The organism is Streptomyces himalayensis subsp. himalayensis (assembly GCF_013778455.1).
Classification (GTDB): Bacteria; Actinomycetota; Actinomycetes; order Streptomycetales; family Streptomycetaceae; genus Streptomyces; species Streptomyces himalayensis.
In genome coordinates this window covers 56,959-112,562 of the sequence record NZ_JACEHE010000026.1, presented here as the reverse complement: position 1 = coordinate 112,562, position 55,604 = coordinate 56,959, and the positions used below count along the sequence as shown (strand labels likewise).

General features: G+C 70.8%; 65 protein-coding genes and 3 pseudogenes (1 of these 68 running past the window's edge). 41 read left to right on the top strand and 27 right to left on the bottom strand.

Translation table 11 applies throughout. The annotated features are described in order from the left end of the window. The first annotated feature begins 40 nt into the window (after positions 1 to 40). Together H1D24_RS32160 and H1D24_RS32155 are read left to right on the top strand one after the other, a co-directional pair. Positions 41 to 1,327 (top strand): MAB_1171c family putative transporter, encoded by a 1,287-nt coding sequence (locus H1D24_RS32160; RefSeq protein ID WP_181661233.1) that lies wholly within the window; start codon positions 41 to 43, stop codon positions 1,325 to 1,327. A 2-nt stretch (positions 1,328 to 1,329) separates the two neighbouring features. Then, positions 1,330 to 1,782 carry an NUDIX domain-containing protein gene (locus tag H1D24_RS32155; RefSeq protein ID WP_181661232.1) on the top strand — a complete coding sequence of 151 codons (453 nt, stop codon included), beginning with the start codon at positions 1,330 to 1,332 and terminating at the stop codon, positions 1,780 to 1,782. A 62-nt stretch (positions 1,783 to 1,844) separates the two neighbouring features. Here the strand turns inward: H1D24_RS32155 and H1D24_RS32150 are convergent, their stop codons facing one another. Next, on the bottom strand, positions 1,845 to 2,744 hold the full coding sequence (locus H1D24_RS32150) for a helix-turn-helix transcriptional regulator (RefSeq protein WP_181661231.1): 900 nt from the start codon (positions 2,742 to 2,744) through the stop codon (positions 1,845 to 1,847). A gap of 848 nt (positions 2,745 to 3,592) precedes the next feature. Between H1D24_RS32150 and H1D24_RS32145 the strand changes: the two genes are divergently transcribed. From H1D24_RS32145 to H1D24_RS32100, 10 genes and pseudogenes are all read left to right on the top strand, one after another. Beyond that, complete coding sequence (locus H1D24_RS32145; RefSeq protein WP_181661230.1) at positions 3,593 to 4,498, top strand: helix-turn-helix domain-containing protein; 906 nt, start codon at positions 3,593 to 3,595, stop codon at positions 4,496 to 4,498. A gap of 5 nt (positions 4,499 to 4,503) precedes the next feature. Then, positions 4,504 to 5,188, top strand: a pseudogene (locus H1D24_RS32140) (zinc finger domain-containing protein). Positions 5,189 to 5,332: 144 nt separating this feature from the next. Then, positions 5,333 to 5,959 (top strand): WhiB family transcriptional regulator, encoded by a 627-nt coding sequence (locus tag H1D24_RS32135; protein WP_181661229.1) that lies wholly within the window; start codon positions 5,333 to 5,335, stop codon positions 5,957 to 5,959. Further along, on the top strand, positions 5,956 to 7,650 hold the full coding sequence (locus tag H1D24_RS32130) for a hypothetical protein (RefSeq protein WP_181661228.1): 1,695 nt from the start codon (positions 5,956 to 5,958) through the stop codon (positions 7,648 to 7,650). The genes H1D24_RS32135 and H1D24_RS32130 overlap by 4 nt, the downstream gene beginning before the upstream one ends. Continuing rightward, entirely contained in the window at positions 7,647 to 7,838 is a 192-nt protein-coding gene (locus tag H1D24_RS32125) for a hypothetical protein (RefSeq protein WP_181661227.1), read from the top strand. The genes H1D24_RS32130 and H1D24_RS32125 overlap by 4 nt, the downstream gene beginning before the upstream one ends. Positions 7,839 to 8,000: 162 nt before the next feature. Further along, on the top strand, positions 8,001 to 8,168 hold the full coding sequence (locus tag H1D24_RS42860; RefSeq protein ID WP_258564462.1) for a hypothetical protein: 168 nt from the start codon (positions 8,001 to 8,003) through the stop codon (positions 8,166 to 8,168). Continuing rightward, entirely contained in the window at positions 8,165 to 8,782 is a 618-nt protein-coding gene (locus H1D24_RS44185) for a plasmid mobilization protein (RefSeq protein ID WP_220137472.1), read from the top strand. Before H1D24_RS42860 ends, H1D24_RS44185 begins: the two co-directional genes overlap by 4 nt. Further along, positions 8,779 to 10,494, top strand: coding sequence for a relaxase/mobilization nuclease domain-containing protein (locus H1D24_RS32110; protein ID WP_181661226.1), 1,716 nt, complete (start codon positions 8,779 to 8,781; stop codon positions 10,492 to 10,494). The genes H1D24_RS44185 and H1D24_RS32110 overlap by 4 nt, the downstream gene beginning before the upstream one ends. Positions 10,495 to 10,576: 82 nt before the next feature. Then, on the top strand, positions 10,577 to 11,017 hold the full coding sequence (locus H1D24_RS32105; RefSeq protein WP_181661225.1) for a hypothetical protein: 441 nt from the start codon (positions 10,577 to 10,579) through the stop codon (positions 11,015 to 11,017). Between the two features lie 97 nt (positions 11,018 to 11,114). Then, positions 11,115 to 11,813, top strand: a complete 699-nt coding sequence (locus tag H1D24_RS32100; protein ID WP_181661224.1) for a hypothetical protein — start codon at positions 11,115 to 11,117, stop codon at positions 11,811 to 11,813. A gap of 297 nt (positions 11,814 to 12,110) precedes the next feature. Here the strand turns inward: H1D24_RS32100 and H1D24_RS32095 are convergent, their stop codons facing one another. The 26 genes and pseudogenes from H1D24_RS32095 to H1D24_RS31970 form a co-directional block, all read right to left on the bottom strand. Further along, positions 12,111 to 12,812 (bottom strand): SPDY domain-containing protein, encoded by a 702-nt coding sequence (locus tag H1D24_RS32095; RefSeq protein WP_181661251.1) that lies wholly within the window; start codon positions 12,810 to 12,812, stop codon positions 12,111 to 12,113. Positions 12,813 to 12,875: 63 nt separating this feature from the next. Beyond that, complete coding sequence (locus H1D24_RS32090) at positions 12,876 to 13,154, bottom strand: hypothetical protein (RefSeq protein ID WP_181661250.1); 279 nt, start codon at positions 13,152 to 13,154, stop codon at positions 12,876 to 12,878. Positions 13,155 to 13,261: 107 nt separating this feature from the next. Continuing rightward, entirely contained in the window at positions 13,262 to 13,633 is a 372-nt protein-coding gene (locus tag H1D24_RS32085; protein ID WP_181661223.1) for an SPDY domain-containing protein, read from the bottom strand. 458 nt (positions 13,634 to 14,091) lie between these two features. Further along, complete coding sequence (locus H1D24_RS32080) at positions 14,092 to 14,823, bottom strand: hypothetical protein (RefSeq protein WP_181661222.1); 732 nt, start codon at positions 14,821 to 14,823, stop codon at positions 14,092 to 14,094. A 112-nt stretch (positions 14,824 to 14,935) separates the two neighbouring features. Further along, positions 14,936 to 15,382, bottom strand: coding sequence for a GFA family protein (locus tag H1D24_RS32075; RefSeq protein WP_181661221.1), 447 nt, complete (start codon positions 15,380 to 15,382; stop codon positions 14,936 to 14,938). Between the two features lie 281 nt (positions 15,383 to 15,663). Beyond that, positions 15,664 to 16,560, bottom strand: a complete 897-nt coding sequence (locus tag H1D24_RS32070) for a hypothetical protein (protein WP_181661220.1) — start codon at positions 16,558 to 16,560, stop codon at positions 15,664 to 15,666. A gap of 840 nt (positions 16,561 to 17,400) precedes the next feature. Beyond that, positions 17,401 to 18,447 (bottom strand): SpaA isopeptide-forming pilin-related protein, encoded by a 1,047-nt coding sequence (locus H1D24_RS32065; RefSeq protein ID WP_181661219.1) that lies wholly within the window; start codon positions 18,445 to 18,447, stop codon positions 17,401 to 17,403. A 51-nt stretch (positions 18,448 to 18,498) separates the two neighbouring features. Next, entirely contained in the window at positions 18,499 to 18,975 is a 477-nt protein-coding gene (locus H1D24_RS32060; RefSeq protein WP_181661218.1) for a hypothetical protein, read from the bottom strand. Positions 18,976 to 19,007: 32 nt separating this feature from the next. Further along, entirely contained in the window at positions 19,008 to 19,886 is an 879-nt protein-coding gene (locus H1D24_RS32055; protein ID WP_181661217.1) for an SPDY domain-containing protein, read from the bottom strand. Positions 19,887 to 19,925: 39 nt separating this feature from the next. Next, entirely contained in the window at positions 19,926 to 20,672 is a 747-nt protein-coding gene (locus H1D24_RS32050; RefSeq protein WP_220137471.1) for a hypothetical protein, read from the bottom strand. Continuing rightward, the gene (locus H1D24_RS32045) at positions 20,662 to 21,876 is read right to left on the bottom strand and encodes an ATP-grasp domain-containing protein (RefSeq protein WP_181661249.1); all 1,215 of its coding nucleotides are present in this window, start codon (positions 21,874 to 21,876) and stop codon (positions 20,662 to 20,664) included. Before H1D24_RS32045 ends, H1D24_RS32050 begins: the two co-directional genes overlap by 11 nt. Before the next feature lie 91 nt (positions 21,877 to 21,967). Beyond that, on the bottom strand, positions 21,968 to 22,273 hold the full coding sequence (locus tag H1D24_RS32040) for a hypothetical protein (RefSeq protein ID WP_181661248.1): 306 nt from the start codon (positions 22,271 to 22,273) through the stop codon (positions 21,968 to 21,970). Between the two features lie 70 nt (positions 22,274 to 22,343). Beyond that, positions 22,344 to 23,585 carry an MFS transporter gene (locus tag H1D24_RS32035; RefSeq protein WP_309484511.1) on the bottom strand — a complete coding sequence of 414 codons (1,242 nt, stop codon included), beginning with the start codon at positions 23,583 to 23,585 and terminating at the stop codon, positions 22,344 to 22,346. Next, complete coding sequence (locus H1D24_RS32030; protein ID WP_181661215.1) at positions 23,582 to 24,097, bottom strand: hypothetical protein; 516 nt, start codon at positions 24,095 to 24,097, stop codon at positions 23,582 to 23,584. The genes H1D24_RS32035 and H1D24_RS32030 overlap by 4 nt, the downstream gene beginning before the upstream one ends. Then, complete coding sequence (locus tag H1D24_RS32025; protein ID WP_181661214.1) at positions 24,094 to 24,990, bottom strand: winged helix-turn-helix transcriptional regulator; 897 nt, start codon at positions 24,988 to 24,990, stop codon at positions 24,094 to 24,096. Before H1D24_RS32025 ends, H1D24_RS32030 begins: the two co-directional genes overlap by 4 nt. A 30-nt stretch (positions 24,991 to 25,020) precedes the next feature. Next, positions 25,021 to 25,443: a hypothetical protein gene (locus H1D24_RS32020; protein ID WP_181661213.1), complete on the bottom strand. Its 423-nt coding sequence runs from the start codon at positions 25,441 to 25,443 to the stop codon at positions 25,021 to 25,023. A gap of 11 nt (positions 25,444 to 25,454) precedes the next feature. Further along, entirely contained in the window at positions 25,455 to 25,895 is a 441-nt protein-coding gene (locus H1D24_RS32015) for a hypothetical protein (RefSeq protein WP_181661212.1), read from the bottom strand. Beyond that, positions 25,892 to 26,350 carry a hypothetical protein gene (locus tag H1D24_RS32010; RefSeq protein WP_181661211.1) on the bottom strand — a complete coding sequence of 153 codons (459 nt, stop codon included), beginning with the start codon at positions 26,348 to 26,350 and terminating at the stop codon, positions 25,892 to 25,894. Before H1D24_RS32010 ends, H1D24_RS32015 begins: the two co-directional genes overlap by 4 nt. Before the next feature lie 61 nt (positions 26,351 to 26,411). Next, on the bottom strand, positions 26,412 to 26,759 hold the full coding sequence (locus H1D24_RS32005; protein WP_181661210.1) for an SH3 domain-containing protein: 348 nt from the start codon (positions 26,757 to 26,759) through the stop codon (positions 26,412 to 26,414). Between the two features lie 199 nt (positions 26,760 to 26,958). Further along, positions 26,959 to 27,669, bottom strand: coding sequence for a hypothetical protein (locus H1D24_RS32000; protein ID WP_258564461.1), 711 nt, complete (start codon positions 27,667 to 27,669; stop codon positions 26,959 to 26,961). A gap of 278 nt (positions 27,670 to 27,947) precedes the next feature. Next, a complete protein-coding gene (locus H1D24_RS31995; RefSeq protein ID WP_258564460.1) occupies positions 27,948 to 28,403 on the bottom strand; it encodes a hypothetical protein in 456 nt (151 codons plus the stop codon). A 146-nt stretch (positions 28,404 to 28,549) separates the two neighbouring features. Continuing rightward, a pseudogene (locus tag H1D24_RS42855) lies at positions 28,550 to 28,840 on the bottom strand (GNAT family N-acetyltransferase); the annotation flags it as partial. Between the two features lie 50 nt (positions 28,841 to 28,890). Then, positions 28,891 to 29,607: a DUF3631 domain-containing protein gene (locus tag H1D24_RS31985; RefSeq protein WP_181661209.1), complete on the bottom strand. Its 717-nt coding sequence runs from the start codon at positions 29,605 to 29,607 to the stop codon at positions 28,891 to 28,893. Further along, entirely contained in the window at positions 29,604 to 30,092 is a 489-nt protein-coding gene (locus H1D24_RS31980; RefSeq protein ID WP_181661208.1) for a hypothetical protein, read from the bottom strand. Before H1D24_RS31980 ends, H1D24_RS31985 begins: the two co-directional genes overlap by 4 nt. Continuing rightward, positions 30,089 to 30,661 carry a DUF4913 domain-containing protein gene (locus H1D24_RS31975; protein WP_309484512.1) on the bottom strand — a complete coding sequence of 191 codons (573 nt, stop codon included), beginning with the start codon at positions 30,659 to 30,661 and terminating at the stop codon, positions 30,089 to 30,091. Before H1D24_RS31975 ends, H1D24_RS31980 begins: the two co-directional genes overlap by 4 nt. Positions 30,662 to 30,981: 320 nt before the next feature. After that, a complete protein-coding gene (locus H1D24_RS31970; protein ID WP_181661207.1) occupies positions 30,982 to 31,737 on the bottom strand; it encodes a DNA-methyltransferase in 756 nt (251 codons plus the stop codon). A gap of 524 nt (positions 31,738 to 32,261) precedes the next feature. On the opposite strand from H1D24_RS31970, the gene H1D24_RS31965 reads away from it, so the two are divergent. From H1D24_RS31965 to H1D24_RS31825, 29 genes and pseudogenes are all read left to right on the top strand, one after another. Further along, positions 32,262 to 33,386 (top strand): C40 family peptidase, encoded by a 1,125-nt coding sequence (locus H1D24_RS31965; RefSeq protein ID WP_181661206.1) that lies wholly within the window; start codon positions 32,262 to 32,264, stop codon positions 33,384 to 33,386. Positions 33,387 to 33,526: 140 nt separating this feature from the next. Next, complete coding sequence (locus tag H1D24_RS31960; RefSeq protein WP_181661205.1) at positions 33,527 to 33,844, top strand: DUF6112 family protein; 318 nt, start codon at positions 33,527 to 33,529, stop codon at positions 33,842 to 33,844. Beyond that, entirely contained in the window at positions 33,841 to 34,524 is a 684-nt protein-coding gene (locus tag H1D24_RS31955; protein WP_309484510.1) for a hypothetical protein, read from the top strand. Before H1D24_RS31960 ends, H1D24_RS31955 begins: the two co-directional genes overlap by 4 nt. A 35-nt stretch (positions 34,525 to 34,559) precedes the next feature. Beyond that, positions 34,560 to 35,903 (top strand): SCO6881 family protein, encoded by a 1,344-nt coding sequence (locus H1D24_RS31950; protein ID WP_181661204.1) that lies wholly within the window; start codon positions 34,560 to 34,562, stop codon positions 35,901 to 35,903. Positions 35,904 to 35,991: 88 nt separating this feature from the next. Further along, positions 35,992 to 37,464, top strand: a complete 1,473-nt coding sequence (locus tag H1D24_RS31945; protein ID WP_181661203.1) for an SCO6880 family protein — start codon at positions 35,992 to 35,994, stop codon at positions 37,462 to 37,464. Positions 37,465 to 37,524: 60 nt separating this feature from the next. After that, a complete protein-coding gene (locus tag H1D24_RS31940) occupies positions 37,525 to 37,995 on the top strand; it encodes a DUF6238 family protein (RefSeq protein ID WP_181661202.1) in 471 nt (156 codons plus the stop codon). 22 nt (positions 37,996 to 38,017) lie between these two features. Then, complete coding sequence (locus H1D24_RS31935; protein WP_181661201.1) at positions 38,018 to 38,560, top strand: hypothetical protein; 543 nt, start codon at positions 38,018 to 38,020, stop codon at positions 38,558 to 38,560. A gap of 43 nt (positions 38,561 to 38,603) precedes the next feature. Further along, positions 38,604 to 40,118, top strand: a complete 1,515-nt coding sequence (locus H1D24_RS31930) for a putative type IV secretion/conjugal transfer ATPase (RefSeq protein ID WP_181661242.1) — start codon at positions 38,604 to 38,606, stop codon at positions 40,116 to 40,118. A gap of 60 nt (positions 40,119 to 40,178) precedes the next feature. Next, positions 40,179 to 40,634 (top strand): hypothetical protein, encoded by a 456-nt coding sequence (locus H1D24_RS31925; protein WP_258564459.1) that lies wholly within the window; start codon positions 40,179 to 40,181, stop codon positions 40,632 to 40,634. A gap of 24 nt (positions 40,635 to 40,658) precedes the next feature. Beyond that, a complete protein-coding gene (locus H1D24_RS31920; RefSeq protein WP_181661200.1) occupies positions 40,659 to 41,420 on the top strand; it encodes a hypothetical protein in 762 nt (253 codons plus the stop codon). Positions 41,421 to 41,549: 129 nt separating this feature from the next. Next, complete coding sequence (locus tag H1D24_RS31915) at positions 41,550 to 42,017, top strand: hypothetical protein (protein ID WP_181661199.1); 468 nt, start codon at positions 41,550 to 41,552, stop codon at positions 42,015 to 42,017. Positions 42,018 to 42,179: 162 nt separating this feature from the next. Continuing rightward, on the top strand, positions 42,180 to 43,103 hold the full coding sequence (locus tag H1D24_RS31910; protein ID WP_309484509.1) for a DUF8094 domain-containing protein: 924 nt from the start codon (positions 42,180 to 42,182) through the stop codon (positions 43,101 to 43,103). 18 nt (positions 43,104 to 43,121) lie between these two features. Then, positions 43,122 to 43,637: a hypothetical protein gene (locus H1D24_RS31905; RefSeq protein WP_181661198.1), complete on the top strand. Its 516-nt coding sequence runs from the start codon at positions 43,122 to 43,124 to the stop codon at positions 43,635 to 43,637. A gap of 308 nt (positions 43,638 to 43,945) precedes the next feature. Further along, entirely contained in the window at positions 43,946 to 44,230 is a 285-nt protein-coding gene (locus H1D24_RS31900) for a hypothetical protein (protein WP_181661197.1), read from the top strand. Between the two features lie 75 nt (positions 44,231 to 44,305). Next, complete coding sequence (locus H1D24_RS31895; RefSeq protein ID WP_181661196.1) at positions 44,306 to 44,827, top strand: hypothetical protein; 522 nt, start codon at positions 44,306 to 44,308, stop codon at positions 44,825 to 44,827. Between the two features lie 73 nt (positions 44,828 to 44,900). Then, a pseudogene (locus H1D24_RS31890) lies at positions 44,901 to 45,644 on the top strand (glycosyltransferase family 2 protein). Positions 45,645 to 45,694: 50 nt separating this feature from the next. Then, positions 45,695 to 46,501 carry an SPDY domain-containing protein gene (locus H1D24_RS31885; RefSeq protein WP_181661195.1) on the top strand — a complete coding sequence of 269 codons (807 nt, stop codon included), beginning with the start codon at positions 45,695 to 45,697 and terminating at the stop codon, positions 46,499 to 46,501. A 592-nt stretch (positions 46,502 to 47,093) separates the two neighbouring features. After that, positions 47,094 to 47,732: a hypothetical protein gene (locus H1D24_RS42850; RefSeq protein WP_258564474.1), complete on the top strand. Its 639-nt coding sequence runs from the start codon at positions 47,094 to 47,096 to the stop codon at positions 47,730 to 47,732. A gap of 68 nt (positions 47,733 to 47,800) precedes the next feature. Beyond that, complete coding sequence (locus H1D24_RS31875) at positions 47,801 to 48,202, top strand: hypothetical protein (protein WP_181661194.1); 402 nt, start codon at positions 47,801 to 47,803, stop codon at positions 48,200 to 48,202. Then, complete coding sequence (locus H1D24_RS31870) at positions 48,199 to 48,549, top strand: hypothetical protein (RefSeq protein ID WP_181661193.1); 351 nt, start codon at positions 48,199 to 48,201, stop codon at positions 48,547 to 48,549. The genes H1D24_RS31875 and H1D24_RS31870 overlap by 4 nt, the downstream gene beginning before the upstream one ends. 131 nt (positions 48,550 to 48,680) lie before the next feature. Then, a complete protein-coding gene (locus tag H1D24_RS43750) occupies positions 48,681 to 49,610 on the top strand; it encodes a hypothetical protein (RefSeq protein ID WP_181661192.1) in 930 nt (309 codons plus the stop codon). Positions 49,611 to 49,658: 48 nt separating this feature from the next. Beyond that, complete coding sequence (locus H1D24_RS31860) at positions 49,659 to 50,927, top strand: MFS transporter (RefSeq protein WP_181661191.1); 1,269 nt, start codon at positions 49,659 to 49,661, stop codon at positions 50,925 to 50,927. 55 nt (positions 50,928 to 50,982) lie between these two features. Then, complete coding sequence (locus tag H1D24_RS31855) at positions 50,983 to 51,480, top strand: hypothetical protein (RefSeq protein ID WP_220137470.1); 498 nt, start codon at positions 50,983 to 50,985, stop codon at positions 51,478 to 51,480. A 107-nt stretch (positions 51,481 to 51,587) separates the two neighbouring features. Further along, positions 51,588 to 52,004: a hypothetical protein gene (locus H1D24_RS31850; RefSeq protein WP_181661190.1), complete on the top strand. Its 417-nt coding sequence runs from the start codon at positions 51,588 to 51,590 to the stop codon at positions 52,002 to 52,004. Next, positions 52,001 to 52,777, top strand: coding sequence for a tetratricopeptide repeat protein (locus H1D24_RS31845; protein ID WP_309484508.1), 777 nt, complete (start codon positions 52,001 to 52,003; stop codon positions 52,775 to 52,777). Before H1D24_RS31850 ends, H1D24_RS31845 begins: the two co-directional genes overlap by 4 nt. After that, on the top strand, positions 52,774 to 53,682 hold the full coding sequence (locus H1D24_RS31840) for a hypothetical protein (RefSeq protein ID WP_181661189.1): 909 nt from the start codon (positions 52,774 to 52,776) through the stop codon (positions 53,680 to 53,682). The genes H1D24_RS31845 and H1D24_RS31840 overlap by 4 nt, the downstream gene beginning before the upstream one ends. 21 nt (positions 53,683 to 53,703) lie before the next feature. After that, complete coding sequence (locus H1D24_RS31835; RefSeq protein ID WP_181661188.1) at positions 53,704 to 54,402, top strand: hypothetical protein; 699 nt, start codon at positions 53,704 to 53,706, stop codon at positions 54,400 to 54,402. Between the two features lie 26 nt (positions 54,403 to 54,428). After that, positions 54,429 to 55,187, top strand: coding sequence for a hypothetical protein (locus tag H1D24_RS31830; protein ID WP_181661187.1), 759 nt, complete (start codon positions 54,429 to 54,431; stop codon positions 55,185 to 55,187). Next, positions 55,184 to 55,604, top strand: the 5' portion of a protein-coding gene (locus H1D24_RS31825) for a hypothetical protein (RefSeq protein WP_181661186.1). It continues 248 nt past the right edge of the window; only the first 421 of its 669 coding nucleotides appear in the window; the start codon lies at positions 55,184 to 55,186; its stop codon lies off the right edge, out of view. The genes H1D24_RS31830 and H1D24_RS31825 overlap by 4 nt, the downstream gene beginning before the upstream one ends.

Sequence of the window (55,604 nt, the reverse complement as noted above, 5' to 3'; positions counted from 1 at the left end):
GGCCGTCCGCCGCAGGCCCCCCGCACCCCCCGGAAGAACCGTGTCCGCCCCTGATGTGATCGTCTCCTTGATCGTCGCGCTTCTGCTGCTCCAGACCGCCGTGCGCCTGCCCGGCGCCGTGCGCGGCCGACGCCGCGGGCGCTCCCTATGGGGCGCCTTCACCGCCTTCGCCCTCTCCTGGTGGCTTCGCACCGACCTCGGCCGGGCCGTCATCGATCCACTGGGCGTCAACGACCTGCCCACCCTCCTCAAGCACTCCTTGGCGATCGTCGGCACCTGCGTGCTGCTGACCTACGTCACCGGCGTCTACGCGGACGAGGACGCAACCGCCCGCCACATCAAGATCACGGCTCTCGTGCACCGCGTCGCGGCACGTGCCTCGCTCGCCACCGTGGTATGCCTGGCGCTGGTGTTCTTCCTCGCCCTGGACCGGACCAAGACCGCAGCCGACAGCCCGTACTTCATGGGCCGACATGCCGGCGAGCCGGGACTCGCGCTCTACATGGGGCTGCTCTATCTGTACACCGCCGGCGCCGCGCTGGTGTGCGGATACCAATGGGGCCGGGCATCGCGGCACGCCCGTCGGTGGCCCCTGCGCGTCGGCCTGACGATGATGACCGCGGGCATGGCCCTCATGGTGGTGTACGCCGCCCTGCGCACCGCGTTCCTGGTTCCCACCGCGCTCCATCCGCTCTCCGCGCAGGCGCTCGCCGACCAGGAGCACATCACCGACACGGTGCTGTACGGGGGCTTCTTGCTGTGGCTGCTCGGCTCGGTCACCCCTGCAGTTCATGCCGTACAAGCACGGCTCCGGAGCACAAGAGCCGTCATCGGGCTCCACCCGCTCTGGCGCGACCTGGTTCTCGCTGTGGACGGAATCGCTCTCTACCAGCCGAGCAATCTGTTCAACGGCCACCGGGCTGCCGGTCCTCTCAACGCGATTCGGGACGTGCTGTCGCACGACGCCACCCCGCAGGTCCGCCTCGGCCGCTACGTCACCGAGATCCGCGACGCTACCCACGAACTGCGGCGGCGCGCGCCCGCCGACCTCTACGCGCGCGCCGTCCAGCTCGCCAAGGCAGAGGGCCGCCAAGGTTCAGACGCCGACGCCACGGCCGAGGCGTACTGGCTCAAGGCTGCACTCGGAGCTGCCGACCGACCGGCCGGGGCGCCAGCCGCCTTTCACACGGCCGGCGACGACTTCGCCACGGAGATCCCCTGGCTGCTGCGCGTCGCCGAGTCCTACCGCACCGCCAGCCCTGCGAGCACCACCCGCCTCCTGAGCTCCTCCGAAACGCCGGCCCTCGCCCACACCACCAGGATCTGAACATGAACGCTTCCCCCCTCTCGCTGACCGCCTCCGCTGCGGCGCTGTTCTCCAACGCCGACGGTGACGTCCTCATCGTCAACCCGACCTACAAGAAATTCTGGAACCTCCCCGGCGGCGCCGTCGACGAGGACGAGACCCCCCACGAGGCAGTCGCACGCGAGGTGCGCGAGGAGCTCGGCATCACCCCACCCGTCGACCGCCTTCTGGTCCACGCCTGGGTCAGCGTTCCCGGCCGAGGAGCGCAGGTTCTGTACGTCTTCGACGGCGGCGTCCTCAGCCCGGAGGACCAGGCCGCGATCACGCTGCAGGAGGAGGAGTTGAGCGAGTACCGCTTCTGCCAGCCGGACAGCATGGAGGACGGACTGGTCCCTCCACACCTGACCGACGTCTGGCAGGCCGCCCTCGCCGCCCGCTCCGACCAGCACCCGCGAGTGCTCACGGTGCGCCTGTAAGAAGCGCAGAGGACCCGGCTCGAGGAAGTCCTCTCGGGCCGGGCTCAGCGTCTGCCACGCTGTTACTGCTGGGCAGGCCGCCCGGGCCCGCCCTGGGCTTCGGACCGGGCCTTGTCGACCTCGTGGAGGATGAAGTCCAGCAGGTCCGCCGACAGCCCCTTCTCGTCACCGCCGCGGGCGGCGATCGCGGAGATCTGCCCCCTGAGCAGCATCGTCCCACCGATGATCCGCTGCACGTCTGCGTCCTGCGACCAGATCAACGGTGTCGTGTCCAGCGCCTCCGCGAGTGCGTCCAGCACATCGTCCTGCGCGCTACTCACCTCGCCGGTCCGCAGGTGCCGCACCAAGTCCTCGGTGAGGACCTCGCGGCCCGTACGGTCGTTGCCGAGGGCCGCAAGCTGTGCGTCCGAGGGCGGGATCGGCAACCGCTCCAGCAGATACGTGATCTTCTCCGCCAGAGTCTCCGGAAGCCCCTCATCGCCGCGCTGGAGCCGCGGCTCCTGCCCCTCGACCCCGGGGGCAGCCTCGCCGGGCTCGGGCACGTCGATACCGAAGGATCGGTCTTGCGCACGCCGCAGGGCTTCGACGCTCACGCCGTATGCTTCCGCCAGCTTCGGCTCGTACTCCTCCGCCAGGCGTCGCTGCGCGTTCTCCGCTGCAGCCACCGGGCCAGCGGTACTCGTTCCGGTCAGCTCCTTGGTGGCCGCCTGTGTATACCCGGCGTCAGCCCGCAGGTCAGCAAGATCAGGACGCCCGTTACGGGGAAACAGGTCGTCGAGGTCACGGTTGAGAGCTTCGGCCAGGCGGGGCAGTTTCTCCGGGTCGGGGACGGAGCGTCCCGTCTCCCAGGCGCTGACCCGAGCACCGCTGACCCCCACATGGCTCGCCACGTCGGTCTGCTTGAAGCCACCCTCCCTCCGGGCGAGCAGCACACGGTTGGGGTCGAACCGGCGAGCCGGCATCCCACACGTCCTTCCTGATCCGATCTGGGCCCGTCGACACAGCCACCCACTTGACCGATGAGCCAAACGAGGATACTTTCGTTCCATCGATCGGGGTAGCTAGTCAGCGTACCTCGGTTCAAGCCGTCGTGCCCAGAGGAGATAAAACGTCCCTGCGGCACCCGAGTCCCGGAGTCCCTGCGTGCCTTCCGTCGTCCGCCCCCCTACGCCGGTCATCACACCGTGCGTGGGAGCGGTTCGCTTCTGTGTCGGCACAGATGTCCCGCACGGCGCGCGACAGCTACGGGGCACAGTGAAGCCCGTCGCCGAGCGCGTCGAGGCGATCAACCTGCTGCCTGTGTCAGGGCCGTCCGCCAACATCCGTAAGCACAGGTGCCGCCGCCCTCCGTTGCGACTTGTAGAGAGTCCTTTAGCAAGGTCTGGATCTTGCCGCAGGGCCTGCATATGTTCGTCGTCCCTCGCCGGGCACCCCGCCCGGCGGAAGACGACGATAGGAGCCGTATGCGGAACGCGCGATCCACTCGGGTGAGATAGCCCCGAACACAGCGACGGCGCCCATGGAGCGGTAACTCCCGGACGCCGAACGCCAAATGGCACTCCTGCCCCGGCAAGGGCGGAGATTTACCCACCTTCACCGCACCGGTCCTTTCCTACGAGGCACACCGGCGCGGGTTTCACTACGGAGGAGAGTCTTCCATGCCGCCTGCCCTGCGCAAAAGGCCGGTCTTCCTGGCCAGCGCGGCAGCGATCCTCGCTTACCCGTCCACCAGCCTGCCCCCGCACCAGCCGATCGGCGCCATCGTGTCGGAGCCTGCAGCCGGCGCACGCCGCGATGCGGCGGTGCCCCGATGAGCCGGGCCGCCCGCGAGTGGGCGTGGGACGACAGCACCAGCCGCGGGAACGCCCGCCTGGTCCTGCTGTCGATCGCCGACCGGATCCCCGACGAGCAGTGCGTCGCCTGGGCATCCCTCGCCTCGCTGATGCGCCGGACGAACGCCAGCCGCAACGCGATACGCGCCGCCATCACCGCGCTGATGAAGGCCGGCGAGCTGGAGGTGCTCGACGACTACGACGGCCCGCAGCACAGCACGGTCTACCGGCTGCCGCGCGCCGCCGCCTGGCTCGCCAAGGTCGCAGCGGCCCAGGAGGACGACCCGGACGCGTACGTCGAGCCGCTGACGGACGCCGACCCGGTACCGGAGCTGGACGGTGAGCGGCTGCGAAGGCACGGCATCTGGCCGAAGGCGGGGGCAGAATCCGACCCCCCTCGTCAGGATCTGACCGGTTCAGAATCTGCACCCCCTCGTCAGAACCTGACCCCTCCCCGGGTCAGAATCCGACCCCCCTCCGGGTCTGAACCTGACCCCCAGAACCGTAGTGAACCGAAGGTTAACCGTAGGTACAGCAGCAGTAGTGCGGCCGGCCTCACCTCCGCTGCCGACTGGCAGGTCGACGACGCGAGCCTGTCCTGGGCCCAGCAGCAGGGACACCTCGCCCGCCTCGGCGAGCACGGCCTGCAGGCCGCCGACGCGAAGTGGCGTCACCACCGCGCCTCCTGGAGCCCCCGCTCGACCGCGGCCTGGGCTGCCGACTGGCGGTCCTGGATCGCCCGCGAGCACAGCCCCACGCCCCAGCGCCCGAACCTCTACGCCCTGCCCGGCGGCAGCCCCGCCCCGCAGGCCGGCATGACCAAAGCCGACCTGCACATGGCCGCCCTGCTCGCCGCCGTCGACGAACCGACTGGAACGGAGTAACTACCTTGGACCGCCGCGAAGTTGCTGCCGTGCTCACCTACGTCGGCCGCCTGGACCCGCGCACTATCCGCACCGACGCGGGCGAGGCCCGCGACCAACTCGCCATGTGGCACGAGCTGCTCGGCGACGTCCCCATGACCACCGGTCAGGGCTGGGACGTCCGCGAGATCGTCCGCAAGCGCATCGTGAGTTCGCCGTACCCGATCCTTCCGGCCGACGTGGCCCGCGAATGGCACGCGCACCGCCGCGAGTGTCTGGCCCGGCACACCGACCCCACTCCGATGGCCGACCCGGACAATCCACAGGCGTGGCGAGCGGAGCTGCTGGCGGCGCGGAATGCCGTGGCTGCCGGGCAGGCCGCCCCCTCGGCACACCGCGGGATCACCGCCGGGCGACACCGGCCGGGCCTGAAGGACCAGCTGGCCGCCGTCGGCTCGTACATCCCGCCCGCCGTCCGCGCCGAGCTGGCCCCGTACCGTCCGGCCCGCGCCGCACGCGAAGCCGCCATCGCCGCCGGGGGCGCCGACGTGCTCGCCGTGTGAGTGGTGCCACGCCGTCGAGGGTGAGCCGTGCCGCCGCCGGCGGATCACCCTCGACGGCACCGCCCGGGGCAACGCCCCGCGCGCCATCGCCCACCCCGGCCGCATCGACCGCGCCCTCGCTGCGCAGGCCCAGGCATCCGCCGCCTGACCGCAGCCCGCTTCTCCACTGAAACGTTCCGCCTTGCGTACGGCCCGCCGCCGTACCCCGAGCCCGCCTCGCAGCGCCCCGCCGCACCCCAGCCACCACCGGTGCCGAGCGCCCCGCGCCCCGAGGCGACTTCCGGAGACTGCCTTGCGCCACATCACCACCAACGACACCCCGACCCCGACCATCCGGGGCATCGCCGACCACAGCTGGCAGGCCGCTGCCCTGTGCCACAACATGCCGGCCAAGGACATCGACGAGCTGTTCTTCCACGCGGCCCGCGACCGCGCAGCCATCGACGAGGCCAAGTCGATCTGCGGCCGGTGCCCGGTGAAGAAGGCGTGCTTCGACTACGCCCTCGACAACGAGATCCGCCACGGCATGTGGGGCGGGCTCACCGAGGACGAGCGCCGCCCTTGGCACGCCAAGGTCAAGAAGCGCCTGGACTACAGCCGGGTGAAGGCGGCCTTCGAAGGCCGCGACGTCCACCTCAGCGACGCCGAGCGGGACGCCGTCACCCGCCACGCCTACGTCCGCGGCTGGAGCCCCGAGCGGCTCGCCCACAAGCTGCGCCTCGACCTGGACTGGGCGCGCGACCTGATGCGCAACGCAGCACACGCTGTCGCCGACCGCGACCGCTACTGGGACCAGGTCGACGAGAGCGACCCGATCGACGACGAGGCCGCCGAGGACGAAGACGTCGCCTCGCCGGTGCAGGTGCCCCGCCAGGTGCAGACCCACTCCCTGATCGCCGCCCTCCGAAAGGCCGCATGACTCACCCCATCGCCATGTCACTTCCCTTCGGCATCGAGCCCGTGTACGCGGTCGCAGCTGTCGGGGTGCTCGCACTGGTACTGGCCGCATGGTCGATCCAACGCAACCGGACCCGGGCAGGAGCCCTGCGCGCCGGCACCCCCGCGGTCTGGGTCGCTGCCCTCGCCGCGCTCGGCTGCACCGCGTACAGCGCCGAGACCAGCTGGTTCTTCGCCGCTGACTACCTCGGCATGACCGACACGGTGCAACGGGCTGCCTTCTTCTCCACCGCCGAACTGGCGCTCTTCGCGAACGCGCTGCTGGCCCGCCAGAACCTGCGCAACCAGGGCGCACCCGGCGTGCCCGGCACCCTGGTCTGGGTGCTGACCGGGGTGCAGATCATCCCGGCATACGCCGAGTCCGGGCCGGTGGGCGGCACCGTACGCGCCATCGTCGGCCCGGTCATGGCGGCCATGCTCTGGCATCTGGCCATGGGCATCGAACTGCGCCTGCACAAGCCGGACGCCGCCTCCCAGGGGCTCCTGGCCACGCTCGGACGCGAAGCACGGGAACGACTCCTGTCACGCCTGGGCGTCGCCACGCGAAACCGCGACGCCGCCCATATCACCAGGGACCGCGCCACGGAACGGGCAGGGGCCCTCGCCTCCCAGCTGGCCAAGATGTCCGAGAAGGAGCGCAGGGGGCGCTCCGGGCGCCGGGTCGAACGGCGACTCGAGAAAGCCCTCGCACGATCCGGAGTCGGCACCGACCCGCACCAGCGCCGTGCGCTGCTGGAGCAGCTGGCCGCCCGCCGGCACGCCACAGCCCTCGCCACCGTGATCCTGCCGTCCCCGTGGACCCGACCCGAATGGGAGCAGGACGGTCCCCGTGGGGACCGGTCCCCTCTCGCACCGTCCCCCGTGATCCGAGCGGCGACCGAGGCGCAGGCGTCCCCGTCCCCGGCGAGCACGGCCCCGAAAGCCGGTCCCCGAAACACCACGCTCACCGGGGACGGCGCTGCCGAGGACAGGACCGAATCGGGGACGGGGACCGCGCCCGACGGGGACGGTCCCCACACCGTCCCCCATAACAACGGGGACCGCGTCGAGGAGCACGGCTCGAGCCTGTCCAACGAGGAGGAAGAGGCGACTGCGGAAGACGTCGTCCTGATCCCCGGGACCGGTGAGGCCGGCGACAGCGCGAGCGGCGGAGGCCACGACATGGCCGCTACGCAGGGCACCGTCCCCTTCCCGGCGGCCGTCCCCGAATCCGACGAGCACCGGGAACACCCGGACACCGAATCGGGGACCGAGCCCCACGGGGACCGTCCCCACACCGTTCCCGACGACAACGGGGACGGCGAACACCCCGACCCCGAAACGGGGACCGAGCCCCACGGGGACCGTCCCCACACCGTCCCCGTGCGGCGGAAGCCGAAGGCGAAGCCGCACCGGAGCCGGCCGGGGACCGGAAAGTCCAAACGCGCGCGACGGCACCCGCAGCTGAGCGTCGAGGAGCGGGTCGAGATCGTCCGTCCCCATGTCCCCGAAAAGCTGGAGCGCGACGGCAACGCCTCCATCACCCGGCCCCAGCTACGGGAGATCTATCGCGAGCTGGGGCTCCCGGGCGGCCGGAACGAGAGCCTGACGCCCGTCCTGGAACGGCTGCGCGCCGAGGCAGTCACCACCACGACAAGGAGTACGACCCGATGAAGACCTGCCACAGGTTCGCCACCATCAAGGCCGACTTCGAGCGGGACGTCAGCTTCCTGTGTGGCCACGCCGAGCGCCACCGGGGATCGGCGCCGGCGAAGACCAGCGCGAAGCACGCGGTCTCGGTGAAGCGGAACATGGCGCGAGCCTTGAACGCCCACCTCGAACGTTGCCCCGAGTGCGGCTGACACCTGCAAAGAAGCAGGTCACGCGCCTAGTCCCGCATTCCCTCTGGTGGCCCGGTCCCGGTCGGGCCACCTCTCCGGCGAGGAGAGATCGTCATTCCTGCCCGCCACCCGCGTACGCACGCCCCGTCGACCGCCGAAGCCGGCGCCTGGGCAGAGGTGCTCGTGCACCGCCGGCTGCTGCACGCAGCCGTACTGGCCCCGAACGGCCAATGGCTGGTCCAGCACCGTCCCGAATCGCCCGTCCGCGTCCTCGCCGGCCCGGCCGCCATGGTCGAACTCGCCGCCGAGATCCAGCACCGCATCCGCACCACCAGAAACCACACCCGATGACGAATCCGACGACACCCCCCACTCCCGCGCGCAGTGAGCCGGACACCAACTCGGCCTCGGCGCGAGCAAGATGGAGGTTCGGACACTCCCCCGCGGGGGGAGTGTCCGAACCAGACCCCGCCCCAGGGGTGGCGGGGCCCGTCCAGCGCCAGGGGGCGCCGGACGGGAAGGCTGCGACCGAGGGCGGATCGCAGCCGAGGCCCACCCGTTCCGGGCGGGCCAAGGGGAAGTCGCGCCCGCGCGACAGGAAGCAGCGCCGCGCCCACAGCGTCCGCCTCAACGAAACCGAGCACGCTCTCATCCAAGGGGCTGCAGACGCCGTCGGCATGAGCACGGCGGGCTTCCTCGCGTACTCCGGCCTGGCCATGTCCCGCGATCAGTCGCGCACCGCCGTGGCCATTGCCACCGAACGCGATGTGCTCACTGAGCTGTTCGCCGCGCGCCGGCAGCTCGGCTGGGCCGGCAGCAATCTCAACCAGGTCGCCAAGGCCCTCAACACTGGTGGCGAGGTACCTCACCTGGCGGCGGTCATCGCCGACATTCAGCGCGCGGCCAAGTCTGTCCAGGCCGCCGCTGACCGGGTCGCCAACCGGCAAGCAGGCGAGGCGGCTTGATCCCCCAGGTCCACAAACAGGGCAGCGACACTTACGGGCTGCTCAAGTACCTATACGGCAAGGGCACACACGAGGAGCACATCGACCCCCACCTGGTCGCCTCCTTCGACGGTATGGCCCCCGACCCCGGCCGTGACCCGGGCGCGACGAAGCGGGACCTCCAGCAACTCCTCGACCAGCCCTTGCAGCTCCTCGCCCCCGACCAGCGCCCCGAGAAGCACGTGTGGCATCTGTCCGTACGAAACGCCGTCGAGGACCGCATCCTGTCCGACGACGAGTGGGGGCAGATCGCGCGCCGCATGGTGGCCGCGACCGGCATCGACCCGGGCGACGGTGCGGGCTGCCGCTGGGCGGCCGTCCGGCACGCCGATGACCACATCCACATCATCGCGACCCTCGTCCGCGAGGACGGCCGCCGTCCCAACCACCACCGCTCCGGCAAACGCGCCCAGGCCGAGGCCCGGCTCCTTGAGGTCGAATACGACTTGCAGCGAGTCAACCCTGGGGACGGCACCGCCGCGAAGAGGCCCACCAGCGCCGAACGCCACAAGGCCGAACGCCAGGGCCGGGAGCGGACTGCTCGTGAGGAGCTGCGCGAGACGGTGCGCCGCGCCGTCGCCGGCGTGCAAAGCGAAGGAGAGTTCTTCGACCGCCTGACCGCTGCCGGCCTCCTGGTCCAAAAGCGCGTCGCGCCCTCCGGCGATCTCCTCGGCTACAAGGTCGCTCTCACCGACGACCTCAACAAGGACGGCGAGCCGGTGTTCTACCCCGGCTCGAAACTCGCCCCTGACCTCTCCCTGCCCCGTATCCGCGAACGCTGGTCCGGTAACGCTGCTGGCCACGAGCCCGACACGGATCGTTCGGCTGGTGCGGCGCGCGTCACTCCCTCGACCGCACGTCGCCAGGCGACGTCGGCGTCCTGGCAGGCCGTACTCATCATCGATCAGGGCGACGACGGTCAGATCGCCGCGTTGATCGCCGCGGGCGGCGAGATGCTCGACGCGCTCGCCAAGACCTCGGCCGCACACACCCGCCGTGAACTGCGAGATGCCGCCTGGGCGTTCGAGCGGGCCTCGCGCTCCCACATCCGGGCCGAGCGGGGCCACGACCGCGCCCTGCGGCAGGCTGCCCGCAACCTCGTTCACGGTGGGCCCGCGCTCGGCCGCGGAGAGGACGGCGCCACCACCGCCATGTTGATCGACATGGCGATCTTCTTCGTCCTCGCCGCCGCCCACTGGCACGGGAAGAAGGAGCACGCCCAGCAGGCCGCTGCTGCCCGCCAGGCCGCCGAGCATCTGCGCGCCGCCTACCAGGCCGCCGCACCGATGTACCTGGGTCCCATGTACCAGCGAGGGCGAAACCTGTCCCAGCCCCTACAGCGCAAGCAGACCGCCTACCTTCGCAGGGCGGTGCCGGAGCTGGCCGAGCAGGTCCTCGCCGAGCCGGGCTGGTACGCCCTGGCCGCCACGCTCGCCGACGTCGAGCGCGCCGGGCACGATCCGGCCGCGCTCCTGGCCGAGGCCGCCGAGCGACGGGAGCTGGACACCGCCGACTCGGTCAGCGAAGTCCTCGTGTGGAGGCTGCGGCGCATGGCCGATCTGCCCGCCGACGCGTCCACCGAGCCCGAGCACACCACCACCGCGCCCACCGCCACCCGCGGTCCCGCGAAGCATCCGGCGCACCGAAAGGAGCGTTCGGCCAAGTCCCGCTGAATTCAACATTCTTAGAGTTGCAGCAGGTCAGGGGCTTGCGGCACTCTCCTCGTGCAGGCGAGACGACAGAGATGGAGACGGCATGTTCCGACGCAACCGTGCGGACCGCGAGTTCCGTGAAGCCCAGCGCGCCGGCCAGGCGGTGCTGGCGATGCACACCGAGTGGCCGGAGGCCCCCGCCCCGGTCACTGCGCCGGCCCCGGCCGCGCCGGCCGACACCATGGTGGCCCCCGACTTCCTGCCGCCGGACTTCCGGCCGGTGACCCGCCAGGACGTCGAGGGCTTCATGATGCGCTGGGACCTGCCGCTCGTCATCGACGGCGAAGTCCACGCCTGCCACTGCGGTGCGTACCGGAACTGGATCGTCTTCAACATGCGCGACGACTCGGTGTGGCTGCGCTGCGAGGCCGGCCACGCGACCGAGGAGCCCCGGCTCGACACCGCCTGGTACAACCGCAACTCCCTGCCGGTCGACGCGTTCCACCCCACCCTCGAAGACGGCCTGCGCCACCTCGGCCGCTGAGATCGCGAAACCCCTTCCCTCACCCCTGCGTTCGTCGGCACCCGGAGGGCCGACCCGGTCAGACCATCCGCCTCGCATCACCAAAGGGGTTTCACGTATGCGCCGCTCCACCACGACCACCCTCGCTCTGAGCGCCGTCGTCGCGGTCCTCGCCCTGACCGGCTGCGCGGGCCACGCCGAGCCCGTCGGCGCCTCGGCCGCCTCCTCCGCACCCGCGCAACGTGGCGGCAGCACGCCCTTGGCACCCGCTCCTCTGTCCTCGGCCCAGCTGAGCCAGCGGCTGCTGACCGAGAGCGACCTGGGCGAGGGCTACACCCGCAAGCCCGAGGCCCCGCGCCGCAACGACGACGTCACCGTCATCGGCTGCCCGGCGCTGGAGAAGCTCGGCAGCGACTCGGCCACCGGCGCCAGCCTCGACTTCCGCCGCAAGGCGAAGGCGTCCTTCACGTACACCGGTAGCAGCAGCTCCGAGGTGGGCGAGGAGCTGTACAGCGACAGCCCGGCGAAGCTGTCCAAGGGCATCTCGAAGGTCTGCGACGCGATGCTCTCCTGCCCCTCGTACCAGGTGGCGTCGGGCAGCACCGTCGTCGACATGGGCACCGAGAAGTCGACCGCGCCGGACCTCGGCGACGAGCAGTGGAGCCAGCTGCTCACCTTCTCCGCCGGCGGGCAGCGCAGCGTCGTCAAGCAGACGGCGATCCGCACCGGCAACATCCTGGTGATCGTCTCCGGCTCGCCGGGCCTCGTGGATACCCACCTGGACAAGGCGCTCACCAAGGCGCGCACCGCACGCTGATCCGCTCCGCCGCCTGCCCCGGTGTCCCGGACCTGTCGACCCGGCAGGCCCGGGACACCGGGGTTTCGCCGTATCGGCGGATCAGCCGTCGAGGTGGTGTTCACCTGACCCGTGACACGCTGTCGATCCTTTGTACGACCTCGAACTTGGTTCCAGGGCGCCGACCGGTGCACTGATGCCGGAAACGACAAAGGCCCGGTGATGCCACCCCGTGAAAGGGAGCGGCACCACCGGGCCTGATTGAAGGGGCATCACCCCGTCGATCACCCGCCTCGGCCAGCGGCTACGCGCAGCCCGTCAGCCGCGGCGGACGACGGTGAGCCGGTCCTCCGTGCCCTCGGGCAGCGTGTGCCGCGGTACCGGGCCGGGCGCTGCGAGCGAGGAGGCGAAGGCCGCGACCAGCTCGTGCGGGGCGCTCGCGCTGAAGCTCGCACACCACAGGTACGGTGCCCCGAGCACGGGCTCCGCCCACGCCTGCCACCCGAGGAGGTCATCACGGGGGTCGGCGTCATGGATGAGCGGCGGCAGCATCTCCAGCGAGACGCTCGTGGAGAAGCCCGGGTCAGTGGCGGTCGTACGCGGACGGTCCATGTCGCGCATCCAGCCCCGCGCGGTGAGCGCGGCGAGTACCGACTCGGCGTCCTCGAGCCCTGCATCGGGGGTATCACTGGCGTCGAGCGCGAGCAGGAAGTCGGTGAGCGCCTCGTGCGGTATGCCGGCGGTGAAGTACGCGTTCCACTCGGTCAGGGCCGAGGCAGCGTGCGGGCGCGCCGACATCTGCCAGGCCACCGGGAGGCCGCCCAGCTCGAACGGGTAGGCGGCGAGGATCCACTCGGCGCCCCGCAGGCCGTCGGGGCTCACGTACAGCAGGGAGTTGCGGGAGGTCGGCCACATGCGCCAGCCGAGGTCGGTCAGGGTGTCGCCGATCCGCTCGGCGAGGACACCGTCATCGCCGGCCAGGTGGCGCGGGGTGACCCAGTACGTCGGGTCCGGCGAGATGGGGTGGGTGGGATCGATGGGGTGGTGCGGGTGCAGGGGCGCCTCCGTGGGTTCGTGGGTGAGTCAGTGGCCGTCGGTCGGCCTGGTCGCGCGGCGTCGGCGGCGCGGGGGCGCCTCGGACGACTCCTGCCAGGTCAGAGCGACGGCCACGGCGGGCGGCAGGGGGAACTGCTCGGCCTTTGGCGACTCGGCGATGTAGACCATCGGCCGACCGTGCTCGTCCACCGACGTCTCCATGCCGCCCAGACGGTGGGCCATGGGGAAGAACGGGTTGATGGCGAGGCGGACGGGTGCGTCACGGTCGCAGGCGGACAGCCGGTCGATGAGGTCGCCGACGGTCATCTCGGGCGAGTGCGGGTGCAAGGCGTTCTCCTAGTGGTAGCGGACGAAGCCGCGCGAGCAGGGGCAGGGTACGCGGCGCGCATATATATGGAGGGCGGACGTGCCCGTCACAAGGGGCGAGAAGCGGCCAGGATGCGAGTCACGACGTCGGCGACGATCTCTGCCGGCGTGTCCGTGCCGAAGGCGATCCGGTAGCCGGCAACGTTCGCGGTGCCGGTGACCGCGATCACCCAGCCCTCGGCCGTTACCCAGTCCTCGTCGGCGCCGCCGGGCCGGACGTTCGGGAAGTAGCCGAGGTAGAACCGGCCGTCGCGCGAGCTGATGTGCACGTCGGCACGGTCGTCGACGATGTGCGTGAAATCGTCGTGCGAGAACTGGTCGATCACGTCCATCGCCTGGCCGGCACCGAGCTTCCAGGAGCGGAGCCGCAGGGCCGCGACCGTGGTGGCGAATCCGGGTTGCGACGCATCCAATGCCACAGCATCACCTCTCTGACCTGGGGTTTTCTGGAAGGTCGTTCAGGTTGACATGCTGTTCCGGCGTCCACCAGTCCTTTGGGCGACTTCCCTGTCTGCCCCCGGCGAACTCGTCCGTTGTCGTCCAGCTCGGCGCCTGGCATCGTCGGTGATCTCGCCGTGCCCCCTGCAAACCGGAGCCTCTGGCGGGGATCGTCCAAGTACTCGGCCATGACCCGAAGGAATGAGCTCCCCCTTCGGCATGCCGCCCATCCTCAGCCAGCCCATATTGTTTTGGTAGGCCCGGCGGATGCGAGACCGCAACCACTATGCAGAGCAGCGCTGGCAACTACAGCGCACCCGCACTGCCAGGCGGCACAGAACAATCGTGCTGCCGCCCCTGAGTGGTCACCACTCCACCGGGCCCCATACGGAACAGCCCGATGGGCACCGGGCACACGGCGATCGCGGTGGAGCGCCCCTCATGAGGTCCCGGTCCGCCACGATGCACCCATTTCCGCGAGCCGCCCTCGAAGTACCCCTCGCTGTTCCTCCAGGTCCTGCGACGCCGGCGAAAGCAGATAGACGTTGTCCCGGTAGAGACGGAACCCGAGGCTCTCCCACCCTCTGGCGATCTTGGCGTTCACTCGGTCCCACTCGGACCTGTCCGTCAGCCGCTGACTGCTGAGGTCGGTAACGCCGGGCGAACACGCAACCGCCCTGCAGCCGACCATGAGCCGGTGGATCACCTCGCAGCCGAGCACGGCCGCCAGCCCCTGCCCGCGCCACGCAGGATCCAGCGTCACCCGGTCCATGACGAGCAGCGCGGAGCCGACGTACTCCAGCAGTTCGCTGACCTCGCTGGTGAACGAGCCTGTCGCGGGGTCGAGCAGGACCTGAGCGGTCTCGTACAGCTCCTCGGACTCCTCCTCCATGGCCCAGTAGGCATTCCGGCCGCGGTCGAGATGCACCCGGTAGAAAGTCATCGACCCGACGGCGACGTCCTCCACCGTGCACGACGGGCAATCCTCGATGACGCAGTCGCGGCTCGGCGCCGGGTCCTGGCCGCTGTCATGCGTACGCCGCCGGTGCAGCACGGCCACGTTCCACCGCTCCAGCGTGTCCGCCTGTGGGGTGTCCCAGAGTTCGTCGTCGTAGGAGATGCGCAGGTGCAGTTCGGTGGGGTCTCCGGGCAGCGGGGAGGGCTCATTCACCCCGGAAGGCTAACTGTGCCGGGGCCAGGAGATCGGCGCCACTGCCGCGGTCGCGATCCGGCTCTCGGCGCGGCGTATCCAGCCTGCCGACACGGTCGCCACGTACTGCCGGTCACGATCGATTGGCCGTGCCGGGCTCTGTCTCCGCCACCGAGGGCAGCCAGCGCACGGCGTTGTCGTGGAAGGATGCGTGGATCGGGACGAGGTCTTCGCCGCTGGTGTCGTCGAGGGCCGTGACGTTGATGCCGATCTCCGGGATGTCGCTGTCGATCGCCGCGACGCGGCTGCCGCAGGTCGGGCAGAAGCCGCGCTTCGCCTCACCGGGGAAGGTCTCGTACCAGGTCGGCTCGCCACCATCGCCGATCCAGGTGATCGTCTTGAAGCCCACCCACCACATCACGGGGGTGCCGCCGAGCTTTTGGCAGTGTTCACATTCACAGGTGTGGGGGAAGACTGCCGGGCCCTGGGCGTTGAAGCGGATGCGCCCGCAGAGGCAGCTGCCGGTGCGCTCCTCGGCTGGTTCGGTTCGCTGGGCGCCGGCGGTGGGGGTGGCGTTCATCAGGTGATCTCCCAGGCGTGATGGGCAAGTTGGGCAGATCAGTTTGCCATCGCTTCCACGCTCGCCAGGCAGCTGTTGGCGTCTCGTGCCCGGCCGCGTGCGCCGATTACGGGGGGTCACGGGGCCGAGCCACGAAGCTGCGGCTCGGGACGTCCGAGGGCGCGGACGGTCCATCCGGCGTCGCGCCAGGAGTCGGTGTTCAGGGTGCCGCGGCCGTCGATGACGCGCGGGGCGCTGGTGCGGGCGGTGAGGTGGTGAGGGTCCCTTGGCGCCGACAGCGCTCAGGCAGCGAGTCCGCCCGGCCCCGGTTCGCGAACCGTGATGCGAGGGCTGACGAGCCCGCGGAAGGAAGCGGATTGAGACATGCGGATGAGGTTCAGATCGGTCATGCCCCCTCCCTTGCAGAAGGTTCGGTTCCAGTGTCGTGTGCCCTGGATGCCGAGCGTCGGCATCTCGGCCGGGTCGAGCGTGGTGGGAGGCTCGGGCCAGAGCCGTGTGGCGAGGTTCGCCGCCTCGAAAGGGTGCTCGACTTCGACGTACGGGTGGTGCAGCAACTGCAGTGCAAGCTGCCGTCCGCCCGTCATGCCGTAGCCGATTGCCGAGAATTCGAAGACGGCCGGGGCCCGCCCGGCGACGTGGAGGCGCGGGAGCAGGACCACTTCGTCAGGCGTGACAGGCCCGGATTCCTCTTGGCTGGTGACGGTGCACCAGAGCGACAGCTCAGGCGGCAGCTGTCCCGTATTCTGCATGAAGAACAGCAGGTAGTCGAGGTTCGGCCACGAGTCGCGTGGGTGGTTGGGCAGTTCGGCATCGTATGCGTCGGGGTGCTGTTCGAGGAGAAGGGTCTTCACCGCCCAGCGAGCGACGGCTGTGACGGCGCGTCCGCTGATGGGCCTGCCGTCCAGCAAAGCGCGAACATGATCTTTGGCGGGTTGCTCGAAGTGGGTGTTTAGCCAACCGTTGCAGTCACGCCCGCCCTCGGCGTACTGATCGCAGGCGGGAGCCAGCACCCGTGACAGCTGCGGCCGTTCCGTTCGCCCGCTCCTGTAGGGGATCGGCTCCGCGCCCTTGTAGAAGGTGAAGGGGCCGTCGTCCTTATAGCGCTCGAAGATCCAGTCGGGTCGAACATGTTCGCGGCGCCTCTTGACCGGGGCGCCGCAAAGCGCGCATTCAAACATGTACCCAGCGTAACCATCCGGGGCGCCGTCAGCCGCAGAATTTCGCGTCCCCGCCAGGGCGCTGATCACCGGCCAGATGCGCGCGGAGACGCACCAGATCCCGGAGGTCGCAAGGCGGCTTCGCAAAGAGGGGTCCGCAAATCCACCCCTGGCGGTGAACGGGCGTACGGACGTCGCCGTTCACCGGCACACTGCGCCCCGACCGCGCGTGGACGGCGGGCGGCCGGGAAGCGGCAATCTCCTGCCGACAGATCACCTCGGCCACCAGCTCGGCCTGACCCGCCGCGGCCCGCGGCTGCGATCGTCCGCCTGCAGCCGAGCAAGCTCCGCACCCCCGAGAACGGGGCTGGGATCTGCGCGGATTTATCCCGGTCCTCCAAGTGAAACCTGTCACAGTCGAATTGTGACCCACTCCGACGGCGGGGCGAAGAATCCGGACACCTTTATGCGCGTGACCAGCACGCCTTTAGAAGCGACCCTATTACCTAAACACAACCCCCTTCTCGAAGGTACATTAGAGGAAATTCAGGCCGCAAAGAAGATCCGATATCGTCGCTACACATGGGACTCGAAACGCAGGTAACGATCACGTCCAGCCCGGTCTTCGCCCTGCTCACGGCACTGTTCGCCGCAGCACTCGCGCACCCTGATCCGCAGGTGAGGGCGAGGGCGGAGCGGATCCTGGGGATGATTTTCGGGGCACGATAGAGCGCATATTCATCAGCCTGAAACAAAGCACTGCCACTGGTTTTCAAGCGAGGGAGCTGCACCTCCGCTCACGCTCGCACGACGAAGCCCCCGGAATCGATTCCGGGGGCTTCATGGGGTAAGTCGGTTGGGTCAGCTCTCGGTGGAGCCATCGTCGGTGGAGTTATCCATGCGTCGGCGGCGGGCCATGGCGAGGGCGCCTCCGCCGGCGGCGATGAGGACTCCGGCGCCGCCGATCAGCCACGGGGTGGCGTCGGCGCCGGTGTGTGCGAGCGAGCCTTCAGGGGAAGGCGCCGCGGTGCTCGACGTGGTCTCGTTGGTGTCCGGGGAGTCCGAGGCGGACGCCGGCGGGGTGTCCTCATCCTTGCCAGGCTGGGCCGGGGAGGGCTCGTCGCTCGGCTTGCCCGTGGGCTTCTCGGTCGGCTTGTCCGTGGGCTTGTCGGTCGGCTTGTCCGTGGGGGGCTGGGTGGTGGCGGTTCTGGCGTTGGTTGTGGTCACCGTCACCGGATCGCCGGGCTTCGCCTTGAATTCCTTCGAGGGCTTGTAGATCTCGTATCCCTCGGGCGCCTTCACTTGCTTGACCCAGAAGTCGCTACCGGTACGGGAGTTGATGGGCAACTTGCCGGTGGCCGTGCCGTCGGAGCCGGTGGTCAGCGTGAGAAGGGTCTTGTCGCCGCTGCCGATGTTGACCGTGGACCCGGCCAGCAGCTTGCCGGTCTTGTCGTCCTTGGCCTTCAGCAGGACCGAGGCGGCCTTGAACGGGTCAACGATCGTCAGCGGTGTGTCCGTGCCGGGGGTGACGATGACGTCCTGGTCGTCGACTGTGTCGTGCAGCTTGCTGCCGCTGGAGATCTCCTTGAGGCGGTAGACGCCCGGTGCGAGGTCCTTGAAGGCGAGCTTCCCCTGGGCGTCGGTTTTGCCGCTGGCGGCCTCCTTGCCCGCGGAGTCGAAGAGGGTGAAGGACGCGCTGGCGAGCACGTCGCCGCCGGGGTCCTTCTTCAGGATGGCCACGCTGCCGGTCTCCGGCTCGGCCGCATTGCGCGGAGTCGAGGAGGTGGATGCGGACGGGGTGGGATCGGTGCTCTGGGCCAAGGCGGTCGGCGCCCAGGACAGGCTGCCGGTCACCGTGGCGGCCACGGCAACAGCGACCGGAAGGGTGCGAACGGAACGGATGCGCAAGAAGGAACTCTCCAAGGGGTACGGGTGGGCGGGGACGATCAGAGCGGTGGTTCAGCGGGTGCGGGGCGAAGCCCCGGTGGTGGGGGCGGGCTGGGCTACGGAGCGGGCTGCCGGTCGCGACGTGGCAGGTGGCGGGAACCAGACGTGGGTGTACTGCTCGATCGCGGTGCGCAGGCCCGTGCCGTCCGCGCCGTGCCACGGCGGCTGACTGATGTGGGCGTGCCAATCGCGGATGACGGCGTAGCCGTCCCGGCCGGGCACAAGGTCGCGGGCGGTGTCGCGGCGGGCAAAGGTGCCGTGATCGGCGAAGCGGAGGATCGCGGTGTCGAGGACGCCCTGCTCGGGGTGGACGACACGCAGGCGAAGTCCGTCGTACTCGCCGTGTCGAATAGTCGGGGCGAAGTCGATCCGTAGTCGCAGTGGCGAGTTCGGCTGCGGGGCCGCGTAACAGGCGTCACCGACGATGGCGTACTGGTAGAGGGGAAGTTCGAGGACGTCGTCGAAGAACTGCTGGGCGTGCAGGGCCACGTTGTCTCTCTCGGGCGGAGGGTGCGGGGAGGTCAGCGGCGAGGGCCGGAGCGCCGAGCCGGCAGAGCTGCCGACGGAGTTGTCGTGGTGCTCCAGCGCGGGACGCTGCGCGTTGTGAGCGCGGGCGCCCGGCGAGGGGCAGTGCGCCGGACGTCGAGGGGCGTGGGCACTGGGGGCGGCGGAGGCGTGACGGGAACGAGCTGGGCATGTTCGCGCAAGCCGCGCGTCATCTGGTCCTTCCAGCGCGGCAGGGGCGCGGGGTCGCACACGCTCTCGGTGATGGCCTTCACGAGCGGGATCGGGGTGTTCGTGGAGGCGGTTGCGTACCAGCGGGCGTATCCGCTCTTCGGCCCGCCCCACAGGTACCAGCGGGCCTGAAGCGTGGTGAGTTCCTTCTCCGCATCGAGTCGGCCCTCGGCGTATTCGATCCCTGCCATCCCGTCCGGGGTCTGCAGCTCCAGGACGCCCCACCGCGGGTGCTGGATCTTCCAGCCGCGGTTGATGAGCGGGACGACGGCGTGGAAGGCGTCGAGTTCGGGGTCGGCGGGGTCGGGGCGGGCGAGGTAGTGCTCGGGCCCGTCCTGGTAGGCCGCCGCCAGGGCCGTGGTGAACGCGGTGACAAACTCGGTGGGGCACTCATCGTTGAAGCTGACGCCCCAGGTGGGCGGGCCGAAGCGGTCCTCGTAGGCGTTGACGCGCCACAGCCCGTCGTCGTCGCCTTCGGGCAGGTAGCCGAGGCGGATCTTGCGGTCGGGGGCGGTGACGTAGACGTTGCCGAGATCGTCGTGGGTCAGTTCCCACCCGAGCGCCATCAGCGGTTCAAGGGCGGGGTCGCCGGTGTAGGTGCTGCCGGCGAGGTAGCGCGGGAAGACGTAGAAGTCGCCGTCGATTTCGGCGTCGGGATCGGTCAAGGGCGTATCCGGAATAGGTCGGGGCGCGCGGCGCCGGGGTCAGTGCAAGCGGGAGCGGCCAGCCGGGCGGTTGCGGAGGTGTGGCGGCACCATCGGTGAGGTCGCGGAAGCGGTCTTGTTGACCTTGGTCAAGTCGGGTGCCGCAGAGGCGGATTGACCGCTTCGCTGCGAGATGAGTGCCGCGTCGACGGCGGTCCAGATGGTTCGCCGGGTGCGGCTCACGCAGGCGGTGATCTGGGCGAGCGCGGTGTCGCGCATGCGTGGCGGCAGCTGTCCCCAGGTCGGTGCAGGGCCATCGAGGGTGTAGAGACTGGCGATCGGCTCGTCCTGGACGTGCAGCCCGTCGTGGAGGGCGTCGTCCAGGAGGGCGAAGCTGAGGGAGATCGCGGCGTGCCGGATATCGCCGGGCTTCACGATGCCCGCCGACGGCCTGCCCGTCCCGCCGCTGTTGTGCCGCCCGAGGTTGGGCGGACCGGAGTCGGTGGCGAGCACCGCCTGATACGTGTGGTCGCCCGCCGCGAGCACCAGATGGTGAACGGCTCGAACGCTCTGCGCGAAGGAACGGGTGTCGAGGGAGCCCCAAGTACGAGGCTCCGTACGGCGCGTGCTGGGGATGACGCGATCCTGCAGAGCCTCTCCCGTACCTGACGGGTGGTCGAGGGAGTACAAGACCCCGGCGCACGCAAGGGCGGCGGCCCGGCGAACGTCCTCACGGGTGTACGGAATCAGTGCTGCGGCGTGCTCGGAGCGAAGCGCGGGCAGTGCGCGACGGGCTCTACGCCGCAATCCCAGCCTCCTGCCCCGCGGCTACATGCACGGTGAGGTGCCGGTATGCCTCGGTCGAGCGGGCCTTGGTGACCTCTGCGCTGGGGCCGGTGGTGATCAGGTAACCGATGCGGGCGCTGAACATGTCGCCGTCCGGGGGCAGCACGAGGCGGTCACCTGCGTGGCGGTGGAAGGTAACGCGCTCGAGCCAGTCAGTGCTGTCGGCAAACTGGGCATCCAGGCGGCGCTCGGTGAGGGTGCCGGAGTAGGCGGGGTAGATCAGCCGGATTGCCGCTGCCTGACTGCGTGTTGGGGTGAGGTCGGGCAGCACGCCGCAGGCGATGTCGGCGGCGGCGCGGGCCAGGTCGACGCCGGTGGCCAGGTGGACGAGGTGGCCGATCATGTCGCCGGCGATGCGCGCGTTGACCTCGATGAGGCGGGGGCGGCCGTCGACGATGCGGACTTCGACGTGGCTGACACCGTCGGTGACGCCGACGGCATCGAGGGCCGCGACGGCGACCGGCGCCACGTCGGCGAGCAGCGGGTCGTTCGCGTCGACCACGTGCGCCAGTTCCTCGAAGAAGGGCGGCATCCCGACGGTCTTGCGGGTGACGGCGACCACGGTGGTCTGGCCCTGGTAGGTGACGCACTCGACGCTCACCTCGGGGCCGTCGAGGTACTCCTCGACCAGGACCTGGGTGCTCTCGACTCCGCGGCCGGCGGTCTGCGCGGCGAAGGCGTACGCGTCCGGCAGTTCGTCAGCGGCATTGACGCGGATGACGCCCATGCTCGCGGCGTGCGCGGCGGGCTTGAGGACGACGGGATAGCCGATCAGCGCGGCGGCATCGGCCGCCTCCCGCTCGGTGCGCACGCTCACGGATACGGCGGAGGGCACCCCGTGGCGGGCGAACAGGCTGCGGCTCGTGTGCTTGTTGCGGCAGCCCTGGAGGGCCTCCGGGGCCGTGGTGGGCAGGCCGAGCTGGCGGGCGAGACGGGCGACGGGGACGAGGCACCACTCGGTCCACGTCATCACGCCGGCGAGTTCGTGCCGCTCGGCGAGTGCGCGCCCGGCCTCGGCCAGTGCCGCCTGGTCGGTGGGGTCGGCGACGGCGTAGTCGAGGAGGAACTCCTTCTCCCAGGTCGGCTCAGCGCCGGAGATCAGGACGACGTCGTAGTGGGCACGGACGTTCTCAAGGCAGTAGCTGCGATATGCCTGCGCCTCCATATCGGCGGCAACGACCAGGACGACGGGGCGAGGGGACAACAAGGCTCCAAACGGTGTCAGGACAGGAAGTGTTGAGGCGCACGGGGGGGTGTCATGGGGTGCGGCGGCGGCGCAGTTCGAAGGCGGACGCCCAGTGGGGGTGGTCTTCGATCAGCTTTCGGGCGTAGAGGGCGGTGATGTTGTTCAGGCCGCGCACGCCCGCGGGCAGCTGCCAGCGCAGGTCCTCGAACAGCGCTTTCAGCCCGACCCGGGTGGCTCCGGTGGCGAGCCGGTCGGCGGTCAGCCGTTCCAACGCGCGGTAGACGTACGGGTGCTCGGCGTCGAAGGCCAGGAATCGGTCCATCAGCGTGGGCCGCGATCCTGCTCGAAACGACGGACGGGATATCGGCAGGGGCATCTGGTCGGCCGGGGCGTGGGACGTGGGCACAGCGGGTCTCCGTGAGGTGAGCAGGAAGGTGACCGAGTGGTCAGGCGAACGAGGTGCGCAGTGCGGGTGTGGCGCGCAACCGGGCGAAAGCGGTGAACAGGCCCACGGCCTGGAGCACGGCGCAGGGTGTGATGACGTGGCCGAGGTGAGCGGGCGGCACGACGGCGACGAGGACGCCGGCCAGCGGGAAAGGCAGCAACAGCAGCAAGATCGTCAGGGAGAGGGTGGCACCGAACACGTCCGCGGGGATGAGGCGGGAGCGCAGGGTGCGGAGCACGATGGTCATGCCGCCTTCGCCGGCCATGAGGACGGCGATCAGGGCGAGATAGGCGTGGTAGGTGCTGGCGAAGGAGACGGCCAGGCAGGCGGTGGCGGCGATCGTGGCGGACACGACGCCGACCGGCCACAGGCCGAAGCGGTCGATCGCCCGGCGGCACACGAGAACCGCGCCGAGCGATGCGACGGCCGCGATGGACCAGACGAACCCGACGTCGGCCGTGGAGTGGCCGAGCTGCTTGACGATGATCACCGGGGCGGCGGCCTGCAGCAGGCCGATGGCCAGGTTCGACACGGTCAGTCCGGCCACCAGCCAGCCGAGCGCCGGCAGCGCCCGCAGGGTCGACCATCCGGTGCGCAGTCCCTTGCCGACAGGCTGCGCCGCGGCGGACTCAGGGCGAAGGTACTGGCGCGGGGCGAGGACGCTGGTGAGCAGCGAGAAGACTGCGATTACCAGCAGCATTCCGCTGGCGCCGGTCCACTGGAGCAGGAGGCCGGCCAGCGCGGGGCCGGAGAGGGTGGCGACCTGGTCGATGCCGAGCAGCACCGACTGCACCCGGTGCGCGCGGTCGCCGGCCTCACGGCCAGCGACCCCGCCTGCGGTCTCGGCCGCGATGTACGAGCACTCAGTGAGGATCCCGGTGGACGCGGCGAGCACCATGACGGTGACCGTCGCCCCGAGCCCCGCCTCCTGCTTCGGCAGGAGGAACGCGGCGGCCAGGACGACCAGGGCTCGGGCAACGTTCGCGTAGCGGAGCATGGCGGTGGTGCCATGGCGGTCGACCAGTGCCCCGGCGAACGCGAACGCCCCCAGCCTCGGAACCCATTCCAGAGCGAAGGCGAGGCCGGTCAGGGCTGCGGAGTTGGTGGTGGCCAGGACCAGCAGCGGGATGCCGTAGGTGGCCATGGCGAACGCGGCGGCGTCCGTGCTGCGCGGCAGGTAGATGCCGCGCAGCAGTGTGGGGACCGGCCGGCGCCCATGCCGCGGTCCGACACGGGATCTCACGCAGCGAGCCCCGCTTCCGCAGGCGGCTGCGGGGACCGGACGTCGGCGTGGTGCAGGACGCGAGGGTTCGACTGCAGAAACTCGGTCAGGACCTGGTGCGGTGCCGACGGCTCCAGACTCGAGCCGTTCGCCTGCGGGCTGCGGCTGTGCAGTTGGAGGGTGTGCTGGACGCGGGTGACGAAGCCGCTGTTGGTGTCGGGGAAATGACGGGCGCGGGCCCAGCGGGCCGCGGTGTCGTACACCTCGGCGAGTGCCTCGCCGCTCGCGGTGAGCCGGTAGCGGTCGGGGGCCTGTTCGTCGGCGTGGACCAGGCCGAGGTCGCGTGCGACGTCGATGGCGTGGCGCAGTTGCCCGGGTGTGAGGTCGCCGAAGGCGCCCTGCAGGGAGCCTCGCCGGTGGCTGATGGGGCCGTTGTCGTCGATCTCGGTGATCAGGCGGATCAGGCCCGCCAGGGTCAGGGCCCGGATCGCGCGGCGTTCTTGCAGGAGGGTCTCGGGCTGGGAGCGATTCATCGGCGCGGGCCTCCTGCCGGGGACATCGGGTGGGCGGGTATCTGGTGGGAGAAGAGGTCGCCGGACTTCCACGCCGGACCGTCCGGGGGCGTGGTGGTCAGGGCGGGACGAGCAGCAGAGGCGGCGGCCGGAACTGCCGGTGCCGGATGGCGAGTCGGGGTGGTCGCCCACGGGCCGGAACGGTTCTGCGAAAGGGCGGCGCCCGGTCCCCGAGTCCGGCGGGCATCGGTCTCGGAGACAGGGGCGGTGGCCCAGGCTGAGATCGCCTCAAAGATGGGGGTGAGTGCCCGGCCGCTCGCGGTCAGCTGGTAGCCGCCGCTTCCGCTGGCCGTGACGAGGCCGTCATCGATCAGTCGTTCCAGGGGCTTGTAGACGGCGGTCAGTCCGTAGCCGGGCATGGCCTCGGTCGCCAGGGTCTTGGCGGTCGCGGTGCCCCGGGCCTGCAGGGAGAACAGGATCGGGGTGGCGTGCCTCGGCGCGATCAGCGCGACGGTGTCGTCGATGTTCTGGGCCGGTGCGATCCGCTCGGGCTCCATCTCGCCGGTGTGCTTGTTGGCGACCAGTCCCTTCTCCAGATAGGTGTCGCCCCAGGACGCGATCACCGAGAGGACGGGCAGCAGCGCGGCACCGCGGCTGGTGAGGCCGTAGGTGACGTGGCGCGGGGCGTACTCCGTGCGCTCGATGACGCCGGCGTTGGTGAGGTGACGCAGCCGGGGGTGGAGCTGGCCGTCCGCCAGCCACGGAAGCCGGGGCTTGAACTCGGCGTAGCGCAGCGGCTGGGAGGAGACGGTCATCAGCACCCACACGCTCCAGCGCGGGGCGAGCAGGTCCAGGGTCTTGGTGACGCCCAAGAGATCGTTCGGGGTGGCGGGCGGCGGCGCGGTGGTGGCCAAGAAGGTGGCTCCTCAAGCGGTACGGGTGGATCAGCGGGTGCGGGATTTGGTCGCCGTCGGGGCGGCGGGTACCGGCGGAGCCGGCGGGTGGGTGTCCGGAGCGGACATGCGGCGCAGGCCGCCCAGGACCGCGCTGGTGCTCTTGGCGTAGGCGTCGCGGGTGGCGACGGACTCGGCGATGCGCCGGGCGCAGTCGAGGATGTGACCGGCGTCGAACCGGCCGATTTCCCGCTCGGGCGCGGTGAGCTCGCGCAGTCGCTGAAGCTGGAAGGCAATGTTGCTCTCGGCGAGGGCCAGGTCGCTGTGGTTGCCGGTCAGGGCGGCAAGCAGGGTGGTGTCGGAGGCGGCGTCGGCGTGGGCTTCGAGGTCGGCGAGCGGCTGTCGGTACAGCGCCTCGATGCGCTGGGCGACGAGCTGGGAAACGGCGTGGGACGGAGTGTCAGGCTGGGGCAATCGGTGGGCTTTCAGGGACGTGGCGTCCGCACCGCCCCGGCGCGAGATGCTGCCGGGGCGGGCGGAGCGGTGGCGGCGATCTTGGGACTCAATCCCCGACGCGGCGCTGCTGCTTGGTTCGGCGGGGGCATGGTGCGCAGCAGCTCGTCGAGCGCGGCGGTGTAGCCGTCCCGGCCGGCCAGAGCTGCCTGCAGCCAGTCCGCGTCCCAGCGCAGGTTCTCGGCGGAGAGGTCGTCCATGGGCCCGTCGGCGGCCGTCGCGGCGTGGACACGGTCACGGACGCGGGCCACCTGCTCCTCGGCGATGGCGAGGAAGCTGCGTAGTTCCAGGGCACGTTGGAGTGCGGCGTTGGCCTCGCCGCGGGCTGCCTGCGTGTACAGCTCGGCGACTTCGGCGCCGAACGCCTCCCGCAGTGCCGCATCACGGCTGCTGGACTTGTCGGCGACCCTCACCGCGCCACCCCGCGCACCGTGGCGTTCGGCTGACTGGGCAGCGTGGGCGGGGCGGCGGGGAGAGCCGGTGCGCGGCGAGCGGACGGGGACGCGCCGCGCCACACGCCGGGACCTCGCTTGCCGGGAGCGTTGGGGTCGAGGAGGTACTTCACGACCATGGCGCGGCCGTCTCGGGAGGCGACAGCGGCGTTGACCTGGTGGGCCAGCTCCATGACGGGATCGTCGAGTACGTCGGAGGACTGGGTGGCCAGCGCGTCGACGAGCGCGTCCTCCGCGGTGTCGAGTGCCTGCTGCGTTTCGGCGAGCAGGCCGTACCAGTGCACGACGGTGGTGGCCTCGGGGTTGGCCTGCGGTGCCGCTTCAACCGCCCGGCGCAGGTCGGCGAGCGGCATCTGGAATCGGTCCTCGATTCGCTCGGTGATGACGCCCATCACGTCTTCGCTGGCGTCGAGCACGAAGAAGCTCCCTTCGTTTCGGGAATTCCGGTGTGGGAATGGGGAACGGGGTGCCGGTCGGCTAGTCCAGGCAGAAGTAGACGTCGCGGTAGACGTACGATCCGGAGACCCATCCCTTTACGCCGGTGGTCTTGTCGGTGATGTAGTGCCAGTTGCCGTGGGTCTTGTGGACGGTGAACTTGTGGCCCCGGTAGAGCACGCCGCGAGCGGTGGACTTGCTGGTCGCCTTGGAGCGGATCGTCACAGCCTTCGCACCGATCACCCACGGTCCGCGGCGGTCGCACGGGCGGGTGGTCGGAGCCGAGGCCGACGCGTCGGCGGGTGCGGCCAGCGCGCTCGGAGCGGACATCACGGGGACCGCCAGTGCACCGAGAATCGCGGCGGTCACTGTGAAACGGGCGGTGCGCATGCGGAATTGACCTCCAGGTCTGGAAGAGGGAATGCGGAAGCAGCCCCAGGCGGATGCCGTGCGGGCTGAGAACAAGAGTCCGGAGAATCCCCGGTTTCGGTAACCGGGGATTGCGTGCTATGTTCCGCGCCGCCTCACACAAAGCCGGTGGCATTCCGTCGAGGACCGCGAACCAAATTCCCTTTGTGTGAGCGGGAGTTCAGCGACTTGGCCCGCGCGGCGGAGCGGGTCGCGCCGGAAGACCGGGGACGGCGGTCGTCCGGGTCGCCGGCGAGGGCGACGGCAGCTGCGGCTTGTCGCCGTTCCAGTGCGCTTCCCACCACTGGGTGGCGGCCTGGAAGGTCTGGAAGCCGCCCTCGCGCAAGGTGTGCGTCCATGCGGTGGTGTCGACCGCTTCGAGCAGGACGCGGAAGGGCAGTGCCGCCTTCCCGTCGAGCGCACGCAGCATCACCGTGGTTTCCACCGGGTCGCTGTCGTGGGTGTAGCTGGTGAGCAGGGCGAAGTGATCACCGTCGCTGCGCAGCCGCTTCTCCAGGGCGCGGGTGGCCTCGTCCGCAGCGGCGGTGCCCATGCCGTCGGGCAGGAGGATCTTCTCCTCGGGGCAGCCGCGGGCGATCAGCCAGGACTGGGCCATGGAAGGAAGCGGCAGCTCCGCGTGGTCGAACTGGAAGGTACGCGCGGCCGGGTCGCGCTTGAGGTGCAGGGCGAGCTGCGGTTCACCGGGGATGCCCCAGGTGACGGCACCGTTGTGCATCACGTAGAAGCTGTGCGCGGCGTCGTCGCTGTGGTGCTCGGCGAGGACGGTCATCGAGTCCTGCTCGATGCCGATGTGCCCCCAGAACTGGTCGGCGACGTGGTCGTTGACGGCTTCGTATCCGTCGAGGCGGAAATCGGGTTCGTAGCTGGGCATCGGTGCTTTCGGTCGTGAAGCCGGCAGCGCCGTGCGCGAGGCACGGAGCGTCGGTCAGCGGCGTGTACGGGAGCCCGCGGGGATGGCCCGTGGAAGGGGCACGAGCCTGGTGCTGGGCGGGCCGACCCGGCGGGGTGCGGTCAGCGCGGCTCGGCCGGCATCGGTGAGGGCGACGGGCTGCCCGGCCTGCACCGGGTGCGCGGTATCGCGCTCCACCAGGCCCATCGCCTCCAGGCGCTGCAGCTGGGCGTAGGAGATGCGAGTGCGCGCGGCGGTCGCTACCGCGAGGCGGTGGTGACGAGGTGTTCGTGCAGCTTGGCGCCCTGGGCGATGGCGAGCAGGGCCGCGACGTCCTTCGTCGCGATCTGCGGTGGCGCCGGCCGAGGAGCGGCGGCCTCAATCCGCTCCAGCACCGCAGCGGCCGTGTGCTGCTTCGCGTCGCGTACGTCGGCGGCCTTCGCCAGCTGATCGAGGGTGCGGCCGATCCGGGTGAACAGGGCTCGATCCACCGGCAGTTCGCTGGAGGCGAGGCGGGCGAGACGGACCCGGTAGAAGGTGACGTCCCGCTCGGCCGCCACCAGCTCGCGGTGCGCGTCGGCCAGGGCGGCGTGCGGTGCGTCGAGGAGTCCGCTGTCGTGGTGTCGGCGCAGTTCCTCGACGCCGTAGCCCACGGCGGTCTCGATCCGCTGGTCGAGGGCGGTGGGTATCTGCTGGTCGGGCGGGGGCAAGGTCATGGCGGGGCGGTTTCTGGGTCCGGAGCGAGTCCGCCCAGGGCGACGCGGACCTCGACGTACGGGCCGTCGCGGGTGTGCGACGTCGGGCCGAGCCGGTCGAGGAGTCGGAGCATGGGCGCATTGGACGCCTGCGTGAACGCGGACAGGGTGTGGGCTCCGCGCCCGCGGGCGAAACGGGCGGCCTGCCGGGCCAGAACCGTGCCGATGCCCTGCCGGTGGCGGTGGTCGACGACTTGCAGTCCGAGGTCGAAAACCCCCGGCTCCCGGCTGACGGGCCCGACGCAGACCAGGGCCAGAGGCCGCTCGTCCGCGCCGAGCCCGATCCAGCACTGCGCGTGGGCGAGCAGGCGGGACAGGTCGCGGGGCGTGAGGCGGGTGCGGCCCCAGCGGCGCAGCAGGTTCTGCTCGGAGCACTGCGCGTGGAAGGCGGCGACCAGGTCCCAGTCCGCCTCCGTGACCCGCCGGGTGCGCGCGAGGGCCGGGTGCCTCAGCAGGAGCAGGTCGGCCGGGCGGCCAGCAGGTCGGCGCGCCGGTAGGCCCGGTAGCGGCTGCCGTCAGCCGCGCGGGGCTTGCGGGCCTGGACGCCGTAGTTGCGCAGGAGCAGCCCCAGTCGCAGCGGGGTGAGCTCGGCGTAGCGCCAGCGCCCATCGGCCTGACCGGGCAGACCGCGCAGGCGCTCGACCAGCTCCGCGGTGCTCACGTACTCCGGGGCACCCTCGTCGTCGAAGACGTCCAGGCAGGCGTGGACGATCGTCTGCGGGCTGCTGGGGCAGGACAGGAACTCCTCGCACACGTCCTCGTGGACGTCGTCGAAGTCGTCCAGGTCGTCCGGCTCGTCGAAGGCGTCGAGTCCCTCGAAGTCGTCGAACGGGTCGAAGTCGGGTTCCTCGCCGTCCCCTGGCGCGTACTCGCCCTCGGGCGCGGGTTCGTACGCAGCGGCGCAGCAGCAGGAGGTGGACAGGAGCGCGCTCAGCTCGGCACCGGCTGCCATCCGTTCGACCAGCAGGTCGGTCAGAGTGTTCAGCTGCTCAGTGGGGCTGACGCCGGAAAGCTCGGCGTCGGCCAGCTCCGCGAGCTGCCGGACGAGTTCCTGGACCTCGACGAACACATCGAGGATGGCGCGATGGTGCGGGTTCTCGGTGACCTGGGCCGGCGCCAGAACGGCGGCGGCGACCTGGTCGATCAGGGTGGGGAACTGCGTCAACGAACGGGGCCCTTCAGGGTCGGGGGCAGTGCGGGTTGCGGAAGGCCGGGCATCGCGTAGGGCGGTGGTCCCGGCTTTGGGGTGGGCGGGCGCGTGCCCAGCTGCGGCGAGCGGGTGCGCGCCGCATGGGTGCGTTCGCCCAGGGGGCGTCGGCGGATGCCGAGGCGGGCGCGAGCGGTGTCGTACACGTCGTGCGCTTCGCGCGGGCGTACGGCCACGACGTGGATCTCGGTGGTGTGCGTGGAGTTCGCCGGGGCCGGCCGTGGGGCGTAGACGATGCGCCAGGCGTTGCGGTGATCGACGTAGACCTTGCGGCACCCGGCGAGGTCGCGGGTGAGTTTGGCGCCGAACAGGCGGGCGTTGACGACGTCTTGGAGCTGGGCGAGTGCCAAGTCACGTATGTCACTCGGGGCTTGGAGGAGGTCGGTGAGGGCCCGGGGGTCGAAGGACAGGCCGAACGCCGGTCGGTCCTCGTGGCCGGTCATGCGTCTGCCTGGCCCGGCTCGCCGGTCTCCTCGTGGTCCCCGCGCTCCTCGGTCTCCTCGGTGGCGGTGGTGGTGGTCCGGTTCGAGGGGCGGGGGCCGGGCAGCAGCCGGTGCGCGGGCCGGTCCGGGTCCGTCATGCACGCGGACAGCGGGCCGCCGGGGGCGCGGACGGTGGCCATGGCGTGGGTGAGGAAGTCGCGGTGCCACACGAACAAGCCGCTGAGCCCGGCTTCGGCGTCCTTGTGCTGCTGGTAGGCCAGCCACAGGGCGTGCAGCCAGGCGACGACGTCGGCGTGCTCCTGCCACTGCTCGCACCACGGTGCGGCGGTCGTGACCTCCGCGCCGTAGACCCGCATGAGGAAGTCATCGACCCAGTCGGATAGGGCGTCGAGTTCGTCCTCGTACTCCTCGTCCTCCAGCTCGAGGATCGGGCGCGGTTCGGGCGGCGCAGGCGCGGGCGGCAGACCCGCGAACCCCGGCAGCCCGTAGGCGGCGAACGGCGAGCCCGGAGGCGGTGGTGCGGCGGCGAGGCTGTCGATCTGGCGGTCGTGCTGCGCCGATAGATCCAGCAGTTTGGCGACATCCGCCTGGATGCTCGCCAGACCGGAGTCCGGCACCCGGACCGGCTCCATCTCTCCGTCTTCCGATGGCGGAGAGAATTCGCGTAGCCGGACCGGATCCGTCTCCGCGCCCTGTGGGGGGTTCTTGGATTCAGACACGAAAAGGGGCCTCCTTGGACCGCAGCCATAGGGCGTGAATTGCGGCTCCAACCATCCGGAGAATCCCCGGTTTCGGTAACCGGGACTTCGCTGCTATAACGCTGTGCGCGGCACGACGGGGCGACACGAACGGAACGCGCCGGAAGTCGCGCCGCGCGGCAGGGCCAGCCTCAGACGGTGAGCGTCAAGTCATCCTGGGAAAGGGTCTGTTGCAGCGTTTCCGTGAGGCGGTCGGCGGCGATCTTGGCGTAGTGCTTGGTCTTCTCGACGCCGATGAAGTCGCGGCCCTCCAGCAGCGCCGCGACACCGGTCGAGCCGGAGCCGCAGGTGAAGTCGAGCACCGTGCCGCCCTCTGGGGCGATCTGCACCAGCTCCCGCATGACGGAAACGGGCTTCTGCGTGATGTGCTGCCGGTTCTTGCCGCTGGGCTGCGAGGCGCTGTAGAGGCCGGGCAGGTAGACCGGGTTGCGGGCCGCGTCGATCGGGCCGTTGGACGCCCAGACGATGAACTCGCAGTTCTGCGTGAACCGGCCCTTCTGCGGCCTGGCCTGCGGCTTGTGCCAGGCCAGCACTCCGCGCCACAGCCAGCCGGCGGCCTGGATCGCGTCCGTGGTGATCGGCAGCTGGCGCCAGTCGGTGAACAAGAGCGCGGTGCCACCGACCTTGGTGAGCCGGTGCGCCTCGGTCATGATCTGCGTCAGCCAGAAGCCGTAGCTGCGCTGATCCATGTTCTCGCCGGTGAAGTCCGGCAGTTCGTGGCTGGCGTCGGCCGAGGTGTACTTCTGCTTCGCGGATCGGGAGGTGCGCTCCTTCGCCGTCCTGCCGCCCGAGTTGTACGGCGGGTCGGTGATGACGGAGTCGACGCAGTTGTCCGGCAGTTCGGCGAGGACGCCGAGGGCGTCGCCCTGGTGCAGGGAAAAAGGCAAAGAGAAACCCCAATTCGGGTCGTGTGAGATGAGGGAGAGACGCTCCAGCTCGCCTGGATAGCCCCACAGGCCCGAATGCGGGCGGACGGCTCCGTGGTCTGCTGCGTGAGGGGGGCGAGGGGAGGAGCCAAAACTGTAGGGCACGATCCCCGGTTGACCGCTATCGCCGCCGAAAACCCCGAAATGGAGCCTTGATCACCAACGATTTCGGCAACCGGGGATCCGACCGTACTGTTTTGGAACTGCCCGGCGGACACCGCCGATGGCACATCCCAGCCCCTGCCTTCGTGGAGGTATCTCCGTGCCCTGGCGCACCTGACCCACCGCCCTGTGCCGGTGCGAGCGGCAACTCGCAACAGCACCTGGGCCGCCCGAATTACCCACCACCCGGACGTCGCGCCCTTTCCTCAACGACGCACGCGCCGCCGGGACTTCACCAAGGACCACGCTGTGACATCGCTCTACCCTCCCCTGCCCGCGATCCGTCCGCCGGACCCTGATCGCCTTCCGGGAGGCGGACCGGATTGAAGGGCATAGCCGCCGGCATCGGCGTCGTCGTCCTCTCTCCGCTCCTGCTCGCGGGCACCGCCATGATGATGGCGTCCTCCAGCGAAGCCTCCACCACCTCCTCCTTCAGCGGATGTCTGACCGGCGTCGACACCGACGAGGTGACCAAGGAGGTCACCAAGCTCCTCGACGGCGCGTCCGCCAAGGACGTTCACATCCAGGGTCTGGACCTTCCGGCTGAGCAGATCCCCAACGCGCAGACCATCGTGGCCACCGGCATCAGCCTTGATGTGCCCAAGAAGGGGCAGATCATCGCGATTGCCACCGCGATGCAGGAATCGCGGCTGCGCAACCTCAACTCCGGTGACCGGGACAGCCTCGGCTTGTTCCAGCAGCGTCCCAGCCAGGGGTGGGGAACCGCTCAGCAGATCCGCGATCCGGTCTACGCCTCGGAGCGCTTCTACAAGGCACTTCTGAAGATCGACGGCTGGCAGCAGATGAAGGTCACCCAGGCCGCCCAGGCCGTCCAGAAGTCCGGCTACCCGGACGCCTACGCGCAGTGGGAGGACCTCGCCACCGCGCTGCAGAAGGCCATCGCCGCCACCTTCCCGAACGCCGACAAGGACGAGCCCACCAAGGCCAAGGACAAGGACGCCGAGTCCAGCTCCGGCGGGTGCGCTCCCGACAAGGACGGCACCTCCTTCGGGCGGATACCCGAGGGCAGCGTCCCGAAGGGATACAAGATCCCCAAGGGCGCCGACCCGAAGGCCCGTAAGGCCATCGAGTGGGCGATGCACCAGCTCGGCACGATGTACCAGTGGGGTGGCTTCTGCACCGACGCCCACGGCCCCGACCCGATGGGCCGCTGCGACTGCAGTTCGCTGATGCAGCAGGCGTACGCGTACGCCGACGTCAAGCTCACCCGCACCACGTATATGCAGGTCAATGAGGGCAAGGCCGTCTCGGCGAAGCACCTCAAGCCCGGTGACCTGATCTTCAGCCGCGGCACTGCCGCACGGCCCGAACACGTCGGCATGTACATGGGCGAGGGCCTCGTCATCGAGGCGCCGCGCACATCGAAGCCAGTCCGGATCACTCCGATCAAGGACTGGGACATCTTGGCCGTCCGTCGCGTCCTCTGACGCCGCGCGCCGCCTGGACCCCTCCCGGGCCGCGCCCGCCGGGCCCCCTTCTCGCGCCGCGAGCGCACCCCTCCCTCCCCCTTTCTTCCCTTCCGCCGGCCCCTGCACGGCCCGCGTACGCAAGGAGCCCCGCCACACCTATGCCCGTACCTCTCGCAGACCGCGCCGCCGTCCTCCTCGCCTACGACCCCGGCATCAAGCCCGCAGGCGGCGGCCTCCCCGGCCTGTCCGTGCTGAAGAATGTCGTCAGCTCGATCAACATGTTTGGGATCATCGCCGTAGTCGGCGCCCTCGCCGTCTCGCTCGGTGTGTGGGCCTGGGGCCACCACACCGGTGGTCACCAGGCCGAGGCCAACGGCAAGAAGGGCGCCGTCGTCGCGGCCGGCGCCGCGCTCGGCCTCGGCGCCGCGAACGGAATCGTGGAGTTCTTCTCCGGCCTGGGGTCGCAGGTCCAGTGAGGCAGAAGCGACTCCCCTCCCTGTCCGGGTACGGCGTGACCTGGTCGGCCAACAAGCGCATCGCGATCGTCGCCCTAGTCACCACGGCACTGCTCGTCCTCGCCGCGACCGCCGCCTGGTTCACCGGCCGCAGCGAACACCACGACGACAGCAACACGCCCTCGCAGGCGAGCGGTTCCTCACTCTCCGAGGCCGCACCGAAGCCCTCGGCCGGGTCGGGGTCGGTGCCCAAGCCTCCGCAGATCGCCGAACCGGTCGCCTTCGCCAAGGCGGCAGCGCAGATGCTCTGGTCGTACGACACCCGCGACACCAGCCGCGACCAGCAACTCGCGGGCATGCGCGCGTGGATGACCAAGGAGACCGAGTACAACGACTGGGCCTCCGTCTCCGGTCAGGTGCCCGACCCGCTGCTGTGGTCGCGCATGGCCGACCAGGACCAGCGCGCCACCGCCACGGTCACCGAAGGCCACTACCCCGGCGCGTTCAAGCAGGCCCTCGCCGAGGACCCCTCCGCGATCACCGAGGCGTACGTCTACGTCGTCACCGTCAACGGCAAGCAGCAGATCGAGTGGAAGAAGGGCGGCGGCGGAGCCGAGGAGCGCGCCGTGACCCTCGCCGTTCAGTGCCGGCCCAACCACGACTGCACCCTCGCCGCCATCGCCCCCAGCGTCACGCAGTGACCCTCCTCACCACCAGATAAGGAGGTCAACTTCCCTTGGATTTCTGCGACTTCCCCGTAGCGGACAAACTCTGCGCCGTCGGCGAGGCCGTCGACTTCGCCTCCGACCCCGGCAAGGCCATCGGCGACTGGATGGCCAAGAGCGCCGGTGAACTCGCCGCCGCGGCAGCCGATCTGGCTGCCAAGGCGGTCGACGCCACCACCAAGGTCGATCTGAACGCCGGTTGGTTCCGCGACAACTACGAGATGCTGCTGCCGATCGGCCTGGTCATCCTGGTCGGGACGTTCTGCGCACAGCTCATCCGAGCCGCCGTCAAACGCGACGGGCAAGCCCTCACCCAGGCGTTCACCGGCACGGCCAGCGGCGTGATCTTCGCGTTCGCCGCCATCGCCCTGACCACCGTCGCTATCGAAGTGGTCGACGCCCTGTCCGCTGGCCTGTTCAAAGCATCGAACCTGTCCATCGAAACGGCCGTACGCCGCATCGTGAAGGTGTCCCAGATCCCCGCATTGGCGGGCCTGGGCTGGCTGGTCGCCGTGTTCGCCGGGCTCGGCGCCGCCGTCGGCGCGTTCCTCTACTGGTGCGTGATGATGGTTCGCAAGGTCGGCATCCTCGTCATGGTCACGCTCGCCATCTTCGCCGGCGCGGGCGGAGGCTGGGAGGCCGCCCGCCGTTGGCGGCGCGGCTGGATCGAGGCCACCGCCACCCTCGTCGTCAGCAAGCTGCTGATGACCGTGATCTTCGTGCTCGGCATCGCCGCCATGGGCAAGACCGAGGCCAAGGATGGCCTCGGCGCGCTCGCCGACGTCATGGCAGGCATCGTGATCATGGTGTTGGTGCTGCTCTGCCCGTACGCCACCTTCAAGTTCGTCCACTGGGCCGCCGAGGGCACCGACGGAGAGTCGATTCACCGGGCCGGTGGCGCCGGCGCGCAGCTCGCCAAGCAGCATGCCGAGAACGCCACTCGCAAGGCCGCCGCCGCGGTTGCGACCGCCGGAACGGGCGGCGCGGCAGCCGGAGCGGGCGCCGCCCAGGGCCCCGAAGCCGCAGGTGGCGGCTTCCCCGGCGACATCGCCGCCAACCCCACCGGAGGCAGCGGCCAGGAAGGCCAGAACTCCTCGGGATCGGGAGGCGAAGGGCTCAAGAACGGCCTGGAGAAGGCCGTGCAGCCGCCCCCGACCAGTCCCAGCGACGACACCAGCGGCCAGGTAGGCGGCGCCCCCGGAGGGGGCGGCGGTTCCGGAGGGGGCGGCAGCGGCTTCATGTCGCAGCCCGGCGCCGGCAGCTCCGCGCCCCCGCCGCAGGGTGCACCGCCGGCCCCGACCTCTACCGGCACCAGCGCCACCGGCACTCCGCCGCCCTCGCCCACCGGCCCGTAGCTCCTGCCCGACTCCGGGGCGGCACGCGCTGCGCTCTGCTCGCCGCGTGCCGCCCCGGCGACCGCCCCGCGCACTCCCGGAACGGCCCTTGTCTGATCTCACCGTCACACCGCTCACCGTCAAATTCCCCCACCGCTCCCGGCGCGGCGTTCTGCTCGGCCTGTCCCTGCCGCAACTCGTTCTGGTGTCCTGCGCGTTGGCGCTCCTGCTGGTCACGGTGGTGTCCACCGGACTGCTCGGCGCCATCGTCCTGACACCGCTGTGGGCCGTGGTCGCCGCCTTGGTCGCTATCCGCCGGCACGGCCGCTCGCTGATCGACTGGGCGCCGATCGTGCTGCGTTTCGCGCGGCGGCGGCGCACCGGGCAGACCCTGTGGCTCGCCCGGCCCGTCACCCGCCCGCGCCAGGACGGTGTCCTGCACCTGCCTGGCAGCGCCGCCTCGCTGCGTGTGGTCACCCCCGGCGACTCTGCCAACGGCGCCGCCGCGGTCCACGACCCGCACCAGCAGACCCTGACGGCCATCGCCCGCGTCTCCAGCCGGGCCTTCGCTCTCCTGGACCCGGCGACGCAGAACCACAACGTCAGCGGCTGGGGGCGGGCCCTGGCCGGCGTCGCCCGCACCGGACATGTCGCCACCGTGCAGGTCCTGGAGCGCACCGTCCCCGACAGCGGCGACACCCTCGCCCGGCACTGGAGCCAGCAGGGCCACCCCGAGACACCGGTGGCCGGGCAGGTCTACAGCGAGCTGGTCGCCTCCGCCGGACCGGCCGCCGCACCGCACGAGGCGTACCTGGCGATCTCCCTCGACCTGAAGGCGGCCAAGCGCCTCATCTCCCAGGCGGGCGGCGGACTGCCCGGCGCCTTCACGGTGATGGAGCAGACCACCAGCTCGATCGCCCAGGCCGCGCGCAGTGCCGGGCTGATGGTGACCGGCTGGCTCACGGCCCGCGAGATCGCGGCCGTCATTCGCACCGCCTACGACCCGGGGGCCCTGTCCGCGCTACAGCAGTGGTCCGAGTCCGGGCGAGCGGAGGCCGACCCTTCCGCCGCCGGGCCGGTGGTCCAGTTCGAGGAGTACGACCGGCTCGCCACGGATTCCGCGCGCCACGCCACGTACTGGGTCGAGGACTGGCCGCGCACCGAAACGAGCGCGGGTTTCCTCCACGGGTTGATGTTCACCGCGGGGGTCCGCCGCACCATGTCCCTCATTTACGTGCCGCAGGGGCTCGAGTCCGCGATGCGCGACGTGCAGCGCAAGAAGGCCGCGATCATCGCCGACGCGAACGAGCGGGCCCGCCGAGGGCAGGTCGATTCCGAAGCCGACAGCGTCGAGTACGCGGACGTCAAAACCCGCGAGCGCCAGCTGATCGCCGGGCACGCCGACGTCGCCCTGACCGGACTGCTCACCGTGTCCGCCGAGACCGACGCCCTCCTCGACGCCGCCTGCGCGCAGATCGAGACCGCCGCGGTCACGGCCCAGGTCGACCTGCGGCGCCTGAACTTCCAGCAGCCCGACGCGTTCACGCTCGGCGCCCTCCCCCTCGCCCGCACGGCCTTGTAACCCCCGCACCCGACCACGCGCCGACGTCCTGCCGCCGCGGCAGGAAGGAACCTTTCCCCTTTGACCTCTGCCACCCCCGTCGGCGACGCGTACCCGTACCTTCGGGCCGCCAGCGCCGGCATCCGCCACCACTCCCGCACCCTCGCCCCGCGCGATCAGCACCCGGCCTCGGCCGCGGACCGTGCGCACCTCGACGTGCTGCACGCCCACCTCACCGCACTGCACCAGCTGCTCGACCAGCTCGCCGAGTCCACCCGGCCCCCGCATCCCGCCGCCGGCCGCCAGCTCGCCACCGCGCACACGCGGCTGTGGCAGGCCACCGCCGCCGTGCACGACGCCTTCCACCTCCTGCCCGTGGCGGAGGCGTCTTCGGCGGGCACCGACTGCCAGCCCGATCGGCTCCCCGAGGGCCCGCCCGTCCTGACCATCTGCCAGCGCCACCGCGCTGCCGGCCACGTCGTACGCCGCAAGACCACGCCGAGCGACCTCAACACCCCCGCGCCCGGCCACACCACCACCTGCGCCCAGTAACCCCACCACCGAAAGGCCCTACATGCGCAAGCTCAAGCGCTCCACCTCCACCGCCGTCCTCCTCGCCACCCTCGCTGGCACCGGCGCGCTGGCCACCGCCACGCCGGCCTCCGCCGCTTCGTATCACTGCAAGACCAGCAGCTACACGGTCGACGATCCGTCGTACTCCGGCCCCGACTCCGACAACTGGGACTTCGACGTCAAGCTCTGTGCCAAGCGGAGCGGCGGCTACATCTACACCACTGCCAAGGTCAACTGGGACGGCCCCTACTCGGCCCACCAGCACAGCAGCCTCACCTTCAACAAGGCGAGGTTCCACCTGCAGACGAAGCGGTCCACCGCCGGCAAGGACCCGGTCGTGAAGTACGCCAACTACACGGGCCTGGAGAACGCGCTCGAACACAGCAGCGGCAACGGCAACGGCTCCTACGAGACCGGAACTCTCAAGACCAAGGCCAGCGGCCGATACCAGTACCTCGCGGACGGCTACATCCAGCTGGACTGGTCGGGCGACGGCAAGGGCTACCGCAAGGCTCTCCTGTTCAGCGCCTCCCCGCGCGTCTGACCTGCACAGCACGCCCTGACTCCGTCACATGAAGGCCCCCGCCATGAGCCACCGGCCCGCGCGCCGCGCCCGCCGAGCCAGCGCCTCCCCCCTGTTCACCCCGCACGGCACCGACCGCGCCTCCCGCAAAGCCGCCCGACGCCAACTCGCCGAGGCCGCCGCGAAGGCCCGCACCGAAGCAACCGCCCACACCAGCAGCGCCGGCGCGGAGGAGCACGAGATGCCGGCGCCGCTCTACCCGCCGGCCGGACGCCCCGGCCCCGCATCCTCACGCAACAACAAGACCAAGTTGCCCGCTCACCGCATGACCACCGCCACCGCTTCCGGGGCATACCCGTTCCTCGCCGAGGGCGGGCTGGGGGCCGAGGGCATCTACATCGGCCGCGACGTGCACGCCGAAGCGAGCTTCTGCTTCGATCCATTCGCGCTGTACGGCAAGGTCGAAGGCTTCACCAACCCCAACGTCCTGCTGGCCGGGGTGATCGGTCAGGGCAAGTCGGCACTCGCCAAGTCCTTCGCGCTGCGGTCGATCGCCTTCGGCTACCGCGTCTACGTCCCGTGCGACCCCAAGGGCGAATGGACGCCCGTCGCCCAGGCGTTGGGCGGCACCTCCATCGCTCTCGGACCGGGGCTGCCCGGCAAACTCAACCCGCTGGACGCCGCCCCCAAGCCCAACAGCGTCTCCGAGGCCGACTGGGCAAACGAGATCCGCAAGCGCCGCCTGCTGCTGCTCGGCTCCCTGGCCCGCACCGTGCTCGGGCGGGACCTGATGCCGATGGAACACACCGGACTCGACGTCGCCCTGGACGCCGTCGTCACCCGCGCCGCCGCGAGCGGACGCACCCCGCTGCTCGGCGACATCGCCGCCACCCTCAACAACCCCGACGAACTCGACGCGGCCGGCGGCATCATGTCCGGCCGCCTCGGCGACGCCTCCCGCGACCTGGCCCACGCCATGCGCCGCCTCGTCCACGGCGATCTGGCCGGAATGTTCGACGCCCCGAGCACCGTGGCGTTCGATCCCAACTCGCCGATGCTGACCATCGACCTGTCACGTCTGGGCGGTTCCGGCGACGACACCGCGTTGGTGCTGGCGATGACGTGTGCCTCCGCCTGGATGGAATCGGCACTGTCCGACCCGAACGGCGGCCGGCGCTGGATCGTCTACGACGAAGCCTGGCGCCTGATGCGCCACCCCGGCCTGCTCGCGAGGATGCAGTCCCAGTGGAATCTCTCCCGCGGCCTGGGCATCGCCAACCTCATGGTCATCCACCGGCTCAGCGATCTACTCACCGCAGGCGACGCCGGATCCCGCGGACGGGCGCTCGCCGAAGGTCTCCTCGCCGACTGCTCCACCCGCATCATCTACCGCCAGGAGACAGACCAACTTCACGCGGCAGCAGTCCTGTTGGGCCTGACCTCGGTCGAGGCCGACGCGATCTCACATCTCAACCGCGGCAGGGGCTTGTGGAAGGTCGCCGGACGATCCTTCATCGTCCAACACCTGCTGCATTCTCACGAATTGTCACTCTTTGACACAGATGCCCGAATGCATTGATCACGGGTCGAGACTGCACCTGTTGCCCCGTCTCCCCATAGCCTCCTGGATTCCCCGCCGATGGAAAACCCTGCAAGCGCTCCGCCCTCCACTGCGCCCGGCTCCCAGATGGTGCACGACGCCCTCGGCGCCTCACCCCACAGCCTCGGACGTCTCCACACGGACGGCCCCGAGTTGGTCCTCGCCGACCTCGTGCACACGGCGGCCCGTCACCTGGACCACCTGCACAAGCAATTCACCGACACCACCGAATCCGCGGCCTCCACGCTGACGCGCGCAGCCTCCGGGAAGACGTCGATCAACTCCCTGGGCGTCCTGCAGAACAGCGCCACGCAAATCGACATCCTCGCCGCACGCCAGGCTGACGCAGTCGACCGCCTCAAGGAAGTCATCGGCGCCTACCGGCAGGTGACGGCGTCCAAGGACGCCCCCGGCCGCCGGGCGAACCCTCCACGCGCCGCACCAGCGCCGATACCCACAATCGCGCCTCCTGCCCGCGTGACGCACGGCAGGTAGGACCGTCCCGTCCGTAAGGAGCCCATGCCCCCGACCAGAACGGACCTGAACTCCTTCGCCGCCGACCTGGCCCTTCTGCTGCCCAACAGCTGGAGCAGCGAGTACCACCGCCACTCCGCCTACAAGGACCAGTTCCCTGTCGCCAACCAGCTCTGGGACGCCGGCCGTGCCGGCTGGGTGGTCAGCGAGTTCGTCCTCACCCACCACGCGGTCCTCCACGGGGCTGAGGGTCGGCGCCTGTACGTCACCGACCGGCCCCTGCACCCGCACCAGTTCGTCGTGGCCCCGCTCGAGCCGAACGGCGAGGACATCAAGCCCCACCACTTCGTCGGCGTCGAGGAGCCGAACGGCATCGCCGTCCCCAACGACCCGATCCGCGCCTCAACCCAGGTCGCGCGCCGCCTCCTGCCCCACTACGAGCGAGCCCTCAAGCAGGTACGCCGCAACGCGGCCGAGCAGCCCGAACCTCCACACCGCCCGGCTCCGCCACAGGTCACCCAGGTGGTGACGCTGACCTGGTACGACGACGGGGCACTCGGCGCGCCGTACGCGAGCGTGCCGGAACAGGCGCGGATGACGCTGTACGCCCACGGTTTTCAGTACCACCCGCACCAGGCGGCCTTCCTGCTGCCCGCCGCGTACGGCGAGGACGGCCGCGCTCTGCGGATCCAGGCAGTGGCCCGCCGCCTCGCTGAGCAGGGCATCGGCGTGAACCTGCGCCACGCTGCACCCACCCCCGTGCTTCCGCCGGCGCCGCCCACGGCCGCTCGCAGCCATCACCGCTGACAGCGGCTATCCCGTTGCCGCACACGTCCAGGAGTCCATCTGCCCTTCTCGTACGACGACAGCAGCCAGCTGCACTCGCTGGCCGAGCGCATCCACCACGAGTCCGACGAGCTGCCGCTCACCGACGCGGTGTACTCCGGCAGCGACAACCTCGATGACCTCGACGACCGGGTCCGCGACATCGCCGGACTGCTCACCCACCTCACCACCGCGGCAGCGTTCGCCGCGCGCACCACGCTCCGCAGTCGCGGCCCCGAGTCCGACATCACCCGGCGCAAAGTCACTCAGCTCACGCTCACGGTGGGCGCCCTCGGGCGCGCCCTGGCCGACCTCGGTGATGCCGTCGCCCACGCCGGTGTCCTCCACGAGCTCGGCGCCCTGCCCCGCTCGGCGCAGCGCACCAAGGCCATCGAGTCCACGCGCTCCCGACTGCACGGCCTGATCGACAGCACCCGCCGCCAGCTGAACCAGGCCGGCGGCCGTCTCCACCAGGAGGCCGACCGGCTCACTGCACCGCCGACGCCCAACCGGAGTCCGCGCGCCACCAGCACCACCCCCGTCACCCCGCCCAGCCGTGCCACCTCCCGCACCCGCTGAACCCGCCCGAGTCCCTGGAGCACACCCATCCACACCGCCCGCCGCGCTCTGCCCCTGCTCGTCTGTGCCGCGCTGCTCTCTGGGGCCGCCACCGCCTGCAACAGCGGCGACGACGCCCCGACCGCGAAGAAGAACCCCACCACGCCCGCCGCGCCGAAGCCGGTGCCCGCGCTCAGTGACGCGCAGGCCAGCGCCGTCATCACCCACTACTCGAAGACCAACAACACGGCCAACGCGCAGCGCGACCGCGCCCTGCTCGACACCGTCGAGGACGGTCCGATGTACGCGATGTCCGTCTCCGACTACACCGAGACCGAGGGCCTGCCCAAGGCCGACCGCAAACCGTACAAGCCGTGGTCGTACGACATCTCCAGCGCCAAGCTGTACATCCCGCGCTTCACCGTCGGCCAGGACCGCTGGTTCGCCGCCGCGCTCTCCGGTGAGAAGGGCAAGGACCCGAGCCGCATCGCCGTCTTCGCCGAGCAGCCGAAGGACAAGCGGTGGGAGCTGGTCTCCGTCGTCGACCTCAACGGCACGACGCTGCCGGCCGTCGCCCTCGACAAGGACGGCTACGCCACCGCGGTCACCGCCACCGGCAACAAGCAGCTCGCGGCCGACGCCGACGTGCTGCGCATCGCGGTGATCGACAACTTCGCGACCGGCGGGACGAACACCGGCACCAAGGTCTTCGACCCGACGAAGGCAAGCCAGCAGCAGATCAAGGTCCACGACGAAACGACCCGCAAATTCGGGAAGTTGGGCACCACATCCTTCGCCACGGGGGCCAACCGTTTCAAGGACGCCTACGCGCTGAAGACCGCCGACGGCGGCGCACTGATGCTGTTCGCCCACACGCACACGCAGACCGACGCCGTCGCGCACTCCGGGCTGCAGATCAACCCCGACAAGGACGACAACGCCTGGCTGCACGGCATCCCGCGCACGTCGGTGACGTACACGTTCGTCTGCGCCGACGCCGCCACCGTGCCGGCGAAGGCCGCCCCGTCCCGCCTGATCGGCTACACGTGCGCCCGCACCGACGCCTCCGGCCCACCCGTCGGCACCTCGGCGACGGACCGCGCATAGCCGGACGGAGGAGCCCCTTTGTCCCTGCCGCACCCCGACTTCGAGCTGTACGACAACATCGGCCGCACCACCGAACAGATCGCCGCCCATCGGGAGAACCGGCCGACCGCCGACGACCTGTGCCGCTGGGCCGCCTACGACGCACGGGAGTTCAGCGCCTCGCTCCCCGCCGAGGACGCCGGTCAGAGCATCAGCGACTGGACCCGACACCTCTACCGGGTCCGCACGGCCGCCGAGTTGAACACGGTCGCGCAGGCCGTCCTCGGCGACGGGCACAGCGGTCTCGCCGAGCTGCACCTGTTCCTGGAGACCGCGGCCGAGTGGTGCGAGCGCAACCAGGAACCGGGCATCGCCGCGCGCTACCGCCAGCACGCCGAGGAACTGTCCGCACTCGGTGATCAGCTCGCCTACCTGAGCGAGGACCACCTGGCCAGCATCTACCGGCACCCGAACCGGTCAGCACCCGCGCACCCCGCGCCCGCCCCAGCGGCGGCGCCTGCCGCACCGGCGGCGCGCACGCGCCGCACCCGCTGACCCACCCACGACAGGAAGATCCTCTGTCCACTCGTTCTGTCATCGCCCGCCCCACCGGCACCGGATTCGCCGGCACGTACGTCCACTGGGACGGCTACCCCAGCCACCACCTGCCGCTGCTGCTCGCCGCGCATCAGCACCGGTTCGCCGGGAACTCCGAGGCACTGGCTGCCTACCTCATCGACGGCGCGCCGGAAGGCTGGTCCTTCATCGGCACCGACCTTCTGGACGGCGCACCCGATGCACTGCGGCAGCACCTGGCTGCCGGCCGCGACGAGCCCGGCCGCCCGTACCCGGCCCAGCCGAACGTGCCCCCGCTGATCTACACCGAGCGGACAGCGTCCCGACTGAGCTGGGGCTACGTCCTCCACCCGCAGGGCATCGAGGTGATCAGCGCGCCCGGCACGGCACGCGGTCCGCTCGTCGCGTGGGGTACCGACCCCCGCGCGCGGTTCCGCGACACCGCCAGCCTGTGGGCGCCCGACCGGCCGATCCCAGCCACCACCCCGCCCAAGACCACCGCGCGCACGGCAACACCCGCCCCCGCGCCGTCGCCCACCGCGGCAGCGCCGGCGCGTCCCCGCGCGCACTGACCGGCCCCATTTCAGGAGAACGACCTGTCCACCCGATCTGTCATCGCCCGCCCCACCCCCGACGGATACGCCGGCATGTACGTCCACTTCGACGGCTATCCCGACAGCAAACTCCCGCTGCTCCTGGCCGCCTACCAGCACCGGTTCGCCGGTGACCTGGAAGCCATGACCCACCACTTGATCGACGACGTGGACCACGGCTGGGACGAGCTGGGCACCGACCTACTCGACGGCGCTCCCGCCGCCCTGCGCCGCTCCCTGACCGGGGGCGACGAGTACCCCAGCCGTCAGATCACCAACGTGATCTGCACGGACGGCACCCCGGCCGAGCGTGAGCTGATCACGCAGGACGGCACCGACGAGCTGGAGTGGGCGTACGTCCTGCACCCGCACGGCATCGAAGTGATCGCCCTGCAGGCGTACGACCGCGGCCCCGTCGTCGCGTGGGACACCGACCCGCGCAGCCGCATCCTCGCCAATCCCGGCGCATGGCACCCGCAGTCCCCGGCCCCGATCGTTGCGCCCCACAGCAGGCCACGCCCATCCACCGCCGCGCCCACATCGGCGCCAGCGCCCCGCAAGACCGCCCGCCGATAACCCCGAGCGCCCGCACCATCCCCGACCGCCGCCCCGCCCGGAGAACCCCCTGCCCCCGCACCCGCGCCCGAAGATCACCGTAGTCATCGCCACCCAACTCCGCCCGGACCGCCTTGCGTTCCTCGCTGACATGCACGCCAGCCTGTGCCGTCAGAGCGAGCCGTGGGAGGCCGTCGTCGCCCTCGACGGAGCCGACCCCGCCCGCCTTCCCGCCGCGCTCGCCACCGACCCGCGCGTCCGCACCCTCGCCCTGCCGCGCCCGGTCGGCGCGGCCTGCGCCCGGAACCTCGCGCTCACCGAAGTACGCACCGAGTACGTCAACTGGGCCGACGACGATGACGAGTTCACCGACTGGGCCATGGCGCTGCGCCTGCGCACCCTGGAGGAAACCGGGGTCGGCTGGTGCGCCGGATACAGCCAAGACCTCCACCCCGACGGCACCACGACCCTGTGGCGACCCCCGACGCCGCCGGGCCGGCACGAGGCCGGGGACGTGTGGCGCTACTGGAGGGACCCGGCCGACACCATCCCGCTCAGCCCGACCACCCTCCTCGCCCGCACCGACCTGGTGCGCGCGGCCCCCATGGGCGGTCTCGTCCAGGGCGAGGACTACTGCGCTCTCGCCGTCACCTGCCTCGCCCCGGGCGTCGTGCTGCCCGTCCCGGTCTACCGGTACCGCAAGCACCCCGGGCAGATGACCGCGCAGGACTAGTACGACGAACTGGAGTCGAGGGCGAGAGCGTTCGCTCACCGATTTGGTGTCAGCCTGCGCGCCGCGTGCCTGCCGCTGCGCGACTCCGGCCCGGCCGCCACGTAGTCGAGTCGCTCCCCTGGCCTCTGCATCGCTCCCACTCACCGAAAGCACCCATGTCCGACACCCCAGCTCAGGACCGGCCCAGAGAGAAGGTCCTCATCTCTCCCCGCTACCTGGCCGCCAGTCTCCCCGCCACCCACCACCAGTTCCTTGACGTGTTCGCCGAGGAGACGGGGTGGAGTGCGCATACCAACGACTCCTCGTTCACCGTCACCAGCCCCTGCCGACGCGTCACTATCCGCCACGATCAGGAGGCCGTGGGACGAGGCCCCCACCTCGTGGTCTCAGCACGCAGCGACGAGGACTCCTCCGAGCGATGGCGCACGAGCGTCAGCGGCGCTGTGCCGATCGAGTTCGTCTCCACGCTCGTCGGCACCCTGGCGGCCGAACTGGACGCAGACCCGGATCACGTCATCTACGGAATCGGCGCCGAGCCCGGCATGTTCGACCTCTGGGTCGACATCGACGCCTGGAACCACTTCGACGCCTCTGGGCTCTCCGGCTTCATCTCACGGGACGGGCAGGCCGCCGTGATCGGCCGACCACCGGACTCGTCAGCACCACCCATCCACGGCGACGCGTCCATCGCCTGGCACGTGGCCGCCTCCCCGGATGACCTCGGTCACCTGTGGGACATCTCGTTCACGCAGCAGGCGCCCGACTTCCTCATGCACGCGGTCGTCGCCAAGACCCTCGATCCCCGACCCATACTGCGCACCACGGCCTTCCCGTTCCCCACGGCCGTCCTCCCTCTGGTGACCATCGAGCACGTCCCGCCGCCCCGGACCCCTTCTGCGCGTCCCGCGCCCACCGACCCAGCGCACAGCACCCAGCCCAAGCGCACCCCGAAGACCCGCTGAGCCTCGCCTGTCCGGACCAGGCCGTCCGGGGCTCTACCCACCAGGACCTTGATGCCCGACCCTTCCACCGAGATCATCCTCAGCACCAGCCGCACGCTGCGGCTCGTCGCCATCGCCGTCGGCGAGAACTACAAGCAGGCCAACCAGACCATCGAGGCCGCCGGGTTCAGCCGCCTGCCCAGCGGGGCGTACGCCGTGCCCCTCGCCGACGCACAGGCCGCCCGGCGCACCGCCAGCGCCCTGGCAGCCCACGCCCACGAACACGCCGCCACCATCGTCACCAGTACCCGCCCCCACCTCGGCGACGTCGGCACCGAGATCGCCGCAAGGCTGCCCGGCAACTGGACCGCCCAGCTGGAGATCTACAGCTACCCACTGTGGCAGGAAGACCTCTGGCCCCAGCTCTGGGAAGCCGGCGAGATCTACCGCGCTCGAAAACCACGACGTCCCGTTCGCATCCGTCCTGAAGGACGGGCAGGGCACCGAACTGCTCCTGGTCGAGCGGCCCGGCCACCCGAGCGGCTACCTCCTCGGCGCACTCACCGACCACGAGAAGGAAGACGTCCGCGACGATCCCACCACGCCGACGACCATGGTGCTGCCCGCCGAGCCGGACCGCGCCGCCTCCACCATCACCGGCACCTTCCTGCCTGCCTACCGTCGCGCCCTGCACAACCGGGACGTGAACACGGTCCTGGCGGCGCTGGAACGGATCCGCGACGAGCACCAAACCCTGCAGGCCATCAAGGACTCGGGCCGCTACACCGACGGCGTGCCGTTGAGCAGCCGCCTCATCGACGGCATGGAGCGCGCCTTCGCCGACCACGCCTGGATCTCATTCCGCACCGTCCTCGAACTGGCACCAGAGCTGGTCGCCCGATGCCACCCGGCCACCAGCCCGTGGCCACAAGACACGGCAGCGCTGACCCGGCTGCACTCGGCCCTCGTCGACAGCGAAGAAGCCCTGCGCGAGGCCACCACCCTCAGCACCAACCTGTACGCGATCCCCCGGACGCTGCACACCCACGAGTGGAGCCACATCCGCGCACAGCTCGGCATGTCCGCATTGCAGGCCATCGAGACGTGGCTCGCCGACAGCGAGATCTTCGAGCGGCAGGCCCGCACGGCCCAACCGACCGGGACCACCGCTCTGTCCACCCCCGGCCAGCGCGCCCTCACCACTCGCCCCGCGCCACCACCCACAACCTCCGCTCCAACAGCGCACCGCTGACCGCTCACAGAAAGGATTCGCCGCTGTCTGACCACTTCCGCTTCGGCGCCCACCCCGACCACGGCTTCGTGGCCGCCGCCACCGCGAACATCCCCGCGCACCTCGCGAACTGGTTCCTGGTGCGCGAGCAGTTCGAGCCCGTCCCCGACACCCCGGGCCTGTACCGGCTCACCAACCCCGAGCAGGACGGCCTCCGCCGTACCCGACAGGCCGTTCACGACCTGCGACGCCACGGCTATGAAGTCCAGGCGGACTACAGCCTCGACCCCGGCCGCAGTGCCTCCCCGCCGCGGCCGGCCGTGCGCAACGGGCTGATGGAACGCCGCAACCGCATCGCGCAGGCCGCGGCGACCCGCTCCCCGCAGCAACGTGGCGCCCCGACCACCAGCCTCCCCGAGTTTCTGCCCCGGCCCGGCGCCGTTCCGGTGGGTGGTCTCACCCAGACGGCCGGGAAGGGGCGGAGCCGATGAGCGACGAGCCGATCCGCATCACCCGCGGCCAGGGCGGCGAAGTCGAAGTCGACGGACCGGTCGACGGCTTCGCCGCGAGCGTCCTCAAGCGAGCCGGGTTCGACACCTACCCCACTTTGCGGGGCGTCTGGATCCGGCTGCCGTTCGACCTGGGCCGCACCTGGGAGAACGAACACGCCACCTGGGCAGCCGAGATGCTCGCCGCCGCCCGCTACCGCGTCGACCTCGATCCAGACCTGCGGGCAGCCCCGCCCGCCGCGTCCGCGCCATCGACGCCGCGCCGCGCGAAGACCGCCATGACCGCGCAGTCCGCGCCCACCGGCACACCGCAGCGCCAACGGCGCTGACCCTCCGATCTACACGAAGGCCCTCTGCCCTGACTTCCTCCGCGGCCATCACCCTCCACCTCAGCTCCGGCAACGAGGTCGTCGCCCTCCCCAGTGGAGAGCGGCACCAATGGACCACGATCGCACTGGAGTTGGCCGGATTCACCCGAGAGCACCAGGACGCCGCCCACCGGCTCTCGCTCACCGACCATGAACGAGCACGCGAGGCGCTCACCCAGCTACACCAGACCGCACGGGACTGCCAGGCAAAGGTCATCACGAGTGAGCGGCCCTACCTCGGCGACATCGCGCACGCCGTCACCGAAGGGCTTCCCGGTCGCTGGGACGTGAGCATCGAGCACTATCCGGACGGCTCCGTCCCCGCCCAGCTCCAGGACTGGGTATGGGAAGCCAGCCCCGTACTGTCCTCCCTGGCCACGTACCGCGTCCCCGGCGTGGCGGTCCTCCGCGACGGCGGCGGCACCGAACTCCTGCTGACCGAACGCCCCTGGGACGGACGGTACTTGATCGCCGCCCTGATGCCGTCGCCGGATCATCTGAACGCGGCCGGGGTCGGACCACGCACCGTCGTTGCCACCACCGCCCACGGGGCAACCGTCGACGTGCGCTCACGCCTGCTGCCCGAGTTCGAGCACCTGGTGCATCTGGCACGGCTCCGCGAAGTGCAGGACGACCTCGACTGGGTGCACGGCGTCGAACCCGGCACCGTGGACGCCGTGGAGCTGGACGCGGCACTGGACCGATTCCTCACCCACGCGCCCTACCTCCTCGCCGCCACACGCCGAGCCGCCGTCAAGTCCCTGGCCGCCAGCGAGAGGGCCGTCCTCGTCCGCTTCGAGAACCTCCTCGCTCGAGACCCGGCCGAGGCCGACACCCCAGGCGCCCCAGAGCCGATCAGCACGGACGAGGCCCTGGCGCTGTGGCTCGAAGCCGGCGAAGACCTGCTCGACGTGGTCTGCACCGCCACGGCCGGCCCCGCCGAAGAGTCCTCGCGCCCGGCCGTCACCGCCGCCACGCCGCCGAAGCCGCCGACAGCCGTCACCGCCGGACGCACCCGCTGACCCTCCACCCCCAGCGCCCCAGCCAGAAGATCACGGAAAGCACCCGCGTTGAACTCCGATACCAGCTGCCCGCCGGACCGCTCCGCCACCCGGCCGCTGCTCGCCGAGCGGCATGTCGCCCGGCTACTGCTGGGCACCCTGATCGGGCGCCTGCCCAACGGCATGGCCCCCGTCGCGATCCTTCTGCTGATCGCCGAGCAGGGCGACTCGCTCGCGACCGGCGGGCTGCTGTGCGCGCTGTACGGGCTGGCCAGCGCCATCGGGCAGCCCGTACTGGGGCGGATAGTCGACCGGCGCGGGCAGACCCGCATCACGACGGCCGCCGTCCTGGTCACCACGGTCTGCCTCCTGCTGCTGCCGTACGCGGTCGCCGTCGCCCAGCCGGCACTCGCGGCCGGGGTGGTCGTCCTCGCGGGGCTGAGCACGCCGCCGTTGGAGTCGAACCTGCGTGCTCTGTGGGGTGCCGTGTTGGCGGATCCGGAGCGGCGGCGCGCCGCGCTCGCGCTCGACACGGGCGCCCAGGGACTGATCTACGCCGCCGGCCCTCCGCTGGTCGCCGCGCTGTCCGCCCTCTACGGGCCCAACGCCGCCATGACGATCACGGCGGTAGTCGGGCTGATGGGGGCGAGCGTGGTGCTCAGTGCCGCGCCGTCCAGGGCGTGGCGCCCCGTCGGCACGCGCACGGGCGGGTTCCTCGGGCCCCTGCAGCACCGGGGGCTGCGGTGGCTGTTCCTTGCCGTCTCCGGTGTCGGTTTCGCCCTGGGGGCGATGAATGTGTGGGCGGTGTCCATGGCCGACCGGCACGGCATGGCCCTGCTGTCCGGTCTTATCCCCGCCGCGCTGTCCGTCGGCAGCCTCCTCGGCGGCATCCTGTTCGGCCGACAGGGCAGCCAACTCCTCATCTCAGCCGCGCTGTTCGCCCTCGTCTGGGTTCCGCTCGCCGCTCGCCCCGGCCCGTTCGCCGCGACTGCGCTCGCGGCGCTGCCGGGCCTCTTCCTCACCGCACTGATCACCAGCGCGTTCCTGACCGTGGACGCGCTCGCTCCCGCCGGCACCCGCACCGAGGCGTACGCCTGGCTGATCGCCGCAGTCGGCACCGGCCAGGCCGCAGGCACCGCCCTCGCAGGTGCTCTCTCCACGCACCCGTATGCCGCCGCACTCCCTGCGGCCGGCGCCTTCGCCTGCCTCCTGGTTCTGGTCGGCGCCCGCCGCCGCATCGTCCCGGGCGCTCCACCCCGCCGGGGCCGTCATCGACGCACCCCGGCCCATGCCGCGCGCCACCGCCCCCGCGTGAGCAAAACCGCACGATCCACGTAAACCGACCACCTCCTCTCCCTGAACTACCCCTCGCCGCAAGGAGATTCCTAAGAACATGGCCGTCCGTAAGACCTGGAAGATTGTCCACAGCTGTGGACACGAAGTGGCGCACGACCTGTCCAACCGTCCCGCCGACCGGCGCGCCGGATTCGCCCGCTGGCTCGAAGGCCGCGACTGCACCGACTGCTGGAAGGCCGCCCGCGACTCCGACACCGAATCCAAGGAGGCATGGCTCGCCGCGAAGCGCGCCGAGGAACAGCAGGCCGCCTCAGAGTGGGCGAAGCAGTTCGACATGCCGCCGCTCGAAGGGCCCGAGAAGGCCCTCGACTGGGGCGAGCGTTCCCGCCACCAGCTCGTCACCGCCGCGTACAGCGCGCTGGTGAGCGAGGGCACCTGGGACGAGGCCGACTGGGCCGTCCTGGAGGACAAGATCCGCACCGTCGCCCGCGCCGGATGGTGGATCGACCAGCGTGATGCCGAGGGCTCTGACCTGCCCGAACTCCTGGACGCCGCCGCGTCCGACGACATCGGAACGGAGAACCCGTTCCGGTAGGACGCGGGGCCGTATACCCGATGATCCCCGGTTACCGAAACCGGGGATCGTCCGGATCCTTGTTCCTCCCACCGCCTCCCCGCGCACCTCGTGGAAGGAACTCTGCTGTGCCCGTTTCCCGCCATCCGCATGCCCCGGGTGACATCGTCACCCCCGGCCGGGACATCACTCACGCCCACTTCCGGCCCGGTGACCAGGTCGTCATCCTCAAGGGCACCTCCGGCAGCGAGCTGTGGGGCGACGCCTACAAGGTCGTCACCCCCTCGTGGCACACCCCGACCGACGAGGACGGCTGGCGTCTGTACGACCCGGCCGGCGGCGAGCGCACCTACATCACCGCACACCCGCGCTACCTCGTCCACCTCTCCAGCCGGTGCCCGGACTGCCTCATCTACCAGCAGGCGCTGCGCAGTTACCTGGTCCCGCGACTGGCCGACGCCGACGAGGACGTCGACTGCGGCTGGTACTCGGTGACCCACCTCAACCAGGTGGTCCACGTCGCCGATGCCCGGGGCGGCCAGTGACCTACGCACCCGAAACGGAGCGGGCCGCCGCTCTGTCCCGCGCGGCGTCGGCCGCGATCGAGTCGATCACCGACAGCGAATGGCCGACGCTTCTGGCCGAGGCCCTGCGCGAACTGGACGCGACCTGGCAGGAGTCGGCCGAAGTGTGCGCCGACGTCGCCTGGCAGGGCCGCGCCGCGGGGAACAGCGTGCTGGACCTGCTCACCTCCGAGCACGTGACCGACTCCAGCACCGACCCGGTGATCTGGCAGACGTACCGGCACCTCTACCTCAGCACGCTGCGCTTCGACTTCCGCTGCCACACCATGGAATCGCTCATGCACAAGGTGCCGGTGAGCGTGCTGAACGACGACCCGTACAGCGAGGCGCTGTACGCCTTCTCGCGGTTGGGGCAATCCCGCTCGGACGGCCTGGCCGTCATGGACCGGGTCCTCGTTGCGTCCTCCGGTCACCCCAAGACCGTGCACGTCCTGCTGCACGGCGTGTGGCTGAGCAGCCTGCTGCCCGGACGAGCCTCCCTGCTGCTGGCTCTGGTCGGACTGCTCCCCGAGGGCGGACTGAACGACCCGATCGCGCTGTTCCGCATGGCCTCGGCCCGGCGCAGCCTGGGCCAGTACCCCGAAGCGCTCACCGCCATCGGCCACGCCCTGGATCTGCTGCCGCCCGGCGATCCGGCCGTTCAGGCCGACCTGGTCCGTGAGCACGCGCTCATCACCACCGCGTACGACCTCAGCAAGCGCGGCAGCGCGAGTCGGAACACCACTCATTCATGATCATTCGCATTCACGAGCGAGGCACTGACCCCAACGAAGCGGTCGCCGAGGCTCTGGGCCGGCCGGTCAGCACCAAGGAAGGGCTGACCGACCACACGGTGGTCGCCCACTGGCCGGGGCTGGACGCCTACACGCTCGACGACGAGGAGCGGATCTGGACCTCGGCCGACTGGGCCGAGCATCTGGACGATCCGATCTGGCAACACCCCTTCGCGGCCAGCCCGCAGGGCGACCGCCGCGCCATATGGCACGCGTCCGCGCGCCTGCACCCGGACGACCGCGACCTCACCCGCCCGGAGTGGGCCGAGATCGCCCACCGGCTCGCCCGCGCCGCAGACGTCCAACGCCCCGGAGACGAACTCGGCTGCCGGTGGATCGCCGTTCAGGCGCAGCCCGGCCGTATCGACCTGCTCGCCAACCTCATCCGAGCCGACGGCACATGGACGACGCACCGGTTGAACCCGTCACGTCTGGCCGCCGAGAGCCGGCGCCTGGAGGCTGAGCTGGGGCTGATCTCGCCATCGCCCGGCGGCGCGGATCCGCAGAAGGCCGCCCGCTTCGCACAACGCGCCCGCCCGCCGTTCGCCGTTGCCGACGCCACCGCACAACTCGCGGGGCTGCTGCGGCAACTGGCCGACGAGAACTCCGGGCCGCTGTCTACCGTGCGCGGTCTCGTCGAGCACGCGGCCTACCGTCTCGACCGTCTGCCCGCCGCGCACGGTCCCGACAGCGCCCACCAGCTGGAGCTGATCGCCGGCCGCCTCCACGGCATCCAACGGGACCTCGACTCCTTGGCCGCTGCTCTGCCGGCCACCCATCAGGCATCTTCCGCTCGGCCAACGCCCCCTTCACCGCAGGTGGTTGCACCGCCCGTTCCTCCTGGACCCACCCGACGTGCCCACTGACCCGTCCGAAAGAACCCGTTCTTGGCCCTTGCCGACCGACACCTGACCCTGGGGCGCGACGTGCACTCCGGGGAGGTCCTCGCCCGCGGCGGCGATCCCGAAGCCCACAGCATCCTTCAGCGCACCGGCTTCGTCCCCGTTGTCCGCCTCCACGAGACCTATCACCGCCTGCCCGCTGGCCTCGGCGAATCCGAGGAGAAGCGCCTCGCCACCCGAGCCGTCGCCCGGCTGCGCGCAGTCCAGTACGGCGTCGACGCCGACGACGCCTTCGACACCGAGACACGCGAGCCGCACTACCTGCCGCTCGGCGCCCAGGTCGCCCACCTCGCGGAGCGGATACGCGACGCCACCACCAGCGACGAGGTGGCCGACGTCCTGACCGAACTGACGGCCTCCCATGACGGCGTCCTCATCGCCCTCGGCGAGGTGTTCGCGGCCACCGCCGCCTTCGGCCAGCCACCGGATCCGCACACCGCGAAGCGGTTGCAGTACCTCGCCGAACACCGGCTCGGCGTCCTGTGGTCCGACCTCGCGCACATGCGCAAGGACCTCGCCGACCGGCACCAGGACCACCCCCAGCGCCGCGCGTGCACCACCGAGGTCGGACCGGACGAACGCGAAGCGTCCGCCGTCTGCGCCTGTCCGCCGCCTCCGCCGCGCCTGGCCACCAGCCCCGTCGCCGTGCCCGCCGTCCCCGCCCCGGCCCGCCCGCGGCGCTGACCCGCCCCTTCCCCTCCGAGGAGCCCATGCACGACCCCACCCCCGACACCAGCCTCGCCTCGTTTGCCACCGTTCTTGCTGGCGAACTGCCCGGCGCCTGGACCAGCACGTACCACCCCGACCGCGGCGGCGACAACGACCACGGCGCCCTCACCGACCGCGTATGGGACATGAACGACGTCGCCGACGCCCTGGCCAGGCACACCGTGGACCATTGCGCCGTTCTGCAGCGCCGCGACGGCACCCGCCTGTTCGTCGCCGACCCGATCGGGCACGGCGACGGCTATCTGATCGCCGCCCTGGCCCCCGACGACGCACCGGACGAGGCGTTCCGCGGTGTACGCGAGCCCGACGGATTCACGGTCGGCGCGGATCCGTTCAGCGCGGCCGAGCACGTCACCCAGGACCTGCTGCCCCGGTACTACGCAGCCCTCGCCCAGGTCCACGACAACGCCGCCCGGCTCACGGCACCGCAGCCCGCGGAGACGGAACGCGTCGTGATGACCTGGTCCGGTGAAGCCCTCGTCGTCGACAAGCCCGACCGTGCGGATATCACCAAGGCCCTGACCGAGAACGGCTTCGTCTTCGCGCCCGACCGCAACGTCTTCGTGCTGTCCGGGGACGACACCGCACACCAGGCTGCCTCCGTACGAGCCACCGGAGAGCGTCTGTCCGCGCTGGGCATCGACACCGTGCTGCGTCATCCGCAGACTCGGCCCGCCCTGGGCACCACGCCCGTCGCACCACCGAGCCCGTCCGTCACCTCCCCGCACCGGGGCCGATGACGCCCCGCGACGAGGACGAGCCGGTCTTCTACGATCTCAACTACGTCACCATCACCCGGGATCCGCGCACCCAGCTGGTCCTCGCCATCGGCGGCGACCCCCGCGCTGCGGGCATCCTGCAGACCGTCGGCGGCTTCCACTCCGCCCCCGGTGCCGCTCGCGAATACCACCGGCTGCCGCACCACCTGCCCGTCGAGGAGCAGAGGCACGGCGCCACCGCCGCCGCCCACGCGCTGCTCCTCGCCGGGTACAGCGTGCACCTCGACCCCACTCTGAACACCCTGGCCACCCCAGACGGCGACCGGCAGGCCGCCCGCCGCTACCTCGACGGGCTCGAGTCCCGCGCCCGCGCCGCCGAGACCGACCGCGACGTTGCCGTCCTCCTGGCCGAGATCACCGCACCGGAGGAAGGGGTGC

Bases quoted from the DNA above. Each gene is read 5' to 3' on its own strand.
- H1D24_RS32155 (WP_181661232.1), top strand. From the start codon at position 1,330: ATGAACGCTTCCCCCCTCTCGCTGACCGCCTCCGCTGCGGCGCTGTTC.
- H1D24_RS32150 (WP_181661231.1), bottom strand. From the start codon at position 2,744: ATGCCGGCTCGCCGGTTCGACCCCAACCGTGTGCTGCTCGCCCGGAGG.
- H1D24_RS32145 (WP_181661230.1), top strand. From the start codon at position 3,593: ATGAGCCGGGCCGCCCGCGAGTGGGCGTGGGACGACAGCACCAGCCGC.
- H1D24_RS32130 (WP_181661228.1), top strand. From the start codon at position 5,956: ATGACTCACCCCATCGCCATGTCACTTCCCTTCGGCATCGAGCCCGTG.
- H1D24_RS32125 (WP_181661227.1), top strand. From the start codon at position 7,647: ATGAAGACCTGCCACAGGTTCGCCACCATCAAGGCCGACTTCGAGCGG.
- H1D24_RS44185 (WP_220137472.1), top strand. From the start codon at position 8,165: ATGACGAATCCGACGACACCCCCCACTCCCGCGCGCAGTGAGCCGGAC.
- H1D24_RS32105 (WP_181661225.1), top strand. From the start codon at position 10,577: ATGTTCCGACGCAACCGTGCGGACCGCGAGTTCCGTGAAGCCCAGCGC.
- H1D24_RS32100 (WP_181661224.1), top strand. From the start codon at position 11,115: ATGCGCCGCTCCACCACGACCACCCTCGCTCTGAGCGCCGTCGTCGCG.
- H1D24_RS32090 (WP_181661250.1), bottom strand. From the start codon at position 13,154: ATGACCGTCGGCGACCTCATCGACCGGCTGTCCGCCTGCGACCGTGAC.
- H1D24_RS32075 (WP_181661221.1), bottom strand. From the start codon at position 15,382: ATGAACGCCACCCCCACCGCCGGCGCCCAGCGAACCGAACCAGCCGAG.
- H1D24_RS32070 (WP_181661220.1), bottom strand. From the start codon at position 16,560: ATGTTTGAATGCGCGCTTTGCGGCGCCCCGGTCAAGAGGCGCCGCGAA.
- H1D24_RS32045 (WP_181661249.1), bottom strand. From the start codon at position 21,876: ATGGAGGCGCAGGCATATCGCAGCTACTGCCTTGAGAACGTCCGTGCC.
- H1D24_RS32040 (WP_181661248.1), bottom strand. From the start codon at position 22,273: ATGCCCCTGCCGATATCCCGTCCGTCGTTTCGAGCAGGATCGCGGCCC.
- H1D24_RS32030 (WP_181661215.1), bottom strand. From the start codon at position 24,097: ATGAATCGCTCCCAGCCCGAGACCCTCCTGCAAGAACGCCGCGCGATC.
- H1D24_RS32005 (WP_181661210.1), bottom strand. From the start codon at position 26,759: ATGCGCACCGCCCGTTTCACAGTGACCGCCGCGATTCTCGGTGCACTG.
- H1D24_RS32000 (WP_258564461.1), bottom strand. From the start codon at position 27,669: ATGCCCAGCTACGAACCCGATTTCCGCCTCGACGGATACGAAGCCGTC.
- H1D24_RS31995 (WP_258564460.1), bottom strand. From the start codon at position 28,403: ATGACCTTGCCCCCGCCCGACCAGCAGATACCCACCGCCCTCGACCAG.
- H1D24_RS31980 (WP_181661208.1), bottom strand. From the start codon at position 30,092: ATGACCGGCCACGAGGACCGACCGGCGTTCGGCCTGTCCTTCGACCCC.
- H1D24_RS31960 (WP_181661205.1), top strand. From the start codon at position 33,527: ATGCCCGTACCTCTCGCAGACCGCGCCGCCGTCCTCCTCGCCTACGAC.
- H1D24_RS31935 (WP_181661201.1), top strand. From the start codon at position 38,018: ATGCGCAAGCTCAAGCGCTCCACCTCCACCGCCGTCCTCCTCGCCACC.
- H1D24_RS31930 (WP_181661242.1), top strand. From the start codon at position 38,604: ATGAGCCACCGGCCCGCGCGCCGCGCCCGCCGAGCCAGCGCCTCCCCC.
- H1D24_RS31925 (WP_258564459.1), top strand. From the start codon at position 40,179: ATGGAAAACCCTGCAAGCGCTCCGCCCTCCACTGCGCCCGGCTCCCAG.
- H1D24_RS31920 (WP_181661200.1), top strand. From the start codon at position 40,659: ATGCCCCCGACCAGAACGGACCTGAACTCCTTCGCCGCCGACCTGGCC.
- H1D24_RS31895 (WP_181661196.1), top strand. From the start codon at position 44,306: ATGTACGTCCACTTCGACGGCTATCCCGACAGCAAACTCCCGCTGCTC.
- H1D24_RS31885 (WP_181661195.1), top strand. From the start codon at position 45,695: ATGTCCGACACCCCAGCTCAGGACCGGCCCAGAGAGAAGGTCCTCATC.
- H1D24_RS42850 (WP_258564474.1), top strand. From the start codon at position 47,094: ATGGTGCTGCCCGCCGAGCCGGACCGCGCCGCCTCCACCATCACCGGC.
- H1D24_RS31870 (WP_181661193.1), top strand. From the start codon at position 48,199: ATGAGCGACGAGCCGATCCGCATCACCCGCGGCCAGGGCGGCGAAGTC.
- H1D24_RS31855 (WP_220137470.1), top strand. From the start codon at position 50,983: ATGGCCGTCCGTAAGACCTGGAAGATTGTCCACAGCTGTGGACACGAA.
- H1D24_RS31840 (WP_181661189.1), top strand. From the start codon at position 52,774: ATGATCATTCGCATTCACGAGCGAGGCACTGACCCCAACGAAGCGGTC.
- H1D24_RS31830 (WP_181661187.1), top strand. From the start codon at position 54,429: ATGCACGACCCCACCCCCGACACCAGCCTCGCCTCGTTTGCCACCGTT.